At 58.0% G+C, this 55905-nt stretch carries 59 protein-coding genes and 1 other RNA gene (2 of these 60 cut by a window edge); 30 read left to right on the top strand and 30 right to left on the bottom strand.

Features of this window, described 5'->3' with window-relative positions; all coding sequences use genetic code 11:
- The 11 genes from DK510_RS17655 to DK510_RS17605 all read right to left on the bottom strand — a co-directional run.
- Positions 1–1349: the 5' portion of an ABC transporter substrate-binding protein gene (locus tag DK510_RS17655; protein ID WP_108859350.1), read on the bottom strand. It extends 238 nt beyond the left edge of the window; only the first 1349 of its 1587 coding nucleotides appear in the window; the start codon lies at positions 1347–1349; the stop codon falls past the left edge of the window.
- Positions 1350–1474: 125 nt separating this feature from the next.
- Positions 1475–3469: a CocE/NonD family hydrolase gene (locus DK510_RS17650; protein ID WP_109313203.1), complete on the bottom strand. Its 1995-nt coding sequence runs from the start codon at positions 3467–3469 to the stop codon at positions 1475–1477.
- Positions 3470–3520: 51 nt separating this feature from the next.
- Positions 3521–4624: a glycerate kinase gene (locus tag DK510_RS17645; RefSeq protein ID WP_109313202.1), complete on the bottom strand. Its 1104-nt coding sequence runs from the start codon at positions 4622–4624 to the stop codon at positions 3521–3523.
- Positions 4624–5061, bottom strand: coding sequence for a D-aminoacyl-tRNA deacylase (dtd, locus tag DK510_RS17640; protein WP_109313201.1), 438 nt, complete (start codon positions 5059–5061; stop codon positions 4624–4626). The genes DK510_RS17645 and dtd overlap by 1 nt, the downstream gene beginning before the upstream one ends.
- A 25-nt stretch (positions 5062–5086) precedes the next feature.
- Positions 5087–5755 (bottom strand): nitroreductase, encoded by a 669-nt coding sequence (locus DK510_RS17635; protein WP_109313200.1) that lies wholly within the window; start codon positions 5753–5755, stop codon positions 5087–5089.
- An 80-nt stretch (positions 5756–5835) separates the two neighbouring features.
- The gene (locus DK510_RS17630) at positions 5836–6924 is read right to left on the bottom strand and encodes a TFIIB-type zinc finger domain-containing protein (protein ID WP_109313199.1); all 1089 of its coding nucleotides are present in this window, start codon (positions 6922–6924) and stop codon (positions 5836–5838) included.
- Between the two features lie 39 nt (positions 6925–6963).
- Complete coding sequence (locus DK510_RS17625) at positions 6964–8109, bottom strand: SPFH domain-containing protein (RefSeq protein ID WP_109313198.1); 1146 nt, start codon at positions 8107–8109, stop codon at positions 6964–6966.
- 21 nt (positions 8110–8130) lie between these two features.
- Positions 8131–9051 carry a DUF2927 domain-containing protein gene (locus DK510_RS17620; protein ID WP_109313197.1) on the bottom strand — a complete coding sequence of 307 codons (921 nt, stop codon included), beginning with the start codon at positions 9049–9051 and terminating at the stop codon, positions 8131–8133.
- Between the two features lie 49 nt (positions 9052–9100).
- On the bottom strand, positions 9101–10291 hold the full coding sequence (locus DK510_RS17615; protein ID WP_109313196.1) for a toxic anion resistance protein: 1191 nt from the start codon (positions 10289–10291) through the stop codon (positions 9101–9103).
- Positions 10292–10320: 29 nt separating this feature from the next.
- Positions 10321–11235, bottom strand: a complete 915-nt coding sequence (locus DK510_RS17610; protein ID WP_109313195.1) for a 5-bromo-4-chloroindolyl phosphate hydrolysis family protein — start codon at positions 11233–11235, stop codon at positions 10321–10323.
- 174 nt (positions 11236–11409) lie between these two features.
- Positions 11410–12219, bottom strand: coding sequence for a pseudouridine synthase (locus DK510_RS17605; protein ID WP_370246416.1), 810 nt, complete (start codon positions 12217–12219; stop codon positions 11410–11412).
- A 61-nt stretch (positions 12220–12280) separates the two neighbouring features.
- On the opposite strand from DK510_RS17605, the gene DK510_RS17600 reads away from it, so the two are divergent.
- Complete coding sequence (locus DK510_RS17600) at positions 12281–12730, top strand: nucleoside deaminase (RefSeq protein WP_109313193.1); 450 nt, start codon at positions 12281–12283, stop codon at positions 12728–12730.
- A 2-nt stretch (positions 12731–12732) separates the two neighbouring features.
- On the opposite strand, the gene DK510_RS17595 is transcribed toward DK510_RS17600, so the two are convergent.
- A complete protein-coding gene (locus DK510_RS17595) occupies positions 12733–13425 on the bottom strand; it encodes a metal-dependent hydrolase (RefSeq protein WP_109313347.1) in 693 nt (230 codons plus the stop codon).
- A gap of 60 nt (positions 13426–13485) precedes the next feature.
- Between DK510_RS17595 and DK510_RS17590 the strand changes: the two genes are divergently transcribed.
- On the top strand, positions 13486–14142 hold the full coding sequence (locus DK510_RS17590; RefSeq protein WP_109313192.1) for a ceramidase domain-containing protein: 657 nt from the start codon (positions 13486–13488) through the stop codon (positions 14140–14142).
- Here DK510_RS17590 and DK510_RS17585 read toward each other — a convergent pair.
- Both DK510_RS17585 and DK510_RS23025 read right to left on the bottom strand, forming a co-directional pair.
- On the bottom strand, positions 14133–14696 hold the full coding sequence (locus DK510_RS17585) for a DUF4202 domain-containing protein (protein ID WP_109313191.1): 564 nt from the start codon (positions 14694–14696) through the stop codon (positions 14133–14135). The genes DK510_RS17590 and DK510_RS17585 overlap by 10 nt on opposite strands.
- Before the next feature lie 141 nt (positions 14697–14837).
- A complete protein-coding gene (locus tag DK510_RS23025; protein ID WP_186437502.1) occupies positions 14838–15002 on the bottom strand; it encodes a hypothetical protein in 165 nt (54 codons plus the stop codon).
- Positions 15003–15239: 237 nt separating this feature from the next.
- On the opposite strand from DK510_RS23025, the gene gatC reads away from it, so the two are divergent.
- The 5 genes from gatC to rnpB all read left to right on the top strand — a co-directional run bounded on the left by gatC (position 15240) and on the right by rnpB (position 18941).
- The gene (gatC, locus tag DK510_RS17580) at positions 15240–15527 is read left to right on the top strand and encodes an Asp-tRNA(Asn)/Glu-tRNA(Gln) amidotransferase subunit GatC (RefSeq protein WP_058275619.1); all 288 of its coding nucleotides are present in this window, start codon (positions 15240–15242) and stop codon (positions 15525–15527) included.
- Between the two features lie 3 nt (positions 15528–15530).
- The gene (gatA, locus tag DK510_RS17575) at positions 15531–17018 is read left to right on the top strand and encodes an Asp-tRNA(Asn)/Glu-tRNA(Gln) amidotransferase subunit GatA (RefSeq protein WP_109313190.1); all 1488 of its coding nucleotides are present in this window, start codon (positions 15531–15533) and stop codon (positions 17016–17018) included.
- Between the two features lie 40 nt (positions 17019–17058).
- The gene (locus DK510_RS17570; RefSeq protein WP_109313189.1) at positions 17059–17757 is read left to right on the top strand and encodes a hypothetical protein; all 699 of its coding nucleotides are present in this window, start codon (positions 17059–17061) and stop codon (positions 17755–17757) included.
- Positions 17708–18418 carry an N-acetylmuramoyl-L-alanine amidase gene (locus DK510_RS17565; protein ID WP_109313188.1) on the top strand — a complete coding sequence of 237 codons (711 nt, stop codon included), beginning with the start codon at positions 17708–17710 and terminating at the stop codon, positions 18416–18418. Before DK510_RS17570 ends, DK510_RS17565 begins: the two co-directional genes overlap by 50 nt.
- Before the next feature lie 123 nt (positions 18419–18541).
- An RNA gene (gene rnpB, locus DK510_RS17560) (RNase P RNA component class A) lies at positions 18542–18941 on the top strand.
- Positions 18942–18949: 8 nt separating this feature from the next.
- On the opposite strand, the gene DK510_RS17555 is transcribed toward rnpB, so the two are convergent.
- The 3 genes from DK510_RS17555 to DK510_RS17545 all read right to left on the bottom strand — a co-directional run bounded on the left by DK510_RS17555 (position 18950) and on the right by DK510_RS17545 (position 20842).
- Complete coding sequence (locus DK510_RS17555) at positions 18950–19282, bottom strand: GYD domain-containing protein (protein ID WP_058275623.1); 333 nt, start codon at positions 19280–19282, stop codon at positions 18950–18952.
- Between the two features lie 68 nt (positions 19283–19350).
- Positions 19351–20193 (bottom strand): DUF2182 domain-containing protein, encoded by an 843-nt coding sequence (locus tag DK510_RS17550; protein WP_109313187.1) that lies wholly within the window; start codon positions 20191–20193, stop codon positions 19351–19353.
- A 13-nt stretch (positions 20194–20206) separates the two neighbouring features.
- Positions 20207–20842 carry a DUF1326 domain-containing protein gene (locus tag DK510_RS17545; protein ID WP_109313186.1) on the bottom strand — a complete coding sequence of 212 codons (636 nt, stop codon included), beginning with the start codon at positions 20840–20842 and terminating at the stop codon, positions 20207–20209.
- Positions 20843–21158: 316 nt separating this feature from the next.
- On the opposite strand from DK510_RS17545, the gene DK510_RS17540 reads away from it, so the two are divergent.
- Together DK510_RS17540 and rpmG are read left to right on the top strand one after the other, a co-directional pair.
- Positions 21159–21863 carry a DUF533 domain-containing protein gene (locus tag DK510_RS17540; RefSeq protein ID WP_109313185.1) on the top strand — a complete coding sequence of 235 codons (705 nt, stop codon included), beginning with the start codon at positions 21159–21161 and terminating at the stop codon, positions 21861–21863.
- 126 nt (positions 21864–21989) lie between these two features.
- Positions 21990–22157: a 50S ribosomal protein L33 gene (rpmG, locus tag DK510_RS17535; RefSeq protein ID WP_007799108.1), complete on the top strand. Its 168-nt coding sequence runs from the start codon at positions 21990–21992 to the stop codon at positions 22155–22157.
- Here the strand turns inward: rpmG and DK510_RS17530 are convergent.
- Positions 22150–22368, bottom strand: coding sequence for a hypothetical protein (locus tag DK510_RS17530; protein ID WP_160116559.1), 219 nt, complete (start codon positions 22366–22368; stop codon positions 22150–22152). The genes rpmG and DK510_RS17530 overlap by 8 nt on opposite strands.
- On the opposite strand from DK510_RS17530, the gene DK510_RS17525 reads away from it, so the two are divergent.
- The gene (locus tag DK510_RS17525; protein ID WP_160116558.1) at positions 22367–22873 is read left to right on the top strand and encodes a hypothetical protein; all 507 of its coding nucleotides are present in this window, start codon (positions 22367–22369) and stop codon (positions 22871–22873) included. The genes DK510_RS17530 and DK510_RS17525 overlap by 2 nt on opposite strands.
- A gap of 179 nt (positions 22874–23052) precedes the next feature.
- Here DK510_RS17525 and DK510_RS17520 read toward each other — a convergent pair whose 3' ends face one another.
- Positions 23053–23829: a Bax inhibitor-1/YccA family protein gene (locus DK510_RS17520; RefSeq protein ID WP_058275627.1), complete on the bottom strand. Its 777-nt coding sequence runs from the start codon at positions 23827–23829 to the stop codon at positions 23053–23055.
- Positions 23830–24010: 181 nt separating this feature from the next.
- A complete protein-coding gene (locus tag DK510_RS17515; RefSeq protein ID WP_109313182.1) occupies positions 24011–24220 on the bottom strand; it encodes a DUF1127 domain-containing protein in 210 nt (69 codons plus the stop codon).
- 127 nt (positions 24221–24347) lie between these two features.
- Here DK510_RS17515 and DK510_RS17510 point away from each other — a divergent pair, with 127 nt between their 5' ends.
- Complete coding sequence (locus DK510_RS17510; protein ID WP_109313181.1) at positions 24348–25229, top strand: LysR family transcriptional regulator; 882 nt, start codon at positions 24348–24350, stop codon at positions 25227–25229.
- 7 nt (positions 25230–25236) lie between these two features.
- Here the strand turns inward: DK510_RS17510 and DK510_RS17505 are convergent, their stop codons facing one another.
- Positions 25237–26193, bottom strand: coding sequence for an NADPH:quinone oxidoreductase family protein (locus tag DK510_RS17505; protein ID WP_109313180.1), 957 nt, complete (start codon positions 26191–26193; stop codon positions 25237–25239).
- A gap of 320 nt (positions 26194–26513) precedes the next feature.
- Between DK510_RS17505 and DK510_RS17500 the strand changes: the two genes are divergently transcribed.
- From DK510_RS17500 to DK510_RS17490, 3 genes are all read left to right on the top strand, one after another.
- On the top strand, positions 26514–26885 hold the full coding sequence (locus tag DK510_RS17500; protein ID WP_109313179.1) for a helix-turn-helix domain-containing protein: 372 nt from the start codon (positions 26514–26516) through the stop codon (positions 26883–26885).
- A gap of 44 nt (positions 26886–26929) precedes the next feature.
- Positions 26930–27721 carry a histidinol-phosphatase gene (gene hisN, locus DK510_RS17495; RefSeq protein WP_109313178.1) on the top strand — a complete coding sequence of 264 codons (792 nt, stop codon included), beginning with the start codon at positions 26930–26932 and terminating at the stop codon, positions 27719–27721.
- A gap of 114 nt (positions 27722–27835) precedes the next feature.
- A complete protein-coding gene (locus tag DK510_RS17490) occupies positions 27836–29170 on the top strand; it encodes an 8-oxoguanine deaminase (RefSeq protein ID WP_109313346.1) in 1335 nt (444 codons plus the stop codon).
- Here the strand turns inward: DK510_RS17490 and guaD are convergent.
- Positions 29167–30456: a guanine deaminase gene (guaD, locus tag DK510_RS17485; RefSeq protein WP_109313177.1), complete on the bottom strand. Its 1290-nt coding sequence runs from the start codon at positions 30454–30456 to the stop codon at positions 29167–29169. The genes DK510_RS17490 and guaD overlap by 4 nt on opposite strands.
- Positions 30457–30596: 140 nt before the next feature.
- On the opposite strand from guaD, the gene mgtE reads away from it, so the two are divergent.
- On the top strand, positions 30597–31991 hold the full coding sequence (mgtE, locus tag DK510_RS17480; RefSeq protein ID WP_109313176.1) for a magnesium transporter: 1395 nt from the start codon (positions 30597–30599) through the stop codon (positions 31989–31991).
- Positions 31988–32551 carry a 5-formyltetrahydrofolate cyclo-ligase gene (locus tag DK510_RS17475; RefSeq protein ID WP_109313175.1) on the top strand — a complete coding sequence of 188 codons (564 nt, stop codon included), beginning with the start codon at positions 31988–31990 and terminating at the stop codon, positions 32549–32551. The genes mgtE and DK510_RS17475 overlap by 4 nt, the downstream gene beginning before the upstream one ends.
- Before the next feature lie 5 nt (positions 32552–32556).
- On the opposite strand, the gene DK510_RS17470 is transcribed toward DK510_RS17475, so the two are convergent.
- Positions 32557–32790 carry a DUF333 domain-containing protein gene (locus DK510_RS17470; RefSeq protein ID WP_109313174.1) on the bottom strand — a complete coding sequence of 78 codons (234 nt, stop codon included), beginning with the start codon at positions 32788–32790 and terminating at the stop codon, positions 32557–32559.
- An 89-nt stretch (positions 32791–32879) separates the two neighbouring features.
- Here DK510_RS17470 and DK510_RS17465 point away from each other — a divergent pair, with 89 nt between their 5' ends.
- The 3 genes from DK510_RS17465 (at position 32880) to DK510_RS17455 (ending at position 36403) form a co-directional block, all read left to right on the top strand.
- The gene (locus tag DK510_RS17465) at positions 32880–33695 is read left to right on the top strand and encodes a TIGR00282 family metallophosphoesterase (RefSeq protein ID WP_109313173.1); all 816 of its coding nucleotides are present in this window, start codon (positions 32880–32882) and stop codon (positions 33693–33695) included.
- Between the two features lie 90 nt (positions 33696–33785).
- Positions 33786–35564: an SLC13 family permease gene (locus tag DK510_RS17460; protein ID WP_109313172.1), complete on the top strand. Its 1779-nt coding sequence runs from the start codon at positions 33786–33788 to the stop codon at positions 35562–35564.
- 98 nt (positions 35565–35662) lie between these two features.
- Positions 35663–36403 (top strand): YbaY family lipoprotein, encoded by a 741-nt coding sequence (locus DK510_RS17455; RefSeq protein WP_109313171.1) that lies wholly within the window; start codon positions 35663–35665, stop codon positions 36401–36403.
- Positions 36404–36417: 14 nt separating this feature from the next.
- On the opposite strand, the gene DK510_RS17450 is transcribed toward DK510_RS17455, so the two are convergent.
- The 4 genes from DK510_RS17450 to DK510_RS17435 all read right to left on the bottom strand — a co-directional run bounded on the left by DK510_RS17450 (position 36418) and on the right by DK510_RS17435 (position 41544).
- Positions 36418–38079 carry an FAD-binding dehydrogenase gene (locus tag DK510_RS17450; RefSeq protein ID WP_109313170.1) on the bottom strand — a complete coding sequence of 554 codons (1662 nt, stop codon included), beginning with the start codon at positions 38077–38079 and terminating at the stop codon, positions 36418–36420.
- Between the two features lie 11 nt (positions 38080–38090).
- A complete protein-coding gene (locus tag DK510_RS17445; RefSeq protein ID WP_109313345.1) occupies positions 38091–38948 on the bottom strand; it encodes a bile acid:sodium symporter family protein in 858 nt (285 codons plus the stop codon).
- A gap of 72 nt (positions 38949–39020) precedes the next feature.
- Positions 39021–39755 (bottom strand): glutamine amidotransferase, encoded by a 735-nt coding sequence (locus DK510_RS17440; RefSeq protein ID WP_109313169.1) that lies wholly within the window; start codon positions 39753–39755, stop codon positions 39021–39023.
- Positions 39756–39771: 16 nt separating this feature from the next.
- Positions 39772–41544: an SLC13 family permease gene (locus DK510_RS17435; protein ID WP_109313168.1), complete on the bottom strand. Its 1773-nt coding sequence runs from the start codon at positions 41542–41544 to the stop codon at positions 39772–39774.
- A 110-nt stretch (positions 41545–41654) separates the two neighbouring features.
- Here DK510_RS17435 and DK510_RS17430 point away from each other — a divergent pair, with 110 nt between their 5' ends.
- On the top strand, positions 41655–42395 hold the full coding sequence (locus DK510_RS17430; protein WP_058275643.1) for a YebC/PmpR family DNA-binding transcriptional regulator: 741 nt from the start codon (positions 41655–41657) through the stop codon (positions 42393–42395).
- Positions 42396–42551: 156 nt separating this feature from the next.
- Complete coding sequence (locus DK510_RS17425; RefSeq protein ID WP_109313167.1) at positions 42552–43823, top strand: permease; 1272 nt, start codon at positions 42552–42554, stop codon at positions 43821–43823.
- Here DK510_RS17425 and DK510_RS17420 read toward each other — a convergent pair.
- Complete coding sequence (locus tag DK510_RS17420) at positions 43820–44716, bottom strand: LysR family transcriptional regulator ArgP (RefSeq protein WP_109313166.1); 897 nt, start codon at positions 44714–44716, stop codon at positions 43820–43822. The two genes, DK510_RS17425 and DK510_RS17420, sit on opposite strands and share 4 nt — an antisense overlap.
- An 86-nt stretch (positions 44717–44802) precedes the next feature.
- Between DK510_RS17420 and DK510_RS17415 the strand changes: the two genes are divergently transcribed.
- The 6 genes from DK510_RS17415 to DK510_RS17390 all read left to right on the top strand — a co-directional run bounded on the left by DK510_RS17415 (position 44803) and on the right by DK510_RS17390 (position 50579).
- A complete protein-coding gene (locus DK510_RS17415; protein ID WP_109313165.1) occupies positions 44803–45402 on the top strand; it encodes a LysE/ArgO family amino acid transporter in 600 nt (199 codons plus the stop codon).
- Between the two features lie 40 nt (positions 45403–45442).
- The gene (locus DK510_RS17410) at positions 45443–46351 is read left to right on the top strand and encodes a DMT family transporter (protein ID WP_109313164.1); all 909 of its coding nucleotides are present in this window, start codon (positions 45443–45445) and stop codon (positions 46349–46351) included.
- Positions 46352–46438: 87 nt separating this feature from the next.
- Positions 46439–47011: a transcriptional regulator BetI gene (betI, locus tag DK510_RS17405; protein WP_108859390.1), complete on the top strand. Its 573-nt coding sequence runs from the start codon at positions 46439–46441 to the stop codon at positions 47009–47011.
- On the top strand, positions 47008–48516 hold the full coding sequence (gene betC / locus DK510_RS17400; protein WP_109313163.1) for a choline-sulfatase: 1509 nt from the start codon (positions 47008–47010) through the stop codon (positions 48514–48516). Before betI ends, betC begins: the two co-directional genes overlap by 4 nt.
- Before the next feature lie 73 nt (positions 48517–48589).
- Positions 48590–50248, top strand: a complete 1659-nt coding sequence (betA, locus tag DK510_RS17395; protein WP_109313162.1) for a choline dehydrogenase — start codon at positions 48590–48592, stop codon at positions 50246–50248.
- A gap of 91 nt (positions 50249–50339) precedes the next feature.
- Positions 50340–50579: a YdcH family protein gene (locus DK510_RS17390; protein ID WP_109313161.1), complete on the top strand. Its 240-nt coding sequence runs from the start codon at positions 50340–50342 to the stop codon at positions 50577–50579.
- Between the two features lie 72 nt (positions 50580–50651).
- On the opposite strand, the gene DK510_RS17385 is transcribed toward DK510_RS17390, so the two are convergent.
- Positions 50652–52052: a short-chain fatty acyl-CoA regulator family protein gene (locus DK510_RS17385; RefSeq protein ID WP_109313160.1), complete on the bottom strand. Its 1401-nt coding sequence runs from the start codon at positions 52050–52052 to the stop codon at positions 50652–50654.
- 65 nt (positions 52053–52117) lie between these two features.
- On the bottom strand, positions 52118–53323 hold the full coding sequence (locus DK510_RS17380; protein ID WP_109313159.1) for a multidrug effflux MFS transporter: 1206 nt from the start codon (positions 53321–53323) through the stop codon (positions 52118–52120).
- Positions 53324–53506: 183 nt separating this feature from the next.
- On the opposite strand from DK510_RS17380, the gene DK510_RS17375 reads away from it, so the two are divergent.
- The 3 genes from DK510_RS17375 to DK510_RS17365 form a co-directional block, all read left to right on the top strand.
- Entirely contained in the window at positions 53507–55039 is a 1533-nt protein-coding gene (locus DK510_RS17375) for an acyl-CoA carboxylase subunit beta (RefSeq protein WP_109313344.1), read from the top strand.
- A 110-nt stretch (positions 55040–55149) separates the two neighbouring features.
- Positions 55150–55635, top strand: a complete 486-nt coding sequence (locus DK510_RS17370) for a DUF6497 family protein (RefSeq protein WP_234999129.1) — start codon at positions 55150–55152, stop codon at positions 55633–55635.
- A 136-nt stretch (positions 55636–55771) separates the two neighbouring features.
- Positions 55772–55905 carry the beginning of a hypothetical protein gene (locus tag DK510_RS17365; protein WP_058276835.1) on the top strand. Its footprint extends 220 nt past the window's final position, so the window shows 134 of its 354 coding nt (coding positions 1–134); it begins with the start codon at positions 55772–55774; the stop codon falls past the right edge of the window.

Here is a 55905-nt window from a genome sequence, read left to right as displayed (position 1 = left end):
CGGGTGTCGTTCCAGTCGGCAGTCGACAGATACGCTGTCGCGTACATCTGATCCTGCACCGGACGGCCACCCCAATAGGATGCGCAGAACGGCTGAACGTTCCAGACCTCGGACCAGTAGCCATCGTTGGGCTCGCGCTTGATTTCCAGCGGGATACCGGCCTGAGCCGCGCTTTGCTGGAACAGGGCCGCTGCGTCAACGGCACCCGGGAAGGCGCCATCTGCAACACGCAGGATGATCGGCGAACCGTCATGACCCGACTTCGCATAGTGCTCTGCCGCCTTTTCAAGGCTGAAGTCGCGTTGCGGGATAGAGCCGTCAAACAGCGGGTATGCCGCATTGATCGGCATGTCGTTGCCAATTGTGCCGTAGCCGCGAAGAACCTTGTCGACCAAGTCCTGGCGGTTGATTGCGTGTTTTAGCGCCAGCCGCAGTTCGTTGTTGTCGAACGGCGCGGTGTCGCAATGCATGATGAACACATAATGTCCACGGCCGGCGGTCGAGTGCACCGTCAAGTTCGGGGCGCGGCCCAGCAGATCGGCAACCTTTGGTTCAACGCGGTTGATCGCATGAACCTGACCGGACTGCAGAGCAGCCGTACGGGCAGTCGCATCGTTGATGACAATTACTTCGACGCTGTCGAAATTGCCGAAATCGGGGTTCCAGTGGTTGGCAAATTTCTTGAACACGTGGCGTACGCCCGGCTCGTCGACTTCCAACTGGTATGGTCCGGTGCCAATGCCCGCACCTGGGTTTTCCATTCCACCATCAGGCTGAATGATCAGGTGATAGTCGGCCATCAGATAGGGCAAGTCGGCATTTGGCTCGGTCAGTGTGACCTGGAAATTGTCGCCATCGGCCTTCATTGACTCGATGCCCTTCATGATACCCAGGGCACCGGACTTGGAGTCTTCGTTCGAGTGGCGCTCCATAGTTTTCAGCACGTCTTCGCTGGTCATGGTCTTGCCGTTGTGGAATTCGACGCCCTGACGCAGTTTGAACGTCCAAACTTTGGCGTCCGCGCTGCCTTCGACTGCTTCAGCCAGGCGCGGCTCGATCGACCCGTCGGGCGCAACTTCCACAAGCTGGTCACCGAATTGTTTGCCGTTCTGGAACGGCACCGAGCTGGCATAGGTCGCCGGATCCAGCGAATTGGTGGATTCGCCGCCTTGCAAGCCAAATTTCAGGTCGCCGCCCTTCTTCGGTCCTGCCGCGCGCGCAGCGTCAGCGAACATGGTGCTGGCCATCGCCGCCGACACACCCAGAGCCGCCGCTTTCCCCATGAATTCGCGACGGGTCAGTTTGCCCGCAGTGACCTGACCGGCCATGTGAGTGAGTTGTTCGTTCATTTAGTGATCTCCCAGTTGATTGAATTTCAGCCCTTCCCGGGCATTTTTATTGACGCATGAGTCAAGTTAGGCGCATTTCGGTCTACCGAGCAAGGACAAATGTCTGACCTTTGGCCACCAAAATATCACATCTGGTTTCGTGGAACGGCGTCCTCCGTTTGTTTAGAGAATACCAAGGTTTCGTTTTCAAAGGCACTTATTTGCGCCTTAAGAAAAAAGCTCTCTCGATCCGACCACATTTCGCAGGATGTTTCCGTGCGCAGGTCTATCCCGTCCCGACTGATCTCCTGTGTCCAGCGGCACTGCCCGTGGGCGGATAGCGGGTCGTCGGGGTGGATGGTCCAGCGTTCATATGCAGTGCCACCATGCGTAAGCCCGTGGTGATTGTCCGTTACGCGACCGAAATCGTCTTCGATGATCAATCGGGTTTCACCTGAATTCAAGTCAGTCTCCACCCGGCGAGAGTTGCTGCTGTCCCGCAGGGTCGTCACATCAATCGGGGTTTCAGAATCGGGCGGCTGAAACACATGCTCATCATCACCCGCGGTCGGCCGGTTCGGGATCGTGATCGTACCACCTGTCAGGTGCAGTTCGACGGGTTCAGGCGCTGGCCAGATCAGCGGCCAATACGCGCTGGACACAGCCACCCGCACGCGATGCCCTTTGGGAACGCGATAGGCGATGTGATCCAGGTCCAATGAGATTTCGTAGGGTTTTCCAGGTGTTACCGGAGTTGGTTGCGCGTGGCTGTCTCGGTGCGACAGGTTTAGAACGCCATAGGTGATCCGGGTTGAGGCCCCATCCGGATGGACATGATTTAACCGCACGGCAATCTGTGCCTGCGGACGGTCGGCACTAACATTCAGGCAAATGCGCGGAGCGCCGACAATATCAAGATCTTCCGACAAAGGCGGGCCATCGAAACAGGCGGACAACGCATCATCGGCGCGCTGATCTCCCGGCATGTCCGGGCCCAGCCAAATTGCGCAATACTCGCCGCCATCCATGCCGCAGGTTTGGGGCGACTGGATCCGCGTGTCCAGCGGCTCATCTTGCCCCAGCCCATCGTTCGACAGGTTCAAAGTTAGGTTGGACAAATGCGAGGTCGCGCCGGCTTGCTCGCTGATCCAGCGCCCGGGTCTGTTGTTGTACCACCGCTTTGGGCGGACGCCGTCCATCAGATACGCTCGATAGTCTGGGTCGGTTTCAACGCCGCTTTCCAGACCCTTCAGCCAATGATCCCACCAACGCAGCGCCTCTTGCAGAAAACCGATCCTCGGTTCGGGCACTGCGAAATGCGGGTATTTGTGCACCCATGGCCCCACGATTCCCTTGACCGGAGCGCTAAGCTGTTCGACCAGCAGCGGCACGGTGTTCTTGTACGCGTCACCCCAGCCGCCTATGGCCAAAGTCGCCGCGCGGATCGCGCTGAAGTCTTCGCAGACAGAGCCATGCTGCCAATAGGCGTCGCGCGTCTGGTGGCGCAGCCAGGCCGAGGGAAGGAACGGTTGGTTTTCCAAACGCTCAAGCCATAACTCACGCCAGTTGGGGCGCAGCGTGGGGTCCGGTGCGCGGGATGAATAGGACCACATAGTCGCGCCCCAACCCAGGTTTTCATTCAGCAAGCATCCGCCCTTAAAGTGGATGTCGTCTGCGTAACGATCTGCGGTTGAACACAGGGTGATAATTGCCTTCAGCGGTGCGGGTTGAAGGGCGGCAACCTGCAGCGCGTTGAACCCGCCCCAGCTGATTCCCATCATCCCAACAGTGCCCGAACACCACGGCTGATCCGCCAGCCATTGGATTGTCGAAACGGCATCCTCCAGCTCTTGCTGGGTGTACTCGTCTTCCATCAACCCTTCGCTGTCTCCATTACCGCGCATGTCCACGCGAATGCAAGCATAGCCGCGTTTGGCAAACCATGGATGGGTCAGGGCATCCCGCGTCGCCGTGCCGTCGCGCTTGCGATAGGGCAGGAACTCCAAAATGGCCGGAACGGGGTTGCTGTCCGCATCCACCGGGCGCCAGACACGCGCTGAAAGACGACATCCATCCGGCATCACTATGCCGACATCCGGTAGATCTTCGATATCGCATAGCGAATTGGGCGAGCGAGTCATTTCGGAAGTCTTTCGGTCTTTGTCTTTTTGCAACGTACTAAAATCGTCAAATCACTGTTTGATTGCGACAACAAGGTCCATCACGTTCGTTCCAGTTGGGCCTGTCACCAGCAATGCGCCTGCGCGGTCCAGGTAACTACCGCTGTCCGCCTGCTGCAGTGCGCGCTCGGCCCCGTCGCCCCAGGTCGCGCCGTCGACTGCCGCTCCGGCTGCATTGGTCGGACCATCGGTACCATCAGTTCCGCCGACGACCAGCGTAAGACCCGAGGTCCCGGATATTTCCCGGGCAAGCGCCAGAGCCAACGCCTGATTGCGCCCGCCGCGGCCCGGCTTGTCCGGCAAAACCACCGTTGGTTCGCCGCCGAATACCATGACGCCAGTGGGCATATCCTTTAGGCGTTTCCCCAGATTGGATGCGATTTGCAAGAAATCGTCATGCAGGCATTCTTCGTCAGCCAGCACTTGCAAACCGTCTCGGCGCGCCATTTCTGCGGCTGCCGAGCGTGCATGGGCGTTCGAAGCAACGATCTTGGTTGAGGCGTCAAATTTGTAAGTGTCAGGCAATGCGCCAATTCCCGATCCGATGACGTTCAGGTCGTCCCCGGGCACATCCGAGATTGCCAGAACGGTCGCTTTGGCCCCGTTGAAATGGGACAACAGCCCGCCGCCCTTGATCCGGGACAGCTTTCGACGCTCGGCATTCATTGCGGTGATATCCAAACCTTCGGCCAGCAGCCTTGTGTTCAATTGCGCCAGATCTGCCAAAGAGTTACCCGGCAGTAAGTCCTCTGCCAAAGATGATGCCCCGCCCGAAACCAGCAGCAGTACATGGGAACCAGGTGCCATCGCCTCGATCGCTTCGCGGAAGGCGCGGCCACCGTCCAGGCTGCGTGTGTCCGGAACCGGATGAGAGGCTTCGATCAACTGTACATATTCCGGCAGGTCGCGCCCGTGATCGTCCTTGGTGACAACCAGCGTCGGACGCGGGCCGAAATGGTCCAATGCCGCGCTGGCCATCGCCGCGGCTGCCTTGCCGACAGCCAGAATCTGGTCGGGCGTTTGGATATCATTCAGAACAGCCTTAGTGGCCCTTTTCCCGTCAACAGCGTCAACGCCGGCCTGCCAAATGCGAATTGCCTGTTGCCTTTGATCCATTAGCTTTCCATCCAAATTGTGACCGGTCCGTCATTGACCAGCTCTACCGCCATGTCGGCTCCGAACTGCCCGGTTTCCACAGGCACACCATGGGCCTGCAACCGCCACGCAAACTCTTCATAGAGGCGCTGCCCCACATCCGGGGGGGCGGCCTCGGAAAATCCCGGCCGGTTCCCGCGCGAGGTATCGGCGGCCAGCGTGAACTGGCTGATCACCAACGCCGAGCCACCCACATCCACGACAGAGCGGTTCATCTTACCTGTGTCATCTTTGAAAATACGCAGCTTTGAGACCTTGGTCGCCAGTTGTTCGACCTTTTGTTCGTCGTCACCCTTCATCGCACAGACCAGGATCATCAACCCCGGACCGGACTGCCCAACCGTTTGTCCGTCAACCGAGACTTTTGCCCGGGAAACCCTCTGTAGAAGTGCGCGCAAATCTGTTCTCCGTTTGGTGGCGTGGTTATCCGACCCAAGAAGCGATCTCGTCCAGATCGGCCCGGTCGGTTCGAAACCCGTTCGCGGGGTGGTCTGCATCCGAGTATCCGAATGAGATTGCGCACAAGATCGACCGATCATCGGGAATGTCGAAATGCCGGTGCAGAAACTTGCCATAGTTGGCCACGGCGGCCTGAGGGATTGTGGCCACTCCCAAGGCCTGTGCGGCGAGGGTGAAGGCCATGACAAATCCACCACTGTCCATTGCTCCGTACGCGCCAAGTTCCTTAGGGCTTGAGATGATCGCACAGTGCGGCGCACCGAAAAGGGTAAAGTTTTCCATCATTTGCTTGGCCGAACCGGCGCGGTCCCCGCGCTGCACGCCCACGGCTTCGTATAATGCCCAGCCACATTCGCGACGTCGCTCCTGATAGATACCGGTATACGCCGTCGGGAACGGCAGGTCGGGTTCCGATACGCCGGTTGTGACTTCGTTTTGCAGCGCTTTTCGAAAAGCGTCAGTCTCGGCTCCACTGGTGATCACGATGTTCCAGGGCTGCGCATTACACCAACTGGGCGCACGGGACGCGCTGGTCAGAATCTGTTCGATCTGGTCTTTGGGAACGGGTTCAGGTCGGAACGCCCGGCAAGAATGCCGCTCAGCCAGTAATCGATCCAGATCGGATAGCGTCACACTGCTCTCCCCTTTGTGTAGCCGAGGCGCAGGATGGCGGCAGAATCGGCGATATTCAAGCGGTTAAAAGGGTACAGGTGCTACTGCTGACCAGTTGCCATGAGGTATCCGACACCCGCTGCAACCAGCAGACCCAACACAACAGCGATCGTGATCTTAATAGCGGACCAAGGGCGTTCGCCCTGAACACGCCCCGTTCTGCCGTTCACGACGAAACGATAGGTCTGGCCCCGGTATTTGTACGCGGCCAGCCAGACAGGCAGTAGAATATGTTTGAAGGTTACATTTTGCACATTCGTGTCGATTGCGTGAATGCGCTGCCGGTCGCCGCCGATATCAAAACGCACATCCCGTTCGATCACCCGGGCCATATGCCCGCGCGCTTCGGTATACCCGTCCTGCAATTCGACTGTATAAGCCTCGGCCCGAAAACCCGCCAGATACTCGGGCTGGTAAGGTTCAAGCGCCGGCAAGTCCCAGGGTTCCAACGCGTCAGTATAGCGTTTCGGCAATGACTGGGACGCCAGCACAAGAACATCGTCAAAGAACCGGGCAACCCGACCGGATTTTGGGGACCACCGCACCTTTGCCACCTGCTGTTGCACGCGCTTGCCGTCACGCATGACGGTCCGGGTCTCGTAATACACCGTGCCGCGCTCGCCGCGATAAGCTGACTTGGTATCCGCGTCGAAGGTCCAGTAGGGGACGTAAATCCCCTGCATCTTGCGACCTTTGCGGGCATAATCCTTCAACCCGTTGGGCGCGAACCACAACTTGCCAAGCCAGCTCGACATCGCCTTATGAGCCGACCGTTCATCCAGAGCAAAGGGCAACACGCCTTTTGGCTTGATATGCCGGTTAACTCCCGTCTCCGTGACTACCGGAGTGGCACAGAACGGGCATTCTGCCGCATGGGTGTTCGGGTCAAACTCGACCTCAGCTGCGCAGTTCGGGCAGGACAGAACCCGCGTTTCTTCGATCTCTGCTTCCGGCAGCTTGTTCGCCAGCGCCGCGTTGAAATCCAGTTCTTTCAGGCTGGCACCGCCCCACGGTCCGGCGCCTATGGATTCCGAATGCCCACAATGATCGCAGGTCAGGGTCCCGTCGCCCGGATTGAACCGATAGTCCGAGCCGCATTGCTCGCAGGGAAAGCGGTGTTCGTCTGTCATGGGTGACCCTTGCTCAATCCATTCACACTTGTCGCGGGGTTATGCGCCCGGCGGTGGTGGCGGCAAAATTGTAAACAGCTGAGCCAGTTCCTGCACGTCACCGGCCTTTTTCCACCCGTCCTGACCGGCGGTCCAGACATGGGTGTTGCGGGTGATTTCACCATCGGTTGCCATGCGGCCCATCTTGGCTTTGGAAAACGGCCCGCTGGTCTGCCCTTCCACTGCGATATGCCACACATGCTCAACCGGAGGAGGGGGCGGTGCCGCATGCGCCGCTGGTTGCGGGGCAGCGGGGGCGGAACTGCCCCACGGGCTGCTTGGTTGACCCGCTGCCATGTTCGACATTTGCTGTGCCATCGTCATGCCGATACCCATACCTAGGCCTGCACCCATGCCGCCGCCCTGACCGGGGTTGTTGGCTGCTGCGGTCATCGCTTCGGCGGCGGAATACTGGGTGAATTTGCCCAGATCGCCCGCCAGCCCCATCGAGGTCCGCTTGTCCAGGGCCGCTTCAACTGCGGGCGGTAGTGAGATGTTTTCGATGTAAAATTCCGGCATTTCCAGGCCATAACCTTCCAGCACGGGAGAGACCTCGGCCGCGATCAGTTTGCCCAGATCGGCGGTGTTGGCGGCCATGTCCAGCACCGGAATGCCGGATCCGGCAATCACGCGGCTGAATTCCTGCACGATGATGTTACGGATCTGAAAGCTGATCTCATCCATGGTGAATTCACCATCGGTGCCGACGATTTCAATCAGGAACTTCGCGGGGTCCTTGACCCGGACCGTGTATGTGCCAAAGGCGCGGATACGGGTCGGTCCGAATTCCGGATCGCGCAGCATGATCGGGTTCTTGGTGCCCCATTTCAGATCATTGAAACGCGTCGTGTTGACGAAATAGATCTCGGATTTGAAGGGCGACTGAAATCCGTGATCCCAATGCTGTAGCGTCGTCAGGATCGGCATGTTGTTGGTCTCAAGCATATAAAGACCGGGCGTAAATACGTCTGCCAGCTGTCCCTCGTGCACAAACACCGCTGCCTGTCCCTCACGCACCGTCAGTTTGGCACCGTACTTGATCGCATGTCCTTCACGCTCGAACCGCCAGACCATGGTGTCACGGGTGTCGTCGACCCAGTGAATGACGTCGATAAACTCTCCGGTCAGAAAATCGAAAATACCCATTGGGGTCTCCTTTTCTTGGGCTCAGAGCTGCTGGCCCATCAATTCGCGTGCAATAATCCGTACCACGGGGCGGGCGTCCTCGGCTGTCACACCGGGTTCAAGGCGCGGGTCATACAGCATTGTCAGAAGTTTCTCGTCATGGCTGGTTAACAGCGCAAACTCGTCATTGTCGTTGAATATTGACGGTCGTGCCGCCGGGCTGTCATTGGATAATCCAAGCCCCTGCGCAATTTCCTCGTGGATGCAACTGCGCCGGGTCAGGTCCGGCAGTTCAGCCCGGATGAGAGTGACAGCCCGCACAAATTTATATGGTGAGGTATTGGTAGGAGACGCAAAAACAAGACAGTCAATATTGGCGCGCGGGTTTGCAACCAAATCCAGTGAAGGCGTGCTGATGCCCGGAATCAGCTGTTTCAGGCGTTTCACCACATAGGCGCTGTCATCCTTGCCTGCAAAGAAGACATGGAAGTTTGCCTTGCGATTGACGACCGAGATCGGGTGATCCGTCAATTTACTCAGCCGCTCCGCGAACGCCTCGACGTCAGCCGCGTCTTTTTTGCGTATCTCGGGTGCCACGGACGGGGCGAACTCGGTCTGAATCCGCACAGGTCCTGCCCACCGGCTAAGCTGTCCGTCCGTTCGCCGAATGCGTGTAGTTACAGCGTGATCGGGGTATTCGCTGTAAAAGGCTATAGCCTCGAAATTACGGGCAAGATCATCGGCATCATAGGGTGTGTCGGGACCGCCTCCGTCCACGCGCAACATATCGCGGGTCAGCAGGTCACGTTCGACCCGCTGATAGAACCGGGCCAGATCCTGACTTGCCGCAGACGGGGGAACATAAGCATTGGGTGCTGGTGCTGGTGCCACCGGGCGCGGTTGCGGCACAACGGACGACGTCAGTGCCTCATTACAATTGGCCAGCGCCAAAAGCGCCACCATACCCAACAAGGGTTTCAGATATCCCGGCACCCGCACGTCCAGCCTGCCCTTAGCTCGAAACCGCAGTTCCAGCGTTGTCGCCGACGCCGTCTTTGCGCGCCTTGGCAGAGGCAAGGGTGTCGCGCAGCTCGGTCTCCATCTTCTGCAGTTCCTGTTCGGCTGCGGCGCGTTTGGCCTTGCCTTCGTCAGCAATTGCAAGACTTTCGTTGATCGTACCGATCAGGTCGGCATTGGCTTGCTTGACCGCCTCGATATCAAACACACCGCGTTCCATTTCCTCGCGGATCATCTTGTTCGACTCACGCAGGTTCGCCGCGTTCGATGTCAGCAGCTCATTCGTCAGGTCATTCGCATCGCGAACGGCCGCGGCCGCCTCGGCGCTACGCTGGATGGTGACGGCCTGCGCCAGTTGCGTTTCCCAAAGCGGCACGGTGTTGACTAGGGTCGAGTTGATCTTGGTCACCAGCGATTTGTCATTTTCTTGCACCAACCGGATCGAGGGCAGCGATTGCATTGTCACCTGTCGCGTCAGCTTCAGGTCGTGAATACGCCGTTCCAGATCATCCCGCGCTGCGCGCAGGTCACGCAGTTCTTGCGCTTTCATGACTTGTTGGTCTTCGGGCGCGGCCTGAACTTCGGCTTCTTTTTCGGGGATGTTCTGGCTGTCCAGCTCGGTCAGTTTTTCTTCACCTGCTGCGATATACAGCGCAAGCTCGTCATAAAAACCCAGCGTCTTTTCATACAACAGGTCCAGCGACTTGATGTCTTTCAGCAGCGTGTGTTCGTGGCCCAGCAAGTCGTCGGTGATCCTGTCGATCTGCCCCTGAACATCTTCAAACTTGGCGGTAAACTGGGCGAAAGGCGCAGCCTTGCCCAACAGCTTTTCCCACCAGCTGCGTTCGCGCCGGACATCCAGTTCACTGACTGAAAACCCGCGGATCGTCGTGACGATATTGCGCAGACTGTCCCCGGCAGGTCCGACATCTTTGTTTCGGACATCCGCCAGCATGGCCTGGCTGATTTCCTGCAATTCCGCCTGGGCAGACGATCCGAACGCGACGATGGAATTGGTGTTATCCATGTCGATCTCATCCATCCGCTTGCGGATTTCGGCGCTGACAGGTTCGTCGGCTTCCTCAAGCAAGACGATTTCGGCGGTCGGGTCGGGCAGGGTGACAGCGGTCACTTCCTGCACCAGCGTTTCAGCCTCGACCGCCTTGTTCTTGATGTCATCGGACATGGGGTAATCCTCTCTCAAATTGTGGCCGGTCAGTCCAACCGGACGCCTTCGCGTTGCAGCCTTTCGCGCAACACATCAATTTCAACCGTCAGATCACTGCGGTCGTCCAAAAGCAACTTGCGGGTACGCGCCGCGAAATTCTGTTCAAGATCATCCAGGAGGGACGAATAATCCTCCAGCGCCTGGGCATCGCGGGTGCGGGCATAAACGTCAGCAAACTTGACCGTCGCGTCACGCGCGCCCTTTAAGTAAACGGTCAGGTATTTACGCGCACCGGCCAGATCGCGGGGGTCTTCCTCGACCGTGCGGAACAGGTCGCGGGCGGTATCCTGAAAACGTTCAACCCGGGCTTCGATCCTGCGGTCGCCAGCGCGTTTGATGGCGTCTGTCATCTCGGACAGATGTGTTTCAGCACCTTCCACGACGCGGGCAACGCGGTCTTGCTGGAAGGTGTCGATGCCTTCCATGCCTTTGTCAGTCATCGGATCAATTCCGAAAGAGACAGAGTGCAGGGCGCTGGCCATCAAGCCGAACAGAATCGGGGCGATCAGGCTGGCCTCAGATGCTGCGGCTGCATCCAGATATTCGGTGCGATAAGCGGCCAATCCGACGCCAAGTCCGGTCAGCAGGCTGGAGAATATCTTTCTGGGAAACGCCGGGCGACGGGCTGTGCGGCGAGCGTTGTAGGCGGATTCGGCGCGCAACCCTTCGCGCAGGAGAAATGCTGCAGCTGTCAAAAGACCCGCTGCGATCAGGCCGATCGTCAATCCGACGGCCCCATCGTTCAGCGACAGAAAAACCAAGGGAACAGCCGGAAGAAACAACAAGTTAGCGCGGGCTCCGGCCGGTTCGACCCGAGCGACGTCAAACTGTCCGCGCGGAGGTTGAATCGGAGACGAGGAGTCGTCTTGTGGGCTGAATTTCCCGCCATACCGTTTGGCCATGTGCTTACAAGCCTCCCAATACGCCGGTGCAGACGCCGAACATCAGCATCAACAACACGACATAGGCCAGTTTTTGCACTCCGGTCCCGGACATGGCGCCCCCCAAAAATGTCCCTTGGGGAAATCTAGGCCATGAGAGGCCGTGGCGCTAGGGGGAAGGTTGCCTAACCTGCGTCACTTGCGAGGTTTCTTGCCGATCGGGGGCCGATTTCGCTGTGGGCGAGCGGGTCGTTTGGCCGGTGCTTCGGGCTCGACTTCCAACCCCAGTTGATCGCGCATGACCCGTCGGCGGATCTCTTCGACTTCACCGGGTTTCAGGCTTCCCAGCTGGAAGGGGCCGTAGGACACTCGCAGCAGCCGGTTCACCGCAAAACCGATATCTTCTATCGCACGCCGAATTTCACGGTTCTTGCCTTCGCGCAGACCGATGGTCAGCCAGGCATTCGCGCCCTGCTGGCGATCCAGCGTGACGTCCATCGGCAAAAAGCGTTCCCCGTCGATCACAAGCCCCTTACGAAGCGGTGCAAAATCCTCGTCCTTGGGGCGGCCATTTACCCGCACGCGGTATTTGCGTAGCCATCCGGTCGAGGGTAGTTCCAGCTTGCGCTTGATGCCGCCATCATTGGTTAACAGCAGCAACCCTTCCGAGTTCAGGTCCAACCGCCCGACACTCATGACCCGGGGCATATCCTCGGGCAGTTTGTCAAAAATGGTCGCGCGTCCTTTTTCGTCTCGTGTCGTTGTCACCAGACCCGAAGGCTTGTGATACAGCCAGAGGCGCGAAGGTTCCGGTTCCGACACCGGTTTGCCGTCGACAATGATCTTGTCCTTGGCGGTGACGTTCAGCGCGGGGCTGTCGATGGTCTTGCCGTTTACACTCACACGACCTGCTTCGATCATGCGTTCAGCTTCGCGGCGCGAGGCAACACCTGCGCGGGCAAGGACTTTGGCGATCCGGTCGCCGGGAGGAGGGGTTTTGGTCATCCGCAGCCCATAGCGCATCCCGGCCGCTTGCGAAAGACAGGTTTCTGTTGCAGTCAGAGGCATGGTGTTCAGATCGCACATGGATAAGGCGCTGGTTGAAGCGCGCGCTGCGGCGGATCGCGGCGAGGTGCCTGTGGGCGCTGTTATTGCCGGCCCCGATGGCGTGATCGTGGCCTCAGCGGGCAACCGAACACGAGAACTGAACGATCCCACCGCCCATGCCGAGATACTGGCCCTGCGCGCTGCATGCGCTGCAGCCGGATCCGAACGTCTGCCCGATCACGATCTATATGTGACGTTAGAGCCTTGCGCGATGTGTGCGGCGGCTCTGGCAGCGGCGCGTATCCGGCGCATCTATTACGGGGCTGCCGATCCGAAATCCGGCGGCGTCGCCCATGGCGCGCGGGTTTTCACCCATACACAAGCACACCACGTGCCAGAGGTTTACGACGGCATCCGAGGGCAAGAGGCCGCCGACCTTTTGAAGGAGTTTTTCGCCGCACGGCGTTGACCCTAAAGGGTAATGGCCTTCATCACCTCGGGTTCGATGACATCGACCCCCGGCAACCCGTCGACCAGCGCCTGAGCTGATTGTTCGAGGATCGGGAAGGTCTTGTAATGGCAGGGAATCACGGTCTTGAAGTTGAAATACCGCTTGGCCGCATATGCTGCGCCCTTCATGTCCATCGTGAAATGGCCGCCTGCCGACAGGATCCCGATATCGGGTTTGTAGTAATCCCCCATCCAATCCATATCGGCCATGATGTCGGTATCGCCCGAGACATACAGCATACGTCCGTCCGAGGCGATCATGAACCCAACCTCGCTGCCGCCGGTGCGCAGCCCGTCAGGGGTAGAAAAGGTCGAGCTGTGCGAGGCTGGCACCATCGACACTTTGACGCCATTCAGGTTCACGGTACCGCCCTTGTTGTAGCCGATAGTTTCCAGCCCCTCGGACTCGCTCCAATACCCCATCAGGTCGTATTGTCCGACCACGGGGACGTTCAGGTGCTTGGCCAGCGATACGACATCGGCGACGTGATCGAAGTGAGTATGCGTCAAAAGGATATGAGTCGCACGGTTTAGAGCGTCATCATGCTGTTCCTCGGACAAGACTGGGTTACCCGTCAGCCAGGGGTCGACCAGCAAAACCTGTCCGCCGGTTTCGATGCGGAAACTGCCGTGTCCCAGCCAAATGATGTTCATGAATTCATCCCCCCAAAACAAACTGTTGGCATTAACTTAGCATCGGCTATGTAAAAGTTCATGGACTGGTTTCAGGAAATTGATGGCTATTGCGAGCGCTTGACGCCCGCTTATTGGGCCGAACCGATAAACGCGGTGACAAACGCGGCGTTTCTGATTGCAGCATTTGTCATGTGGCGGCGCGTGCGCGGGCAGGGGATGCCGCTGGCGATGCTGTTGGTGGCCATTCTGACTGCCATCGGGCTTGGCAGCTACCTGTTCCATACCAACGCGCAGGTCTGGGCCGCCATGGCGGATGTTCTGCCGATTTTGCTGTACATCCTGGTCTACATTTTCGCGATCAACCGGGACGTCTGGCACATGCGGCCGCTTACGGCCGGGATCGTGACGGCGCTGTTCATTCCCTATGCCGCAGCTACGGTGCCCTTGTTCCAGCTTGTGCCGGGATTGGGTGGATCAGCAGCTTATGTCCCGGTGCCGCTGCTGATCTTGATCTACGCGTTCCTTTTGCGCCGCCGGGTGCCGGACACCGCCCGTGGTCTGGCCATCGGGGCGATGATCCTGATCGCATCGATCACCTTTCGTGCTCTGGACGAACCCATATGTGGGCAGATCCCATTGGGCACGCATTTCATATGGCACATCCTGAATGCCCTCATGCTGGGCTGGATGATCGAGGTGTATCGTAGGCACCCGAGGCGCGCGGCTCAGGCCTGAAACGCTGCGGCCAGTTCTGCGGGCAGGTCAAATTCAGACAGCACGCGTGCGCGGCCTTGATCCGACATCTTGCGCGCGGTTTTCTCGACGATGCTTTGGATTTTCTCGGCCGAGTGCTTTTCGGCGAACGGTGCGAAATACCATTTAAGGAAAACGAAACAGATCACATCCTCCAGCGCCTGCACCTCGTCGTCACGCTTAATGCCTTGTTTGCGCAGCATCCGACCGGCAGATTCCACATCATCGGCAGAGTACCCGTTCTGCTCCATAAGCCCCATCACGACCTCGGCGTGGTGGACGCCCTGCGCCTTGCGCCAGGCCAGATATCCAGCGCGACCTTCGGGGTATTCGCCGCGCGCCAGTTTCCACCGCTCCACATGCTGACCCCGCGCTGCAATTTGCAATGGGTCGGACGCGTCGGGGAACAACCTGCCCAACTCGGCGCTCATGCGCTGACCATAAAGCAGTTCAGCGGGCTGGCCGTCTTCGAGGTTGGGGTCGTGTGAGTTGGCCGCATCAATTGCGTCCAGAACAGCTTGCTTGCGCGCGTTCATCTTCCATTCCGTTGACTTGCCGGGTCTGCAGGGCAGGCCGGCGGGTTACTTGTGGACCACCGTAGCGATACGCCGCGCGGAACGCAGCAGGCAATTGGCGGGCCGGGGCATTTGGACCCGACCCGGTTTTTGCGGGCTAAATTACTTGCCCGGTTTGTTCTGATCCTGAGTGACAGGTTCCGACACCTGATCGGGGAAAATCAGGCTGCGGGTCAGGGTGTCCATGCTTGGGCCAAAAGCGCCCGCCTGAGCTTGCGCAGCAAGAACCGTAGTGGCCAGTACAAAGGCAGTCATGAACGTTTTCATCGTTTTTCTCCATATAAGGCTGTGCCGTGCCATATGAAATGAACAGTTCAGTTCAGTATTTCAAGATGTGAAGTGAACTAATCGGTTCATTTTTTTAAATAGGGGTATTCAGAAATGAATGATCGGACAGGATTTATGGACCTTTGCTATGCGCTCAAGGGTGGATCAGCGCCTTGGCGGTCTTGCGACCCGGCGACCAGACAGGTAAATGCCCCCTAACGCATATGAGGATATCCGATGTCGATTGACCAAAGCAACGCCGCCAAGGTGGCCAAACTGGCCCGGATCAAGGTCGAGGATGACGCGCTGCCTGCGCTGGCATCCGAATTCAACACCATCCTTGGCTTCATCGAACAACTCAACGAGGTTGATGTCGAAGGTGTCGAACCGATGGTTTCGGTCGAGCCGATGCGCCTGAAACGCCGCGAGGATGTGGTCACTGACGGCAACCAGCAAGACAAGGTTCTGGCCAATGCCCCTGATGCGCGCGAAGGGTTCTTCGCTGTTCCCAAAGTTGTGGAGTAAGACATGAGCGATCTGAACAAACTGGGCCTGGCTGAAGCGCGCGACGCTCTGCGCGCTGGCGACGTAACCTCTGTCGAGCTGACCGAATCCTGCCTGAAGGCGATCGATGACGCCGACGCGCTGAACGCTTTTGTCCACAAAACGCCCGAAATCGCGCTTGAGCGTGCCAAGGCGGCGGATGTGAGAATCAAAGCGGGCGACGCGCCATCGATGTGCGGCCTGCCGATCGGCATCAAGGATCTGTTCTGCACCAAAGGCGTACCCTCGCAGGCGGCTTCCAAAATCCTCGAAGGGTTCAAGCCCGAATACGAATCTACTGTGTCTCAGCAACTGGCGGATTCTGGCGCGGTGATGCTGGGCAAGCTGAACATGGACGAATTCGCCATGGGCTCGTCCAACGAAACCTCCGTGTACGGCAATGCGGTCAGCCCATGGCGCCGGGGCAATGACGATGCGCAACTGACACCCGGTGGCTCGTCCGGTGGGTCGGCCTCGGCCGTCGCAGCAGATCTTTGTCTGGCCGCCACCGGTACCGATACCGGTGGTTCGATCCGCCAGCCTGCTGCATTTGTTGGCATTACTGGCATCAAGCCGACCTATGGTCGTTGCTCGCGCTGGGGCATCGTTGCGTTCGCTTCTTCATTGGATCAAGCCGGGCCGATGACCAAGAACGTGCGCGACGCTGCGATCATGCTCGAGACCATGTGTGGTCACGACCCCAAGGATTCGACCAGCACCGAACTGGCGGTGCCGAATTTTGAGGCGATGCTGACCGGCGATATCAAAGGCAAGAAGATCGGTATCCCGAAAGAATACCGCATGGAAGGCATGCCTGCCGAGATCGAAAAGCTGTGGGCCGAAGGCGCCGAGATGTTGAAAGCAGCGGGTGCTGAAATCGTCGACATTTCGCTGCCGCACACCAAGTATGCGCTGCCCGCATACTACGTGATTGCACCGGCCGAAGCATCCTCGAATCTCGCCCGCTACGACGGTGTCCGCTATGGCCGCCGCGCGCAGCTGGCACAGGGCGACGGCATCACCGAGATGTACGAAAAAACCCGCGCCGAAGGCTTTGGCCACGAAGTGCAGCGCCGGGTCATGATCGGCACCTACGTTCTGTCGGCAGGGTTCTACGATGCATATTACAACCGCGCCCGTAAGGTGCGGACACTGATCAAGAAAGACTTCGAAGATGTCTTCGCCGCAGGGATCGACGCAATCCTGACGCCTGCTACCCCTTCGGCGTCCTTTGGTCTGGGCGAGATGACCGAGGCGGACCCGGTGCAGATGTACCTCAACGACGTCTTTACCGTGACAGTGAACCTTGCCGGTTTGCCCGGTATCTCGGTTCCCGCAGGTTTGGACCAACAGGGATTGCCGCTGGGGCTGCAGCTGATCGGCCGCCCGTGGGAAGAAGGCGATTTGCTGAACACAGCTTATGCGTTGGAAAGTGCCGCCGGATTTGTGGCCAAGCCGGGCAAATGGTGGTAATCCTCGGATCAGGCAAGACCAGCTAATACGGAGCAGCTGAATGCGCTTTACGCTTCTGATCCCCGCAATCGGACTTGTGGCCGCCTGCAACACGGTGGCCCCGGTCCAGGGTACTGGATTTAACACGCCTCAATATCAGGCACAGCGCGAGGCCGCGCTGGCCGGGCCGGGCTACACCGGCAACCCATTGACCGGCCCTGCTGAAGTGTCAGAACAACAGTTGGGCGCACCCGGCACCACGCCGACCGGGGACAACGCTGATATCGCGTCGGCAACGGCGGCTGCATTGGCCAACACGTCGGGGCAAAGCACGTTGACGCAAGTCCCGCTGTCCGCCGCCAGTAACAATGCGATCTCCGACGAACAGGATTTTGCGGCTGTATCAGGACGTCGCACGATCGAAAACGACGCGGCCCTGATTCAACAGAACCGCCAGACCTACGAAGTTGTCACCCCGACTGCTGTCCCGCAGCGCGGATCGGACGGCCAGCCCAATATCGTGCAATACGCTCTAAGCACCTCGAATCCCGTCGGCACGCAGCTATACAGTCGCGCAGGCTTTAATCTCGAGGCTAAAGCCCAGCGGAATTGCGCCAAGTTCCCGTCGCCTGATCAGGCTCAGATCGAGTTCCTGGCCAATGGTGGCCCACAGCGTGATCGCAACGGGCTGGACCCGGATGGGGATGGGTATGCATGTGGCTGGGATCCAAGTGCATTCCGCAGTGCCGTCAACAACTGATCCACAAGCGCCAATCTGGCACGCTTCGCCTAACTACGGACCACGCAGGGACGGGCTGAAGCCGTCCCTGATCGTTTTGCACTATACGGCGATGAACAGCGCGCAAGAGGCGCTGGACAGGCTATGCGATCCCGTCCACGAAATTTCGGCGCACTACCTGATAGGTGGTGACGGAACACTCTGGCAGTTGGTGCGGGAAGAGGACCGCGCCTGGCACGCAGGGGCTGGCGAGTGGCACGGTCAGAGCGACATCAACTCCCGTTCGATCGGTGTCGAACTAGACAACACCGGCAAACACCCATTCTCAGAACCGCAAATGCAACGGTTGGAGAAATTGTTGCATAAGATCATGCACCGTTGGACCATCCAGCCAAACGGCGTTATCGGCCATTCCGACATGGCACCCGGGCGAAAATTCGATCCGGGCCCACGATTTGACTGGCTGCGGCTGGAACGCAACGCGCTGGCCGCATCACGCGAACAAGGCGATGGTCGACAAGATGCCCCACAGGACCGATTTCGTACCCTGGCTCAAGCGGCCGGATTCAGTGCTGAAGTAGACGACGAAACCCTCCTGAATGCCGTTCGTCTGCGATATCGCCCCTGGGGCAAAGGGCCATTGCGGCCAGCCGACTTCGCGCCCTTGACCCCACAATCCTGATCCGCTCTTCAACGGGCAAAAATATCCCCGGGGGTGAATTGGCCGCAGGCCCAGAAGGGGCTGGCCCCTTCGCACGCTCTCCACTCTTGACGCGGCTTGGCACAAGGCATACCCACCGTTTGCGCGGAGGGCCGGATGGCCGCTGGGGTCGCAAGGCCCGAGAGGAAAGTCCGGACTCCACAAGACAACGGTGCCGGGTAACGCCCGGGCGGGGAAACCCGACGGAAAGCGCCACAGAAATCAGACCGCCCCGGATTTCGGTCAGGGGTAAGGGTGAAACGGTGGGGTAAGAGCCCACCGCGCCGCTGGCAACAGTGGCGGCACGGCAAGCCCCACCGGGAGCAATGCCAAATAGGGTCCCCGCGCGGGCAGGTCGGCGTCAGCCGATACCGCCGCTAGGCACGTCCTGGCCAAGAGGGACCGGGTTGGCAGCTTGAGCCGCGCAGCAATGCGCGGTCTAGAGGAATGGTCATCGAAGGGGGCAACCCCGGAACAAGATCCGGCTTACAGGCCCTCCGCGCATAACTCTGTTCACTTACCGGGCGGCGTGTAAGCCCCGGTCAGCTTGGCAGCCTTCTTGGTAATGGCGGCAAAGTCCTTCGCCTTCCAGGCGCGTACTGTTTCAACGTTTGATACTGCACCCGAGGCCGCAACGGCCATTCCAATTGCTACTGCGTCAGTGCCATCCGGAACTTCGCTTACGACCACCACGTCATTTTCGCCGGTCGTCATGTAAAAAGCCAAAAGCTTGCCGCCTACTTTTTTCAGCAACGCCCGGACGGCCGCCGTGCGGTCTGCAGGCTTCTTCAGCATTCCTTTGACGCCATCCTGGGAGTAGGTCGCATAAGTGATGAAAATAGGCATAAGTCTTCTCCTTGTTTCAATGGTTTGGAACGCTGAAATTGGCCGGTTCCGCGGCCTGGAAACGGGACTCAAAAAATGCTCACAACGGCGTCCAGGACGACCCAGAAACCCACAGCAATCAGGGCCAAGCCAGTCAAAGTGGGCAACCAGCGTGCGCCCGGCAGCAGCTTTTCCAAAGCCACGTAAATGGCGATTCCGGCAATCCAGTACAGGTTCATGATCCCGCCGACGAACAGCAGCGCCATCAAGGCCCAGCAACAGCCCAGACAGTACAGCCCATGCAAAGCACCAATTCGGAACGCACCAAACGCGCCGGGTTTGTGATGATCGGCGAGGAACCGGGCAGGGCTTTGACAATGCCGCAGACAGGCAGACTTGAGGTCCGACAGCTGATACGCGCCTGCCGTTATCAGGACGCAGCCAGCAAATGTTTTGGACCGGATTGTCATCATTGGACCATCGGACAGCCCGATGCTTTCCAGCCCCCATTGCAACCCCGTCGCGGCAAGGCTGAATAAAGCCCAGGCGATCAGGTAGCCTGCGAGAAAGCAAAAGCTGAACTGCGCGGCCTTGTCACGTTCAGGTCCCGCACGCTTTATCGCCGAATACAGCAAGACCGCAGGTGCGGCGCTGGGGGTCATCATCGCGATCATCATGACCCACCACATCAGAAAGATCAGGATTACGTATTGCAGGCCCCAACCGGGCGCTTCACCCATTTGCATGGGCTCTCCGATCGGACCCGCCATCGTGGTCATTTCGGTGGCCGTCATGTTCATGCCGATCCCGGTGATGGTGTACCAGGCTGCAACCAGAACGATCAGCGACACACCGGCCAGCACGATGACCCGCTCACGCCGCATAAGCCGCTCAACCGCTCCGGTGCCGGGCGGTGTGGGATGGGATGTCATGATGACCCCCGGATCAGGCGCCCAAGACTCCGTGGCCCGAAATGTTCAGGTGGGCCAGATGAGCGTGTGTCGCGTCAAAGGTCAGGCTAATTTCGCCGCCATGTGTCTTGGCCGAGCCCGAGGCAGCTTCGGCGTGCCGGTATTCAAACCCGTTTGGCAGCTGAATTGACGCCCGGTGCGCCGCACCCGAAACGATATGCGGAATCGGGCTGACTTCGATATCGAATACGCCGTTCACCTTTGCAAAACCGGTGCGCTCGTCGCGGTCCCAGTTCAGCTCGATCGGAACGAAAAGCGTTTCATGTTTGGTCGGAGCCATGGCGCTGTAGACATACCAGAAGGTTGCCATTTCATCAGTATCTTCACCGGTCATGATGGCTTGCAGGGCTGCGCGCTGATCGGCGCTGGCGCTGGCATCTATGATCAGTTGCATCTGACCGTTGCCCTCATGGATCGGGCCGGGCCAGTAGTACACCCCAGCCGCCCTCACGCCCGCCAGATCTGTGTCCCCATAGTGACCGCTTTCGATGTCGAATACGACGACGGCCTCGCAATTGCCATGTGTCGGAAGTACGCTGAACTGGCAAGGGCAACCGAAGTTGCAGTTACAATTGGCCAGCTCTTCGCCCTTAATAGTCCATTCAGTCATGATGCCCCCTAAACAAAATCAATCGTGCAAACGCTGCTTGCACGGTTGCTTGCCTGTTCATGGTGCCTCGAAGATCGAGCCAGAAATTGGCTTCTTTGGATTGTTGATGGCGCGGTTACTATCACAAATTCGAATTTCTGACAAATTAGACATGCACTTGTGCAGGAATACGCCTGTTACATGTTCACTTGCTGAAACGAAGCCACCATTGGTCAGCTTTGCGCTAGCGTTAGGGCATCTGCTTAATCCGTGGATTATTGAGTCGCAGATATCTGCTATATTGCAAAAACGCATTTTGAATATTGGGAGGATTGTTATGAGTTTCATGAAGGCACTGGCTTCGGTCGCGGTTGGATTTGCCGCCGCAAAAGGCATGGACAAATACAAGCAGATGGGCGGAATGGCCGGTCTGCAGGACATGATGCAGGGCGCCGGGGGCGGCTTTGGCATGGATCAACTGGGCAAGATGGCAGAACAGTTCGGGATGCCGGGGGGTGCCGGTGGGCTGCAAGAGATAATTGGAAAGCTTGGCATGGCCAATCCGGCCGGGGCCGCTGGTCTCGGTGGACTGATGAACGCCATGCAGGGGGCAGCAAAGTCAGGCAGCCAGCAGACCGCCGACATGATGGATACGGTATTCAAAGGCACACCAGGGGGCGCGGCGATGGAGGAGCAGGCCAAGCTGATGCTGCGCGCGATGATCCAGGCAGCAAAGGCGGACGGAGAGCTAGATGAGCAAGAGAAGGAAACCATTCTGGGCGAATTGGGTGATGACATCAGCGATGAAGAACGCGCCTTTGTCCAGGATCAGTTGAATGGCCCGATTGATGTGATCGGCCTGGCTGCTGATTCCGGTGCGCCATTGAAAGCGCAGGTCTATGCTACGTCTCTGGCGGCGATTCGTCTGGATAACCAGCGCGAGGCCTCTTACCTTTTTCAACTGGCCACTGCGCTGGGTTTATCTGATGCCGAACGCGACCAGATTCACACGTATATGGGCGCGCCGACACTTTCGACCTAGGCCTGATCCCTGATCAGCCGATCATGTGCCCAATTGCCCTTGACACGAGCCGTGCAAGGCGTAAAAGCGCACGCTCATAGGAATTCAACCGAAAGGCCCCTGCCTTTTCGGACGCAGGAGATAACCATGGCGAAGCCGACGACAATCAAGATCCGTCTGAACTCGACCGCGGGCACGGGCCACTTCTACGTGACCAAAAAGAACGCTCGCACCATGACCGAGAAAATGACCGTTCGTAAATACGATCCGGTTGTTCGGAAACATGTCGAGTACAAGGAAGGCAAGATTAAGTAATCTGCCGTCCAACTTGGACAGAATGGAAAAGGGTTTCGCTGATGCGGAACCCTTTTTCTTTGTGCATGCGGCTGGGTGAAATGTCCGGGATCAGGAATTGGCCGTTGCAGTGACGCATCAGCGTAACGGCCATTCGGTTGGGCGCCGGGTTGCTTTTTGGAACCCCTTGGCCATACGCTTCAGCAAATCGTTCCAAAATGTTGGTCGCCATGAAAAAAATCTTGTTATCCACAATTGCCGTATTCGCCCTTGCGGCTTGTGAAGACCCCTATAACCGCTCGGGTGTTGGCTTCACGGGCATCGATGGTGAGCCGCGGACCCTCTCGGATGTTCCGGGTGCGGTCTCGTTCCTTCCCGACGCCACGAATATTCCGGCGGAATTGGCTTTGTTGCCATCCATCCCGGTCGTAACGGATCAGACCGAGGCGGAAAAAGTAGCCCGCGTCGCGATCGACAATGGCGGACGCAGCGACACAAACGCAGTTGTTCTGACCGGTTCGGACATGAACCTGTTCTTAAGCACTGTCAGCGTGAACGGCACTTTGTTCGGTGTGCTTAGGACCGAAAACAACAGCACCCGTGTGGACAACAACGTCGGCGCAGCCTTTGGCCAAAATGCCGAACAGTTTACCGGGTGCCTGCCTGCGGGTGACGTGTTCCGCAAGGGGTCGTCGTCGCGCAGCTCGGGTTTTGCGGTTGCTCTGAACTGCAGCTGATCGAACCAAAAAGATAAAAATAAAGAAAGCCTCCACCGTGTTGGTGGAGGCTTTCTTTGTTCTTAACGTCACAAGTCTGCGCCGCCTGTTTACCTTCTCGGACGGGATGCCATGCAGCGAGGCAAACAAAAAAAAGCGGGCCAAATCTGGCCCGCCTTTGAATTCGAATTCCGGCTGTCTTATTCGCGGTTGCCGAACAACTGCAGCAGGAACATGAACATGTTGATAAAGTCCAGATACAGGCTCAGCGCGCCCATGATTGCGGCTTTACCCAACCATTCCTGGTCGCCCGAATGGGCCATCTGCAGGTAGGTGGTTTTGATCTTCTGGGTGTCATAGGCGGTCAGACCAGCAAAGATCAGAACGCCGATTACCGAGATCGCGTACATCATCGCGGGTGACTGCAGGAAGATGTTTACAACCATCGCCACGATCAGGCCAATAAGACCCATGATCAGGAATGTACCCATTCCAGACAGGTCTTTCTTGGTGACGTAGCCGTACAAGGACAGTCCTGCGAAAGCGATCGACGTGATCAGGAACACCTGAATGATCGACATGCCGGTAAAGGCAATGAAAATCCAGCTGATCGACAGGCCCATCACCGCTGCGAATGCATAGAACACCAGCTGTGCAGCTGCGGCGGACAAGCGGTTGATACCGGCGCTAAAGCCAAAGATGAACGCCAGCGGTGCAAACATGATCACCCAGCGCAGAGGCGATGTATAGATCGCGGCACCCAGCGACGTCAGATAGGTGCCCGAGCTGATTTGCCCGGCTGCGGCCGATGGGTCGGTTGTGGTTGCAAGCCCGGAAATGGCCCAGGCCGCCATGAATGTAATCAGCATGCCCACAGACATCGTGCCGTAGACTTTGTTCATATGGGCGCGTAGGCCCTCGTCAATCTGGGCAGCGCGCGCACCGGTCGCCGTCCGGATCGTGTCAAATTGTGCCATTAAGGGTCTCCCTTTGCATATTTCTTGTCGGACCAATGAAATTGGCACCGTTCCCCGCAAATATCGGCAAGTGCGGGCTGTGTTTCAAGGGTTTAACGCCCGAAACTGGCTAAAACACGCAACAAAAATGGCAGCCCGACGGTTCGCGCTGCCATTCACCGAGAAAAGGTGCAGTGTCGAATCACTTTTGCCAGAACTCCGGCGCATCCCAAATGGATCGTGACGCCTCGGTTTCGGCCTGTTGGCGGGTGATGCCGATGTCTTCCAGAGCGCGATCATCAAGTCTGGCAAGCGTTTGGCGCTGGCGCAGAAGAGACAGCGAGTCCAGAAGCGAGGACAACAAAGAGCGACGCTGCGGTTTGCAGTGCTGTTTGATTGCAATTTGGGTCATATTTATTGTCCTTTCTCTATTTCATGATGGTTTATCGTCTTTCCATCAACTTCCTTGATTTATATGGCGCAACATGTCACATTTTGAAAATGAATATTTATGAAGAGATGCATAAGGATTTGTGAACATGCGAAATCTGGATATCACCACGCTTCGTTCCTTCGTTGCCGTTGCTGACCAGGGTGGCGTCACACGGGCCGCCGGATTTCTGCATCTGACGCAATCCGCCGTGTCAATGCAGTTGAAGCGGTTGGAAGAGCTGCTGGGCCTTGAATTGTTGGACCGTAGTGGGCGCACAATTGCGTTGACTGCATCCGGTGAACAGCTGTTGGCCTATGCCCGGCGCATGATCGCGCTGAATGACGAAGTAATCTCAAAGCTCACGGATCAGGCCTATGAAGGCGAGGTTGTTCTGGGCGTTCCACATGACATCGTTTACCCGGCCATCCCGCGGGTCTTGCAGCGTTTCAATGCTGACTTCCCGCGGGTTCGGGTGCAGCTGATTTCGTCATATTCCCTTCAGCTGAAAGAAATGTTCAAACGCGGCGAATGCGATCTGATCCTGACAACCGAAGCATCAGCCAGTGATGGATCGGAGACCGTCGCTGAGTTGCCCTTGCGGTGGATTGGGGCGCCGGGCGGGTCAGCATGGCGTAAGAATCCGATTCCATTGGCCGTTGGGCGGCGGTGCGCGTTTCGGCCCCAGATGATTTCGGCCCTCGATGCGGAAGGTATCCCGTGGGAACTGTCAGTCGAAACAGAAAACGACCGCACGATCGAGGCGACTGTCAGCGCGGATCTGGCTGTTCATGCGATGCTGGACGGGACCGAACCCGCACATCTTGAACAGATCGACACCGGAGGGGCATTGCCGGAACTGCCGGCCCACATGATCAATCTGTATGGGGGCGAGACCGGGCGCGGCGCCGTCGTCGAAGCGCTGGCCGCGCTGGTGCGTCAGAATTTTCGTATTCTGGGCAGTGTACCGCTCAAGGCTGTCGTGGGGTAAGCGCCCGTCAGGGAGTAATAACCACTTTGCCGGTGGCCACGCGGTCGCGCAGCAACTGCATGCCTTTGTCGGCCTCGGCCAGCGGAAGAACGTGGCTGATATGCGGCTTGATCCGCCCCTCGGCGAGCCAGCCGAACAGCGTGTCAAAGCTGTCCTGAACGACCTGAGGTCGGAATCTCAGGTAGCCGCCGATGTAAAACCCAATCACGGTCAGGTTCTTTACCAAAAGATGGTTGGCCGGAATTTGGGGAACGTCGCCGCCCGCAAACCCGATGGGCAACAGACGGCCTTCGGGGTTGGTTGCCCGGAACGCGGCCTTGAAGACATCCCCTCCGACAGCGTCATAGACGACATCCGCGCCGCCCAGTTCCTTGACGCGTGCGCGCAGGTCTTCCGAGGCGTCGATCAGGTGATCCGCACCGGCCGCGCGGGCCACATCCAGTTTTTCCTGCCCGCGGGCATGGGCAATTACCGTCGCGCCCATCAGCTTGCCGATTTCGACGGCGGTAAGTCCAACCCCACCTGCGGCACCGGTCACCAAAAGGGTCTCGCCCGGCCTTAGATGCGCCCGGTGATCAAGGGCGATATGGCTGGTGCCGTAAGCGATCTGAATGGCCGCTGCATTTTCAAAGCTAATTGCACCCGGCAGTGGAATTGCTCGGCTCGCATCAAAAACGCCATATTCCGCCAGCCCGCCCTGACCGGAATATACGGCTACACGGTCCCCGACATTCAAGCGCGTAACGCCGCCACCTAACTTGTCGACAACGCCAGCGACTTCCATACCCAGCGTGAACGGAGCTTCGGGCGTGTCCTGATACGTACCCTTCTGCATCAGCAGGTCGGCAAAATTCAATCCGCAGGCCTTGATCGCGATGCGCACTTGCCCGGTGCCGGGTTCGGGAAGGTCAATATCAGCCAATTGGGCGGCGCTTCCCTGGGATTGAATCGTGAATGCCTGCATGATCGCGCTCCGTAATTTTGGGGCATAGATTCTTTTCGGCTAGGGTTTGTCAATCTTTTCCCCAGCCAATTCAGCTCGTTTCAGATGTATGGTGGTGGGTGTGGGGACTATCCCAGCATTAAAAACACACAACCCTAAATCTTTGTGACCCGAAACAGATTCAACCTTCTTGAAAAATTACCCAAATGCGGCAATATTGCGCTATGGTACTGTTTTGGGGGTATGTTCCAAATTAGGGAGTGGTTAAGTGCGACTCGCTAGTGTTGCGATGAAAAGCAACGCGCGCCCCAGGTAGTTGTGTGTAAAAGAGGAGAATACCAATGACCCATCACGTCGATGTCCATGTGGGCAAGCGCGTCCGGCATCGCCGCTGGCTGATTGGCATGACCCAGCAGCAGCTGGCGGAGCAAGTTGGTATTAAGTTTCAACAAATTCAAAAGTATGAAACTGGGGCCAACCGGATCAGCGCGTCTCGCCTGTGGGACATTGCCGAGGCATTGGACGTTCCCGTCAGCTTTTTCTTTGAAGGTCTGGAAGAGGCCGAAAAAGAGACCTCTGGCAAAAAGTCGGTTCCTGCCGATCTGATGGGGGACAAGGAAGCGCTGGACCTCGTGCGGTCCTATTACGCGATTCCCGAAAACCAGCGCCGCCGCCTGTTCGAGCTTGCTCGGGTTCTCAGCGACGTCGCATAAATTAGCGGGTTGACTTCAAACCGTGCGCGCCTCACGGGTTACGCATGCAAGAGACCTCTCTAAGCGATCTGGAAGTTGCCGAAGAAATGGCCGACGCGGCGCGTGCGGCCATTCTTCCGTATTTCCGGCAAACTAATCTGGACACCACGAACAAATTGGATGGTGGGTTTGACCCCGTCACTATAGCCGACCGAAACGCCGAAAAGGCGATGCGCGCGGTTCTGGCTCGCTATCGGCCCGAAGATGGCATTTTCGGCGAAGAGTTTGGTCGCGAAGAAGGCTCCAGCGGACGAACTTGGGTTCTGGACCCCATCGACGGTACTCGCGGTTTCATCAGCGGTACTCCGACTTGGGGGGTTCTGATTGCTCTCAGCACAACTGACGGCCCGATTATGGGGGTGATCGACCAGCCCTATATCGGCGAACGGTTTGTGGGTTCGGCGGATATCGCGCAGGTCACCGGCCCATCCGGAACGGCACCGTTGAAGACACGCTCGACATCCGCCTTGGATCAGGCGGTTGTTTTTACGACCTTCCCAGAGGTTGGCACACCTGAGGACCGCGCAGGGTTCGAAGCGGTGGCCCGGCAAGCAAAGCTGACCCGTTATGGCATGGATTGTTATGCCTATGCGCTGGTGGCGACGGGTCAGGTTGATCTGGTGATCGAATCGAGCCTGAACGCCTATGACATTCAGGCCCCCATAGCAGTGATAGAGGCAGCTGGTGGGGTTGTGACTGACTGGCGGGGCGGTCCCGCCCATAATGGCGGGCGGGCTCTGGCGGCGGCGAATCCCGAGCTGCACGCGGTCGCACTGGAAATCCTGCGCAACTACTGAAACTGGTTGCCGCAATTTGGCCGGTCGGGTAGGTTCTACGCGGCTGGTTCTTATGCCCGTTTTCCGCCAGCCTTTGCACTTCTTGCATGAGACGGGCTGTTGCAGGAGGGCGAATTGACCGAAATCCTTATCAAAAATGCAGATACCATTCTAACGATGGATGACGCGCGGCAAGAGTTGTCAGGCGCAGACATTCTGATCGTGGGGGGGCAGATCGCGCAGATCGGCCACAACTTGCAAACCGACGGTGAGATCCACGATGCTGCTGGTTGTGTTGTGACGCCCGGGCTGGTGAATACCCATCACCATCTGTACCAAACCATGACGCGGGCTGTACCGGGCGGGCAGGATGCATTGCTGTTCGGATGGTTGCAGACACTCTATCCGATCTGGTCCCGTTTCGGCCCTGAAGAGATGTTTGTGTCGGCTCAGATTGGTCTGGCTGAATTGGCTCTGTCGGGCTGTACGCTCAGCTCTGACCACCTTTACCTTTACCCCAACGGCGCGCGCCTGGACGATACGATCGCTGCCGCCGCCGAAATTGGTCTGCGATTCCATCCGACCCGCGGAGCGATGAGTATCGGGGAAAGCGACGGCGGGTTGCCGCCAGATGCATTGGTCGAGGTGGAATCCGATATCCTCGACGACATGATCCGCGTGGTTGACGCGTTTCATGATCCATCCGTTGGGGCGATGTGCCGGGTAGGGTTGGCACCTTGCTCCCCGTTTTCCGTCAGCAGGGACCTGATGCGCGACACAGCAATCCTTGCGCGCGACAAAGGTGTGATGCTGCACACTCATCTGGCGGAAAATGATGAGGATATAGCGTATTCGCAGGCGCAGTTCGGGTGCCGCCCTGGTCAATATGCCGAAGATCTGGGTTGGACCGGATCAGACGTCTGGCACGCGCATTGCGTGAAACTGGACGGGGCCGAGATTGATCTGTTCGCCAGAACCCAAACGGGCGTGGCGCATTGCCCGTGCTCAAACTGCCGCTTGGGGTCCGGTATCGCACCGGTTCGAACCATGCGTGATCACGGGGTTCCGGTGGGTCTGGGCGCCGACGGTTCGGCCAGCAACGATAACGGCAGTCTGATCCTCGAGGCCCGACAGGCCATGCTGCTGCAGCGCGTTGCCAATGGCGCGGATGCGATGTCGTCACGCGAAGCGTTGGAAATCGCGACACGCGGCGGGGCAGACGTGCTGAACCGCCCTGATTGTGGTCGGCTAGAGCCCGGCAAGCGCGCTGACATCGCCATATGGGACACGCGTGGTATCGAAAGTGCAGGCAGCTGGGACCCGGCCGCATTGCTGTTGGCCGGACCGATGAAGGTGAAACACCTGTTTGTTGAAGGCCGCCAGATCGTGCGCGACGGGCATGTCACGACGTTGGACCTGCCGCGCGTGATCGAACGGCAGACCCAATTGGCCCGCGCTTTGCAGGCCTAGGAAGACACGCGGCGACCGGCGATCCAAACCTCAGCAATCGCCCGGTCGTCACCCATCATGATCGTAGGAAAGATCGCCTCCCACAGATCATCTGCGCAGGCCTCACGCTGGGCAATTGCGGGGGTTGAGGCGAGGTCAAGAACGACCAGATCAGCCTCCATCCCCGGTGCGACATTGCCAATGCAATCATCCATCCGCAGCGTACGGGCCGAGCCAACCGTGCCCAGCCACAGCAGTTGTGCCGCGTGCAGCGGCGAGCCGCGCAGCTGCCCGATTTCATAGGCCGAGGCCATCGTGTGCAGCATTGAAAAGCTCGACCCGCCACCAGTATCTGTTGCCAGACCAACCCGGTGCCCTTCGCCCATCAGCCCGTCCATGTCGAACAAGCCGGATCCGATAAACGTGTTCGAGGTCGGGCAATGGATCAGCGAGGCGTCAACCTCGCGCAGCCGGTCACGTTCGCGCGATTCCAGATGGATGACATGGCCGTAAACGCCATGTGAGCCCAGCAGTCCGAACTTTTCATAGGTATCCAAATAGTCTCGCGCATCAGGGAAAAGCTCACGAACCCATGAGATTTCGTCTGTCTGCTCGCTCAGGTGTGTTTGCATCAGGCAATGCGGGTGTTCGGCCCACAGTGCGCCCATCGCCTCAAGCTGCTCGGGCGTGGATGTGGGCGAGAACCGTGGTGTGATGGCGTAGGATATCCGGTCGACACCGTGCCATTTCTCAAGCAGCGCCTGCGATTGATCATAGGCCGTCTGCGGGGTATCCCGCAGCCCTTCGGGCGCGTTGCGATCCATGCAGGTTTTGCCTGCCACCACACGCTGCCGGCGTTGCTGCGCGGCTGTGAAGAATGCGTCGACGCTTTCGGGGTGGATGGTGCAGAAACTGCACATTGTTGTGGTGCCATGCGAGGCCGTCAGATCCAAATAACGGTTGGCGATCTCGGCTGCATAGTCGGGATTCCCGAACTTCATTTCCTCGGGGAAGGTATATGTGTTCAGCCAGTCGATCAGGCGCTTTCCCCAACTGGCGATCATGGCAGTCTGTGGGTAATGGACATGCGCATCTACAAAGCCTGCCATAATCACGTGCTGACCGTGGTTTACGACTTCGGCATCGGGGTTCGCGGATATCAAGCTGTCGGCCTCGCCGACTGCAGATATGCGGCCGCCCTCGATCAGGACCGCTTCGCTGATTGTCACAGCCTCTGTCGGCTCACCTTCGAATGGTGATCCGTTGAAGCTCAGGACACGCCCTTTCAGCAGCGTTTTTTGCGCCATTTCCGTTCATCTCCGCCTGTATGGGACTGCGAAACAGCATAGTGGGGCGAAACTTGTCGGTAAATCGGCGCATTGTCATTGTTTTCCGGTAGCTGCTTCTTCTAATTAGGGGTCAATGCGCGAACCAACCGGGGGCAGACATGACGACAGGCTATGATGAACCCGTAATCGATTCCGCAAGCGAGGAAGACGTCTATGCGCTGGATCGCCGGACAGTTGCCGCGATCCTGTATGCGGTTGATGTGGAAGATCGCGACAAGCTGATCGAGCTGATGGAGCCGCTGCACCCTGCGGACATTGCTGACCTTCTTGAACAGATTAATCCCTATGACCGTGGGCGTTTGATCCGTCTTTACGACAAGGAATTTGACGGCGATATCTTATCCGAACTGGATGAGTCCGTCCGCGAAGAGGTTATCAGTGTCCTGCGCCCCGACGTTCTGGCCGACGCCGTGCGGGAAATGGAGAGCGATGACGTCGTCGACCTGCTGGAAGACCTTGAAGAGCCGCAGCAAGAAGCCATCCTGGACGCGTTGGAAGATTCCGAGCGGATCGCCGCGGAACAGGCGCTGTCCTATCCGGAAAACTCAGCCGGTCGCCTCATGCAGCGCGAGGTGGTCATGTCGCCCGAGCATTGGACCGTGGGGCAGACCATCGATTTCATGCGCGCCAATGATGACTTGCCGGAACAGTTCTATCACGTTGTTCTGGTTGATCCGCGGCTCAAACCGGTGGCACAGGTCACGCTGGGCAAGCTGATGGCAACCCGGCGCGAAGTGCCGTTGCACGACATCGCCGAAGAGGAATTTCACACCATCCCCGTCGATCAGGACGAAGAGGATGTGGCCTACGCCTTTAACCAGTACCACCTGATTTCCGCCCCGGTGGTCGATGCCGATGGGCGTTTGGTCGGCGTGATTACCATTGATGACGCCATGGTTGTTCTGGACGAAGAATACGAAGAGGACATGTTACGCCTTGCCGGCGTCAGCGACGAAAGCTCGCTGTCCGACAGTGTCGCCGCAACCAGTAGGCGGCGCTTGCCGTGGCTGGCCGTCAACCTGTGTACCGCAATATGCGCGTCACTGGTCATCTCGCAGTTCGAAGCGGCGATCAATCAGTTGGTGGCACTGGCAATCCTGATGCCGATCGTTGCCTCGATGGGAGGCAATGCCGGGACGCAGTCACTGACGGTTGCGGTGCGGGCGCTTGCTACGCGCGACTTGACCGGATCGAACGTGGCGCGTGTTATCCGGCGAGAATTGCTTGTGGGTGTGCTCAATGGTCTGTGCTTCGCGACCGTTTTGGGGACTGTCGGCATGATGTGGTTCGATTCACCATTGCTGGGTGTCGTGATCGGCTCGGCCTTGGTCGTGAATATGGCGATCGCAGGCTTCGCAGGTACGGTAGTACCGGTTGTGCTGGATCGTCTGGGCGTTGACCCGGCGCTGGCATCAGGAACCTTTGTAACGACCACAACAGACGTCATGGGGTTCTTCATCTTTCTTGGGCTTGCCAGCGTGGTGCTTCTGTGACCGATCTGACTGAAATCAAGGCCGCCGCGCGCAAGACTGCTTTTGCACGCCGCAAGGCCGCGTTTGATGCGCGTTTGCCGGGGGCGGCCGGGCGGTTGTCCGAAGTGCTTGCGGGGCATCGCGGCGTCCCGATGTCGGGGTACATGCCGATCCGCACCGAAATTGATCCTTTGCCCGCCATGGCCGAGGCGGCGGCTTACGGCCCGGTCGGTGTGCCGGTCATCCAGGCCGCCGGGCAGGCGTTGCGGTTTTCGCGCTGGACGCCCGAGGGCGAGTTAAAGGACGGCCCGTTCGGCGCCAAGGTTCCCGAGATTGACGATTATTTTGATCCCGAGATTCTGGTTGTGCCGCTGGTTGCTTTTGACGCGCAAGGTGGAAGGCTGGGATATGGCGGCGGCTTTTATGACCGGACGCTGGAGGGATTGCGTGCCAAGCGCCCCACACTGGCCATCGGCTTTGCCTTTGAGGCGCAAGAGGCCGAGGGGCTGCCGTTGGAACCCACGGATCAGCCGTTAGATATGGTCATCACTGAAAGCCGAGTACTGACGTTCTCGGCCTGACCGCCTCAGGTCGGGCTGTTTTCGCGAAAGTACTCCCACGCGTCCACTTCGGTGCCGTCGGGCAAGATGCAGATGCCGATCTGGCCGCCTTCGCCATCGCGGATCTCGTAACGATTGCCACTTTCAACGCAAAAGGTTGCTGCCGGGTTCGCCAGCTGGGTGGATGAGCCGTTTGAAGCAGGCTGGTCGCAGGCCGAAAGTGTGGTCAGGCTAGCGGCGGTCAGAAGGGCAAGGCGCATGGGAAATCTCCGGCATAATGTGCTTTGGCGGTTTATTCTGCCAGCTTAACCACTTGTGCTTGAGAGATACCACACTTAGGACAGTTCGAATGAGGATACTTTTTCTGGGTGACGTGATGGGCCGCGCCGGACGCGCGGCCATTCAACAACATTTGCCGCGTCTGCGCGACGAATGGCGGTTGGATTTTGTCGTGGTCAATGGCGAGAACGCATCAAACGGGATGGGTCTGACCGGGGATCACGCCAAGCTGCTGCTGGATGCCGGGGCCGATTGCCTGACACTGGGCGATCACGCGTTCGACCAGAAGGACATGTTGCAATTCATTGAAAGCGAACCCCGGATCGTGCGCCCGGTGAACTTTGCCAAGGGCGCGCCGGGCAGGGGCCACCGGTTGTTCACCGCGCCCGGTGGGCGCAAGATTCTGGTGGTTCAGGTGTTGGGGCAGGTCTTCATGAAGCGCCCCTTCGACGATCCGTTTTCGGCGATTGAACCAATCCTGAAATCGCATCCGCGTGGCGGACAGGCACAGGCCGTGATCGTTGATATGCATTGCGAAGCCACATCCGAAAAGATGGCCATGGGCCACTATTGCGACAAACGCGCCAGCCTTGTTGTGGGCACGCATACACATGTGCCAACCGCGGACGCGCAAATCCTGCCGGGTGGCACGGCCTATCTGACGGATGCGGGCATGTGCGGCGATTATGACTCGGTCATCGGCATGGATAAGCTGGAACCGATGCGCCGGTTCATCACCGGTATGCCCAAGGCCCGGTTCACTCCGGCGAATGGCGAGGCCACGCTGAGCGGAGTGTTCGTTGAAACCGACGACCGTGACGGTCAGGCGAAATCTGTTCAAATGGTGCGCGTTGGTGGGCGGCTACAGCAAGCTGGCCCACAGTAAGGGCACGTCAGGCTTGCTCTGTCGCGCGCAATGCGTGAAACTGCCTGACGGGCGCGTAAGCCAGGCCAGGGTTCGGACAGAATACCAAGAATGCAATTCCTTCAACTGACAGAAATGGGAAGCGCGATACTGGCGCTGTTGGTCGTTGCAGGCATGTTCATCATGTTCCTGCGCGAATCCTATCCGACTGAAGTGGTCGCAATCGGTGGCGTGGCCGTGATGCTGGTGACGGGCATTCTGCCTTACCAAAGCGCACTTGCCGTTCTGTCAAATCCGGCCCCTTGGACGATTGCCGCGATGTTTATCATCATGGGAGCATTGGTGCGTACCGGAGCACTGGACGCATTCACATCGACCGCGCAAAAACAGGCACAGGTAAGTCCCAAAGTCGCAATCGCGACGCTGATGGCCTTTGTTGTCTTTGCCTCGGCGGTGGTTTCAAACACGCCCGTGGTGGTCGTCATGATCCCCGTATTCGTTCAGATCGCACGGACGCTTAACGTGTCGGCCTCGAAACTGCTGATCCCGCTTAGTTACGCGGCCATTCTGGGTGGTACGCTGACCTTGATCGGGACTTCGACCAACCTGTTGGTTGATGGTGTCGCGCGGTCCCAGGGGATGGCTCCGTTTACGATCTTCGAGGTCACGCCGCTGGGCATTGCGCTAGTCATTTACGGCATGTTCTACCTGCGGTTTGTCGCGCCGCGCCTACTGCCGGAACGGGACAGCATGGCATCCATGCTTAGCGACCGGTCGAAGATGAAGTTTTTTACCGAGGCTGTCATTCCCCCCGACAGCAACCTGATCGGGCGTGAGGTGACGGGCGTGCAGCTGTTCAAACGTCCTGGCGTGCGCCTGATCGACGTCGTGCGCGGCGACGAGTCGTTGCGGCGCAACCTCAAGGGCGTCGCTTTGAAAGTTGGCGACCGTGTCGTTCTTCGGACTGAGATGACGGAGCTGCTGAGCCTGCAAACCAATAGAGAACTCAAGCGTGTCGATCAGGTCTCGGCGGTTGAGACGAAAACGGTCGAGGTGCTGATCACTCCAGGCTGCCGCATGGTGGGGCGGACGCTGGGCGCGATGCGTTTACGCCGTCGCTATGGCGTCTATGTGCTGGCGGTGCATCGGAGAAACCAGAATATCGGGCGGCAATTGGATGATCTGGTCGTGCGGGTCGGTGACACGCTGCTACTGGAGGGTTCACCTGCAGATATCCGGAAACTGGCTGCTGATATGGATATGGTCGATGTGACCCAACCTTCGGCCCGTGCATTCCGCCGAAGCCACGCCCCGGTTGCGATTGGTGCGCTGGTCATGATCGTTGTGCTGGCGGCGCTGGGTGTTGCGCCCATCCTGCTGCTGTCGATCCTGGCTGTTGCGATAGTTTTGATTACGCGCTGCATCGACGCGGATGAGGCGTTTTCCTTTGTCGAAGGACGATTACTGGCCCTCATCTTCTCAATGCTGGCCATAGGTGCGGCCCTGGATAAATCCGGCGCAGTTTCCTTGATTGTCGAAGCCGTGGCGCCCGGTCTTGGTGCCTTGCCACCATTCCTGATCATCTGGGCGGTATACTTGCTGACCTCTGTGCTGACAGAGCTGGTGTCGAATAACGCTGTGGCAGTTGTGGTGACGCCGATTGCCATCGGTTTGGCGCAGGCAGTGGGCGTTGATCCGCGTCCTCTGGTGGTGGCGGTCATGGTGGCGGCCTCGGCTTCATTTGCGACGCCGATCGGATATCAGACCAACATGATGGTTTACGGCCCCGGTGGGTACAGGTTCACAGATTTTCTGAAGGTTGGCGTGCCGCTGAATCTGACCGTGGGTTTGCTGGCTTCGCTGTTGATCCCTCTGATCTGGCCGCTTTGAGTTCGGCACGGAACCGCTGGTTTTCCGGCGAAGTCCTTGTAAAATCAGAACCTCATACAATGTTTTGAATAAGTGATTTTGCGAAAAGGAGCACGCCAATGCTCAAGACCGGATATACTGCGCTTACGGTTGCGGCCACATCAGCCATGCTGAGCAGCGCGGCCATCGGCGGAACGATCGAAGGCACTGCAGCATATCGCGAGCGTATCGCCGTACCTCCGGATGCGACGCTTTATGTGCAATTGCAAGACGTCTCGCGCGCGGACACACCGTCGGTGACCCTATCGGCAAAGCGCTATGCGCTGACGGGAGTGCCAGCACAATTCGAGCTGAGCTATGACGACGCCCTTATTCAAGAGGGGATGCGCTACGTGGTGCGTGGTTCGATCTTTCAGGGCGACAAGCTGTTGTTCACAACCGATACTGCCTACCCTGTTCTGACGAATGGGGCCGGGAACACGACCGATCTGATGCTGGTCAAAGTACAACCGCCCGGAGCAGCCGTGCTGGAGAATACCAACTGGACTGCAACCGGCCTGAATGGCGCAGCACTTGAGACCGAAAGGCGCCCCGCGCTTTCATTCGCCAATGATGGCGCGTTCTCAGGCAGCGGTGGATGTAACCGGTTTTCCGGCCAAGCCGAGATTGCGGGCAACAATATTGAATTCCCCGACAACATGGCCGCCACCCTAATGGCCTGTCCGCCCCCACTGGATGAAGTTGAGCGGCAATTTTTCAAAGCCCTACAAGGGGTGACAGCATATGCGTTCAAAGGCGATACGCTGGTGTTGCTGGACAGTGCTGGGCAATCCGTCGTTCAGTTTGCCCGTGAACAGTAGGGTTTAAGGGGCCGTCACGCGACGGCCCTTGACCGTCCGGCATTGCGGCCGGAGAAAATGCAGCCGCCTAGAAATGAACCTTCGAGCGCGTTGTAGCCGTGATAGCCACCGCCGCCAAAACCCGCGACCTCTCCGGCTGCGAATAGGCCGGGAATGACCTTGCCGTCTGCGCCCACCATCTGACTGTCCAGATTGGTCTGAAGCCCACCCAGCGTTTTGCGCGTCAGCACGTGCAGTTTCACCGCGATCAGCGGGCCATTGGCCGGATCAAGGAACTTGTGCGGCCTGGCGGTTCGGATCAGTTTGTCACCACGGTAGTTGCGCGCGGCCAGAATGGCGGCCATCTGCGCATCCTTGGTGAACGGGTTGTCGATCTGGGAATCCCGCGCCTCGATCTGGGCGCGTAGATGCGCCTCATCGATCAGCCCTCCGCCCAGATGGTTCATGCCGTTAACAAGCTCGGTCAAGGTATTGGCGACGATGAAGTCTTCGCCGTGCTCCTTGAACGCCTCGACCGGAGCGGTGGCCTTGGACCCGGTCAGAATGCGTTGGAACAGAACCTCTTTCCAACCACCGTCCGTCATGTCGGGGTTCTGTTCAGACCCGGACAGGGCGAACTCTTTTTTGATTACCTTCTGGGTCAGGACGAACCAGCTGTATTCATGACCGGTTTTCAGGATTTCCTTCAGCGTACCCAAAGTATCAAACCCCGGCAGGCACGGCGGTTTCAACCGGTTGCCTTCGGCGTCGAACCACATTGAGCTCGGGCCGGGCAGAATGCGAATACCGTGTGATGGCCAGATCGGATTCCAGTTACGCACGCCTTCGGTGTAATGCCACATCCGGTCGCCGTTAATCACATGACCGCCAGCCTTTTCGCTGATGCCGATCATGCGTCCATCGACGTGGAATGGCACGCCTGCAACCATGTCCTTTGGCGGCTCGCCCAGACGGTCGCGCGGCCAGCTTTTGCGCACCATTTCAAAGTTGCCTCCGATGCCACCTGACGTGACGATGACGGCTGGGGCGTAAAATTCGAACTCGCCGACCTCATCACGGTTGGTCTTGGCGCCGTGGGGTGCGGTGTCGTCTGCCAGAACTTCGCCCGAGACGCCTTTGGCAGCGCCGTTCTGCATGATGATGTGGCTGACTTGATGGCGGAATTTAAGCTCGATCAACCCGTTGCTGACATGGTCACGCACTCGGCGTTTGAAATGTTCCAGAACACCGGGGCCGGTGCCCCAGGTGATATGAAAGCGGGGCACAGAATTGCCGTGACAATCCGCATATGATCCACCGCGTTCGGCCCAGCCGACTATCGGAAACCAGCGCAGGCCCATGTCATGCAGCCAAGGGCGCATTTCGCCGGCGGCAAATTCAACATAGGCCTCGGCCCATTTCCTGGGCCATGCGTCCTCGTCACGATCGAACTGCGCACTGCCCATCCAGTCGCGCAGTGCCAGATCGTAGCTGTCTTTGATGCCCATGCGCCGCTGTTCCGGCGTGTCGACCATGAATAGGCCGCCGAGACTCCAAAACGCCTGACCACCGAGGAAATGGGCGGGCTCCTGATCGACCACGATAACCTTCTTGCCACGGTCGCCCAGTTCGGCAGCGGCGGCCAACCCGGCAAGCCCAGCCCCCACGACGATGGCATCAGCAGTATTGTTGGTCATGTCATGTCCTTTCAGCGGCGGCGGAACCAAAGGATGAAGGGCAGGGCCACAACATACATCGTAATTCCGTATACAGCCGAGGGCAGGGCCAACGGGCTGAACCCGCTTTCCGTCGCCGTGATCAATGCAGCCAGTGTAATCCCAAGTGTCGAGTTTTGTATGCCGGTTTCGATGGAAACAGTCTTGCTTTCGTTCCACGACAGGTTTGCGGCACGCGCCAGCCCTAGCCCGATCAGCAAAAGCGCGATGTTCAACGAGATCAACCCAGCGCCCATGACGCCGAGGTTGTCGACAAACAGCTGCCAATTTCCAGCCAGAGCAGCCACAACGATCAGCACGAACAATACGGTCGCAAGCTTGGACAGCGCGGGCTCGATCCGTTTTGCAAAATCTGTTGCAAAGCTGCGAAGTGTGACGCCAAGCGCCACGGGTAGCGATGTGATCAGGAACATGGCGATTGCAAGCCCTGAGATGGACACCTCGGGTGCCGCATCGCCCATGAAATAGTTCACTGACCAGGCGGCAAGAAACGGCACGGTAACCATCGAAAGCAGGCTGATGACGGCAGTCAGGCTGACCGACAGGGCAACATCACCCTTTGCCAGTTTCGACAGGATGTTGCTGGTCACACCGCCGGGGCAAAAACTGAGGATCATGAAGCCGACAGCGATCTCGGGTGGCAACGCAAAAAGTGTGACCGTGACAAAAGCCGCGACCGGCAGCAACACAACCTGGCACAATGCACCGATGGCGAAAGGATAGCGCCGGCTAAGGACACGGCGGAAATCGGCGACTTCGAGCCCAACGCCCAGAGACAGCATGATAATGGCCAGCGACAGCGGCAGGCCGACACTTATTAGAAGATCCAAGAACAACTCCTCCCAAAGCCGTTCGGGCCACCCTAAGCGAGCGGTCGTGGATCAGGCAATAACGCCGTTGGGTCACCCATAGCGTTCGGCAAATCTGCGGAGAATTTCGGCCGGTTGCGTGACGTCCGCAGCAAGGCAGATATCGATCAGGCGCTGGGCGTCTTCGGGCGGAAAATAGCCGTGGTTCTTGTAGATATTGATGCGCTGCTCAAAATCGCGCGCGTCCGCCTCGGGGTGGAATTGTGTGGCATAAACATTCTGCCCCCAGCGGATCATCTGAAACGGGCAGGCGTCCGAGGCCAGCAGGTGGATGCACCCGTTCGGCAGCGCCTGCACGGCCTCTTTGTGGCCCACGAAGGCGTCGAATGTTCCGGTCAGCCCTGCCGTTAGCGGGTCTTGCGCTCCGTCTGCAGTCAGGTGGCAGGTCGAAGGCCCGACGGGTTCGCCGAATTTCTCTTTGCTGACGTCACCGCCAAGATGGGCAGCCAGAATGCCCAGCCCATAGCAACAGCCCATGAAGGGATGATCCTGCGCGATGATCTGCGGCATCAATCCCATGATGGCCGCCTCGGTACGTGCATCGGTTTCCGATTTGGTTGCCGGATCGTCACTGACGCATCCCGGTCCACCGCCGACGATCACCCCGGAATAGTCCGTGACATCCAGATCCGCAGGTAAGTCCTCGCAATCCAGGCGAATTCGATGGGTTTGCTCGGGTTTCAGCCCGGTTTTATCCAGGATCGAGGCATATTCGGCATCCGAAGCATCGGTTTCCGGGCGCAGTTGCAGGATCAGAAATCGTTTCATGATTGGCTCTTAACCGTCAAAGAGGCCAGAAGACAAGGATGGCGGGAATGGAAACGGCGATGATCAGGATTTCCAGCGGCAACCCCATGCGCCAATAATCACCAAACTGATACCCTCCGGGCCCCAGCACCAGCGTATTGTTCTTATGTCCGATCGGCGTCAGGAACGCGGCTGACGCAGCAACGGCAACCGTCATCAGGAACGGGTCGGGTGAAACCTCAAGCGTGCGGGCCATCTGGATACCGACCGGAGCCGCAACAATGGCGGTAGCCGTATTGTTCAGCACGTCCGATAGGGTCATGGTGACCACCATAAGCACAGTAAGAATGGCCCAGGCAGGCAGCCCGTCGGTTAACTGAATCAACGCATTCGCAATCAGTTCTGTACCGCCTGACGTCTCCAACGCGCTGCCTAGCGGGATCATCGAGCCCAGCAGAACGACAACGGGCCACTCGATATGATTGTAGATATCGGCAATCGGCATGATCTTGGTCAGAACGTAGGCGACAACGACGAGCCCCAAAGCGATGGGCAGGTAGATCAGCCCGACACTGGCCGCCAGAACAGCTGCACCAAACAAGCCAATGGCAAGCCACGCTTTTTCGTTGGCGGTGACGTTCAGACCGCGTTCAGCAAGTGGCAAACACCCCAGCCATTCGGTCACATCGGCACTGCGGTCACGTGGGCACAGCAGCAACAGAATGTCGCCTGCCTCAATCTGAGTTTTACGGACCTGTTCGGTAATGCGACGCCCCTGACGTGAAATCCCCATCAAAACGGTGCTTTGACGCCAGGCCAATCCCAGGCCCTGCGCGGTGCGACCGGTGACGCGTGCGTTTAGCGGCACAACTACCTCAATCACTTCAAGACCGTCCCCTTCGGCGGTCAGCAATTCCTGACGGCGGGTATCTGAGAAATCGAGGTTCAGCGCGGTGCGAAATTCGTCCAGCGCCTCGGGGCGAGCCTCTAGCACCAATGCGTCGCCCGGTTTGATTGTCGCATGGGCCGACCGGCCATAGCGCCGTTTGCCATCTCGAATAAGGCCGATGATGGCCACGTCGGATTTTTCGGCGGCCTCATAAAGTTCGCTGACACGTTTTCCGATTTGCGGCGACTCTGGCGGGACCGTCAGTTCCGCGATGTATTCGGCAAGGGTTTCCGAGGCCTCTTCCTGTGTTCCGCGGCTGGGAATCAACCGCCATCCGACCAGCGCGACAAATGCCAGCCCGGCAATCGCTGCCAATCCACCAACGGGGGCGAAATCGAACATACGGAACGGTTCACCCAATGTCTCAGCCCGGATCGATGCGATGATGATGTTAGGGGGCGTTCCAATCAACGTGGCCATGCCGCCCAGAATAGTGGCAAAACTCAGCGGCATCAGGGTCAGGCCGACCGGTCGCCCCGCCTTGCGCGCGGTTTGGATATCAACCGGCATCAGCAGTGCCAGCGCGGCCACGTTGTTCATAAAGGCTGACAGAACAGCGCCAATCCCGCCCATCAGTGCGATGTGCGCGCCAAGCCCGCGCGAGGCATCGACCAGTGTGCGGGTGATCAGGAAAACAGCGCCGGAGCGCACCAACCCGGCCGAGACAACCAATACCAAAGCGACGATGATCGTGGCGGGGTGTCCGAACCCGGCAAAGGCGTCATCGACCGGCACAACACCCAGCGTAACTCCGATCAATAGCGCGGTGAAGGCCACAAGGTCGTATCGAAACTTCCCCCAAAGCAGCATTCCAAACACAGTGGCGAAAAGGGAAAAAAGAATAATCTGGTCTGTCGTCATGCGGCCACCATACCCTTCGCGGCGACTGTCGCAAGCCGCTCTCTTGATCCTTGGCCCCGCAAACGTCTATATGAGCGCCGAATACGCAATTACGATGACGAGGACGCAACATGGCAGGCCATTCCAAATGGGCCAACATCCAGCACCGCAAGGGGCGTCAGGACGCCGCGCGGTCCAAACTGTTTTCCAAACTGTCGAAAGAGATAACCGTAGCCGCCAAGATGGGCGACCCGGATCCTGAAAAAAACCCACGGCTGCGTTTGGCCGTGAAAGAAGCCAAGTCACAGTCGGTTCCAAAAGATGTCATCGACCGCGCGATCAAGAAATCGACGGCGGGCGAAGGCGATGAATACGAAGAGATCCGGTATGAGGGCTATGGCCCGAACGGTGTGGCGGTGATCGTCGAGACGATGACCGACAACCGCAATCGCACAGCTTCGACCGTGCGTTCGACTTTTTCCAAGAACGGCGGCAACCTGGGCGAAACCGGTTCAGTTGGCTTCATGTTCGAACGCAAGGGCGAAGTGGTTTATCCGGGTTCCGTCGGCGACGCGGACACCGTGTTCGAAGCCGCAATCGAAGCCGGCGCTGAAGATGTCGAAAGCTCGGAAGAAGGGCATATCATCTGGTGTGCAGATACCGACCTGAACGAAGTGTCGAGCGCCCTTGAAGCTGCGCTGGGGGAAACCGATTCCACCAAGCTGATCTGGAAGCCTACGACGACAACCGAGTTGGGTCTGGAAGACATGCAAAAGCTGATGAAGCTGGTCGATGCGCTGGAGGACGACGATGACGTTCAACGCGTGACGACGAATTTCGAAGCCACGGACGAAGTCATGGCTCAGCTCTGATCCGCATTGCAAGAAAAGCACGAAAAACCCGGTCTTTGGCCGGGTTTTCATTTTTGACACAGGGGGGTCTTGGCCGGTTGCGTGGGCCTGAGTACCATGGATTGATCAAACCCAAGTGGCGCGCCCTTTTGCGAGCCGAGGAACCCAAGCGCGCATATGACTGACAAGCCACTGGACACATCGAAAAGAAACGTTCCGGTCCTGGCTGGGCAAAGCATTCTGTCTCAGGTGGCGTGGACCCTAGGCAGCCCATCCGTGGTCTTGCCATTTCTGGCCGTATCGCTTGAGCTTCCGATGTACATAGCCGGCGCGCTGGTGTCGGTGCGGATGGTTGGCAGCATGATCTCGGATGTTTTCCTCGCGTATCCCATCGCAGCGCGTGACCGCAAGAAACGTGCAATCGCGATGACTGAGGTCGCAATCGGTGCCTGCCTGATTTTGGCTTTGTTGGTGGCCTCAACAGGTGTCGTTCCGGTCATAGGTGTGGCCTTTGTCGCGGCGTTTTTTATGATCGGTTTGATCGAAGAAATTCAGTCGCTGATGTATACCGATCTGCTGGGCGATCAGGTGCGCTCCAAATCGCGGATGATCATGCATTATCTGCAGCTGGGGGTGGGTGGATTGGGCGCAATCGGATTGGCGTTGCTGGTTCACGAGATCACCAAAGAAAACCCACCGTTTTCGCGCCATTCCGCAGTCATCGCCGTTTCGGTAACATTCTTTGTCCTATCCGGCCTGTCGATTCTAATGATGTCCGAAACCGCCGGTCCCACCCAGGAACAGGGCGCGCAACGGGTCAAGAAGCGAAAGTTCCTGGATAACTTCACCGATATCGCCGCAATGTTCGATCAGCACTGGTTCCGCCGTTACATGATCATGCGCATGCCGCTTGTTGTCGTATCCCTGTCCGTACCGTTCTTTGCGCTGATCGCAGCCGAAGCGCACCACGATTCGGCCAGAGGGCTGACGGCGATGATCGTGTCGTCGGCGTCGGGGTATCTTGTATCTGCCCCACTGTGGCAATTGGTGAACATGAAATCGCATCGCGCCGTGATGGTCACCGGGAACCTGATGGTGGCACTGACGGGCGGTGCGCTTTTGTCCGTGCACTTTCTGGGCATGGACCATGACGTTCACTTACACGCCATTGCCTTGTTCGTTGTCACTGTTGCGGTGACAGGGATCAGCAGTGCCCGCAAGCTGTACTTCCTGGACGTTGCCCCAAAAGATCAGAGGGTCAAAGGTGCCGCAGCGATCAAGAGCATTTGCCGGATCTCTGGCGTATTGCTCTCGGCCGCGTTGGCAGGCGTTGCGCATTTGCACGAGGTCGCCTGGGCAATCGCCTTCATCCTCGCCACAAGCGTTTTCGCGGCGGTCGCCTGTTACCGTGTTGTTGTACCCAGCGAGAAAAAAGCGGTTCAGTCCTAGTCTGCCGTGTCAGCAGGAAGCAGGGCACCATTGGCGGCGCGTTTGACTGCGTCAGTCAGCGGGGCCAACGCCGTGGATAGCACACGACCCACCTGCCAGGTCAGCCCTACGTCAAGACGCGCGCCCGGTACCAAAGGGCATAACCGGCCGTCTTCCAGCGCTGAGAGCGCAAGGTTTTCCGGATTCATTCCCCAACCAATCCCCGCAATGGCCGCTTCTACAAATCCCTGAGAGGACGGCAGGAAATGCGAAGGGGGTGATAGCCGTTGACCTGTCTGCCGGGTAATCCAGGCTTTTTGCAGTCCATCCTTGCGGTTGAATGTCAAACAGGTGGCGCGGGACAACGTCTCGACATTTACACCGTCCGCGAACCATTTGCGCATGAAATCGGGGCTGGCCGTGGGGATGTACCGCAGGGCGCCAAGGGCGACGGCGTCGCTGCCTGGGACTGTATCACCTCCGACCGTTATGGCGGCGCTGACCTCTCCGCGCCTCAACCATTCCGCCGAATGATCCTGATCGTCAACGACCAGATCGAACAGCAGGCCGTCGACCTGAGACATGACATTGATGAACCACGTCGCCAGAACGTCGGCTGGCACGGCGACGCGCACGCGCGCAGGGCCGTTGGTTTGATCAAGCGTCAGTTCGCGGGCCAGATGCGTCTCTAGTAACCCGATGTCCTCAGCGTGTTGAGCGATACGCAAACCCATCGGAGTGCCCGTGCAGGGCGTTCCGCGATTGATCAGGGTTGCGCCGACAAGGTCTTCCAGCGCTTTGATCCGCTGTGAAACCGCGGAAGGCGTAACCGCAAGTTCTGAAGCGGCCGCGTCAAAGCTACCATAACGCAGGATGGCAGACAGTGCGGACAGGTGGTTTGGATCCAGTAGCATTAGACAAACTTAATTCAGGTCAGTTTCTTTAATTTGATAGATGCTTGGTAAGCAAGTAGTCAACGCCTCAGACTTTCGGAGGTTTCATGTCCACATCCTTGATTGCAGGCTTTGTGCTTGGCTTCAGCCTGATCCTCGCCATTGGCGCGCAAAACGCCTTTGTTCTGCGTCAGGGATTGCGGCGCGAGCACGTATTCCCACTGTGCCTGACTTGCGCGGTGTCTGATGCCATTCTCATAGCCGCCGGCGTTGCGGGTTTCGGAACATTGGCGCACGCCTTACCTTGGTTCGAGACCGTCATGCGGTATGGCGGGGCGATCTTTCTGATGTGGTACGGTTTGCGCAGCCTGAATTCGGCCTGGCGCGGCGGAGCGGTGATGGAGATCGGTGAAGGGAAACGGGTCAGCCTGAAATCTGTTCTGCTGACCGTTCTTGCGTTCACATGGCTGAACCCGCATGTCTATCTGGATACAGTTGTGCTGATTGGGTCAATCTCGGCGCAGTATGAGGATCGGCTGGCCTTTGCGCTTGGGGCAATGACGTCCAGCTTTGTGTTCTTCTTTTCGCTGGGCTACGGGGCAGGGATGCTGTCCCCGATTTTTGCAAGACCACGGGCGTGGCAGGTGCTGGATTTAATAATCGGCGTGGTCATGCTGGCAATTGCTGCAAAGCTCGTATTGATGTGACGGGTTGCCTCTGCCAAGTATTCGGTGTTCAACCGTTAACATGTCAACTTTAACCGACCAACACCGCCCCGTGGCTGGCATGCTCTGGATGTTTTCGGCAGGCTTGTCGTTTGTGGTCATGACCGCGTTGGTAAAGTCGCTGGGCTCCACGATGGACCCTACGCAGGCTGCGTTCCTGCGCTTTGCCTTCGGCTTGATCTTTCTGTTGCCAGCGTTGCGCCTGGTGTTGAAAACCCACCTTACACGCAACCACATCGTATTGCTGGGGACACGCGGTGTCGTCCACGCATTTGCAGTGATGCTGTGGTTCTTCTCGATGACCCAGATCCCGCTGGCCGAGGTTACGGCGATGAACTACATGACGCCAGTCTATGTCACGCTGGGGGCCGCGTTGTTTCTGGGCGAGAAGCTGGCCATCCGTCGGATCGCCGCGATTGGCGTGGCACTGGTTGGCGTTCTGATCATCCTAAGGCCGGGTTTTCGTGAGATTTCACTGGGTCATATCACCATGCTGGGCACGGCCCTGACCCTGGGCGGATCTTATCTGATCGCCAAAGTGCTTGTGCGTGATCTGCCGCCGTCGGTCGTTGTGGCGCATATGTCGATCTGGGTGACCATTGCCTTGATCCCCTTTGCGATTGCAGTTTGGACCACGCCCAGCTTGCGCGACCTCGGCGTGCTGTTTCTAGTGGCCAGTTTTGCCACGGCGGGCCACTATTTCATGACGATCGCACTTAAGGCGGCCCCGGTCGCGGTCACACAGCCGGTTACGTTCCTGCAGCTGATCTGGGCCACCCTGTTGGGCGCGCTGGTGTTCAACGAAAGCATCGACATTTGGGTTGTCGCGGGTGGTACGGTGATTCTGTTGGCGGTCAGTTTCATTGCCTGGCGCGAAGCGGTTTTGAACCGCAGCAGCTTGACGACCCCCAGTATCGCACCCAAACTCTGACCGTTGACGGTCGCATGAAACGTTATTGATTGACGAGTCAATAAAAACCCCTTAGCGTTTTCTCAAATACGCAATGAGGGGATAGCGATGCCGAAACTCGGAATGGAGCCAATCCGCCGTGACGCGATCGTCAAGGCAACAATTGCCGAGCTCGGGTCGAAGAAATCCCTTGATGTAACGGTCAGCCAGATTGCCAAACGGGCAGGCATGTCCAGCGCACTGGCGCATCATTATTTCGGTGGCAAAGATCAGATATTTCTGGCCGCCATGCGCCGTATCCTGTCGGACTTTGCCGACGAGGCTAGGCAGGAGCTGAAGAATGCTGTCCCGCAGGAGCGCGCGCAGGCCATTATCCGGGCCTGTTTTGCACCATCGTGTTTCACTCCGGACGTCATCGCTGCGTGGATGACATTTTACGTGTTGGCCCAAACCAATGATGACGCATTGCGCCTGTGGCAAATCTACCAGGCACGCATCCGGTCGAACCTGACCCACGCCCTGCGCCCGTTGCTGGGCGATCCGGCCGAGGCGGCCGAAAACATGATCGCCCTTATCGACGGGTTGTACATCCGCGCCGCACTAAGCGCCCCGGAGGAGCCGCAACTGGCCGTTAACCACGCAATGCGTGTCCTCAACACTCTGCTCGAGGCTGAAAAATGACAAAACCGAACATTCTGATCCTGATGGTGGATCAGCTTAACGGGACCCTCTTTCCAGACGGTCCCGCTGACTGGCTTCACGCTCCGAACCTGAAGAAGCTGGCTGAGCGGTCGACCAGGTTTGCCAATGCTTATACGGCTTCGCCGCTTTGCGCGCCGGGGCGGGCCAGCTTCATGTCCGGTCAGCTGCCTTCGCGCACGGGTGTTTATGACAACGCCGCAGAATTCCGCAGCGACATCCCGACCTATGCGCATCATCTGCGTCGTGCGGGCTACTACACCTGCCTGTCCGGCAAGATGCACTTTGTCGGCCCCGATCAGTTGCACGGGTTCGAGGATCGCCTGACCACTGATATCTATCCGGCTGATTTCGGTTGGACGCCGGATTATCGCAAGCCGGGCGAGCGTATTGACTGGTGGTACCACAATATGGGTTCGGTGACGGGCGCAGGCGTGGCCGAAATATCTAACCAGATGGAGTATGACGACGAGGTCGCTTACAACGCCAAGGCCAAGCTCTATGATCTGGTGCGCGGCAAGGATGACCGCCCGTGGTGTGTGACCGTCAGCTTTACCCACCCGCATGATCCTTACGTGGCGCGCCGCAAGTATTGGGATCTGTACGAAGACTGCGAGCACCTGCAGCCCGAGATTGCAGACATTGGCTATGACAATCAGGATCCGCACTCAAAGCGTATCTTTGATGCCAATGATTGGCGCAGCTTCGACATCACAGAAGAAGACATCCGCAAGTCGCGCCGCGCGTACTTTTCCAATATCTCGTATCTGGACGACAAGATCGGTGAAATCCTCGAGGTGCTGGAAACAACCCGGCAAGAGGCGATCATCATGTTCGTCTCGGACCACGGCGACATGCTGGGCGAGCGGGGCCTGTGGTTCAAAATGAACTTCTACGAGGGGTCGGCACGCGTGCCGTTGATGATTGTCGCGCCGGATATGCCGGCAGGCCGTATCGACACACCGGTTTCGACAATCGACGTCACGCCAACCCTTGGCGCACTGGCGGGTGTAGATATGGCCGAGATCGCGCCGTGGACCGATGGCGAAGACCTTGTGCCACTGGCCAATGGCACCGAACGGACTGCTCCGGTGAAGATGGAATACGCGGCCGAAGGCTCGTATGCGCCGCTGGTTTCGCTGCGCTATGGCAAGTGGAAATACAATCGCTGCGCACTGGACCCAGATCAGTTGTACGATCTTGAGGCTGACCCGCATGAGTTGGAAAACCTCGCGGAAAACCCCGAACACGCAGGCACACTGGAAACTTTGCGCGCGAAATCTCAGGCGCGTTGGGACTTGGATAAATTCGACGCGGATGTCCGTGCCAGCCAGGCGCGCCGCTGGGTTGTTTACGAGGCGTTGCGGCAGGGCGGGTATTACCCATGGGATTACCAGCCACTGCAGAAGGCATCCGAGCGCTACATGCGCAATCACATGGATCTGAATGTCGTTGAGGAAAACGCCCGCTACCCACGCGGCGAGTAACCTCTTCACCTTTTTGAAAATACTCCTGCCGAACGGTTCAAAACGCAGTTCGGCAGGATATGGAGACCTGAAAATGGAAGCAGATTTCGTCATCGTCGGCGCAGGATCCGCAGGTTGCGCGATGGCATATCGCCTGAGCGAGGCCGGGGCCTCGGTTCTGGTGATCGAGCATGGCGGGACCGATGCGGGCCCGTTCATCCAGATGCCAGCGGCGCTGAGCTATCCGATGAACATGCCGATGTATGACTGGGGTTACAAGTCCGAGCCCGAGCCGCACCTGAATAACCGCGAACTGGCCTGCCCGCGCGGCAAGGTGATTGGCGGCTCGTCTTCGATCAATGGTATGGTCTACGTTCGTGGCCACGCGCGCGATTTCGATACATGGGCCGAGATGGGCGCCGATGGCTGGTCCTTTGCGGATGTTCTTCCGTACTACAAACGCATGGAGACCTGGCATGATGGTGGCCACGGTGGTGATCCGACATGGCGTGGAACCGATGGGCCCCTGCATGTCTCGCGCGGCCCTCGCGAGAATCCCCTGTTTCAGGCTTTTGTCGATGCGGGTCAGCAGGCGGGGTACGAGGTTACCGGCGACTACAACGGTGAAAAGCAGGAAGGCTTTGGCCCGATGGAACAAACCGTCTGGAAAGGACGGCGTTGGTCGGCGGCGAATGCCTATCTGAAACCTGCGCTCAAGCGCGACAACTGCGATATCGTGCGCGGACTGGCCTCAAGGGTGGTTATGGAAAATGGCCGCGCAATTGGAGTGGAATTGATCCGAGGTGGCAAGACTGAGGTCATCTGCGCTCGGCGCGAAGTGGTTCTGGCAGCATCATCCATCAACTCTCCCAAACTGCTGATGCTTTCCGGTATCGGACCAGCAGCGCATCTGGCCGAGCATGGGATCGAAATTGTGGCGGACCGTCCGGGTGTGGGTGGCAATCTGCAAGACCACCTGGAGCTTTATATCCAGCAGGCATCCCTACAGCCCATCACACTCTACAAACACTGGAACCTGATCAGTAAAGGCCTGATCGGAGCACAATGGTTGTTCACAAAGACCGGGTTGGGTGCATCAAACCAGTTCGAAAGTGCGGCATTCATCCGATCAAAGCCGGGCGTGGAATATCCTGACATTCAGTACCATTTTCTGCCGATCGCCGTACGCTACGACGGTCAGGCAGCAGCTGAAGGTCATGGTTTTCAGGCGCATGTCGGGCCGATGCGCTCGCCCTCGCGCGGGGCGGTCTCACTTCGGTCGGCCAATGCCGAGGACGCGCCTGTGATCCGTTTCAACTACATGAGCCACGAGCAGGATTGGGAAGATTTCCGCACCTGTATTCGCCTGACACGCGAGATTTTCGGGCAGGATGCGTTCAAACCGTATTCCGGTAAAGAAATTCAGCCGGGTGCGGACGTGCAGTCTGACGAAGCGCTCAATGCCTTTATCGCGGAACATGCCGAAAGCGCGTATCACCCTTGTGGAACCTGCCGGATGGGTCGGGCTGATGACAAAAACGCTGTGGTCGATCCCGAGGGGCGCGTTATTGGCGTGGACGGGCTGCGCGTTGCCGACAGCTCCATCTTCCCGCAGATCACCAATGGCAATCTGAACGCGCCATCTATCATGGTGGGTGAGAAGATGTCCGATCATCTGCTGGGTAAGAATGCCCTGCCAGCAGCCAATGACCAACCTTGGATTAATCCCCAATGGGCGGTTGCACAGCGATGATCGAAAGAATGATTTGATCCGCGTCAAAGCTTGACGGGGCCGGGACGAATAGACTTGAATCGTAACGACATATTTTCAGGAGCGAACAGGAATGTCCCACACCCCGCACGAACTGGCCGAAGAGTTTCCGGACAAGGTTGAGCTGATGAGCCAGCTTAAGCAAACGGACGCTCATTTTTCACGGCTGGCGGACGAGTATCATGAGATCAACCGCGAGGTTCATCGTGCCGAAACCAATGTCGAACCGATGGATGATATCGCTGAGACAGATCTGCGTAAAAGACGTGCGGTTCTGAAAGACGAGATCTGGGCGATCTTGTCCAAGTCCTGAGAAATGGCGGGGGCTCTGCCCCCGTCGCGACGAGCCGCCACGCCCCCGGGATATTTTTAGGCCAGGTGAAGATCAGGTGACTTCATAGGGCAAGGTACCGCGGGTATGGGCGTCGATCGTCAGGCGTCTTTCCAATGGCGGGACCGATCGCTGATGACAATTCGGCCGCTCGCAGATGCGGCAGGATATGCCAATTGGCTCGTAAGCGTTGGCGTTGTTGAAATCCAGATTGTCGGCATAAACCAGCGCCTCGGCGTGGCGCACCTCGCATCCTAGTGCAATCGCATAACGGCGCACAGGTGCGCCGAATGAGCCGCCTGATTTCGACACGTCCCGAGCCAAAGATATGTACTGAACACCATCGGGTGTTTCTGCCAGCTGCCGCAGGAAGTGGCCGGGCGTTTCGAAAGCGCGGTGGACGTTCCATAGGGGGCAGGCGCCGCCGAACCGGGCAAATTGCAGGCGCGTGGCCGAGTGTCTTTTGGTGATCGTTCCGGCCTGATCAACGCGAACGAAAAAAAACGGAATGCCTTTTGCGCCAGGGCGTTGCAGGGTCGACAACCTGTGCGCCACCTGTTCGATCGATGCGCCAAACCGGTTGCTAAGCAGTTCAAGGTCGTGACGATATTCCTGTGCTGTGGCCAGAAATTTAGCATAAGGCATCAGTGATGCGCCGGCGAAGTAATTTGCCAGCCCGATCTTGGCAATGGCACGGGCCTCATCGCTGTGAAATTTGGCAAAATCTAGCGTTGCTTCAAGAAGTTTGTCCTGACTGATCAGTGCAACCTGCAACAACAACTGAAACACCTGAGTTTGTGGTGCGGTTCTGGACGAAAGCTGCAGTGTTTTGTTTTCTGGGTCGTACTTTCGGGTTTCATCGATATCCGGGAATTGTACCCGGATGCCGCGCTCCGCGAGGCCGTCCAGGGCTGCGGCGCGTATGCCACCTGCATCCTCGGCGCGCCCGGCAAATCGTTCAGCCGCACGGTCCATCGCGTCGATATAGTTGTCGCAATAGTGGAAGAAGTCCCGCACTTCCTCCCATGGGCTGGCCTGGATTTGCGCGTCTTCGCGCCCCAATGCTTCATCAAGAGAGGCCAGGCGTTCATGCGTCTGACGATAGGTGCGGTGCAGGGCAATGAAGGCCCGTGCCAGAGCGGGTGCGTTTGAAGCCGTCAGGCGGAGATCGGCGAGCGGCGGAACAGCGTCGTCAAAGACCGGATCGGCCAATGCCTCGCGCATGTCCGAGACCAGGCGTTCACTGTCGCCGGTGCTCAACTCGGTGACATCCATTCCGAATTCTTGCGCCAGCGCCAGAACGACCGTGGTCGAAATCGGACGGTTGTTGTTCTCCATCTGGTTCAGATAGGGCAGGGAAACACCCAGTTTGGCGGCAAATTCCTTTTGGGTCAGTGACAAGCGTGTACGCATTTCACGCAGCTTTGCACCTGCATAGAGTTTCTGAGTCGCCATGTTGGGCCTTTGCAACTTTCCTAATTCGGTAAGCTAACTTTGCAAACCGCCCTAGGCAAGCCGTGTCAAAGGCCCAGTTGCCGTTCGCGTCGAATGACGGACAATATTGCGCATACTGCCAGGACCGAAGTTGCCAGCATCAACCACAGCAGGGGCATTGCTCCGGTTTCATGGGTTAGCAAGGCTCCTGCAAGCGCGCTGAGGCCCGCACCGCCGCCCAACATGATGGCGCCACTTAGTCCGGATGCCGTCGCGGCCAGATGCGGTCGCACCGAAAGCGCGCCTGAGGTTGCGTTGGGAATCGTCATGCCGTTTCCAATGCCAACAAAGGTCATGAAGCCAAAAAAGCTGAGCGCTGTTCCGAAACCGGCCAAAAACAAGATGGCGGACATTGCAACGCCTGCTGCGTTCATCCAGCAGCCCCAAAGTACCATTCGATTGACGCCGAAGTGAACGGAATAGCGACCGCTGAAGAAGTTGCCAAAAAAGTACCCTACGGCTGGGGCGCCAAAGTAGATGCCGACCTCGGCAGCGCTGAGGCCGAATAGTTCGGTGCCGATAAAGGGAGCGCCGCCCAGATAGGCAAAGAAGGCGCCAGACGACAGCGCGGATGACAGCGAATAGCCCCAAAATCGCGGGGAACCCAGCAGTTCGGGGTATTCCCGGAATTGTTGAAACAGTGTTTTGCCGCTCTTGGCTGAGGTTTCGCCAAAATCTAAGTAAGTTAGCACCAGCGTCATTACGCCAAGAACGAAGGGCAGCCAGAAGTTGGCTTTCCAGCCAAAGCTCTCCTCCAACAGGCCCCCGATCGCGGGTCCGATCATGGGGACAATGGCCATGCCCATCGTTACGTAACCGATCATCGACGCCGCCTGGTCCTGATCATATAGGTCCCGAACCGCCGCACGGCTAAGAACCATGCCGACCACGATGATTGCCTGACACATTCTGAAAACAAGAAAGACCTGGACGTTGGGTGCATAGATGCAGCCCAACGTCGCCACCAAAAAAAGGACCAACCCCCAAAGTAGAACGGGACGGCGCCCCGCCTTGTCGGCAATTGGTCCGATCAGGATCTGAAGCACCGCATTGACCAGCAGGTACAGGGCAATCGACAGTTGCATGACCTTGTAGTCGGCCTGAAAGTGCAGTGCCATATTGGGCAGGCTCGGCAAAAACAGATTGAGGCTGAGCGCTGACAATCCGGACAGCAAAACCAGAGTGGTAATTTTTGGAGGCGAGCGATGCGCCGACGAAGAACTAAACTGCATAGTTCACGTGTATAGTCATCACGGATAAGAATGCCATCCATCGCGCGTTTTGTGAGTGAAAATTAGCAAGTTTACAATATTCATCAAGATGATTGGATAATATTTGCAAATTTGCCGAAAGATACTTTGGTCTTGCGGCATCTGCGTATAGTGTCCGGCCAGATTTTACAGGGGATCATCGTTATGAAAGACATCCTTTCCGAACTTGAAGACCGTCGCGACAACGCGCGGCTGGGTGGTGGACAAAAGCGCATCGACGCACAGCACTCGCGCGGCAAACTTACTGCACGTGAACGGGTCGAACTGTTGCTGGATGAAGGCAGCTTTGAAGAATTCGACATGTTTGTCAGCCATCGGTGTACCGATTTCGGGATGGAGAAGCAAAGGCCAGCGGGTGACGGTGTCGTTACTGGCTGGGGTACCATCAATGGTCGCATGGTTTATGTGTTCAGCCAGGACTTTACAGTCTTTGGCGGCTCACTTTCGGAAACCCATGCTCAGAAGATCTGCAAGATCATGGATATGGCCGTTCAGAACGGTGCACCGGTGATTGGCATTAACGACTCGGGCGGGGCGCGAATTCAGGAAGGCGTGGCGTCGCTGGCTGGTTATGCCGAGGTGTTCCAGCGCAACATCATGGCGTCAGGCGTGGTTCCGCAGATCAGCGTGATCATGGGGCCCTGTGCTGGTGGCGCAGTCTACAGCCCGGCGATGACCGACTTTATCTTCATGGTCAAAGACACCTCGTACATGTTTGTGACCGGCCCCGACGTGGTCAAGACGGTCACAAACGAAGTCGTTACCGCCGAGGAACTGGGTGGGGCGTCGACCCATACCAAGAAATCCTCGGTTGCTGACGGAGCGTTTGAGAACGACGTTGAAGCATTGGCCGAGGTGCGCCGTTTGGTTGATTTCCTGCCGCTCAACAACCGCGAAAAGCCACCAGTGCGCCCGTTCTTTGACGAACCCGACCGTCTGGAAACCTCGCTGGATACATTGATCCCCGACAACCCTAATACGCCGTACGACATGAAGGAACTCATCACCAAAGTGGCGGATGAGGGTGATTTTTACGAAATTCAGGAGGATTTTGCCAAAAACATCATCACCGGGTTCATCCGGCTTGAAGGGCAGACAGTGGGCGTTGTAGCCAATCAGCCGATGATTTTGGCCGGTTGTCTGGACATCGACAGCTCGCGCAAGGCCGCGCGGTTTGTGCGGTTCTGCGATTGCTTCGAAATTCCGATCCTGACGCTGGTAGATGTGCCTGGTTTCCTGCCGGGGACGTCGCAGGAATATGGCGGAGTGATCAAGCACGGCGCCAAGCTGTTGTTTGCTTACGGTGAAGCCACGGTGCCAAAAGTTACCGTCATCACCCGTAAGGCTTATGGTGGTGCCTATGATGTTATGGCCTCCAAGCATCTGCGCGGCGATTTCAACTATGCCTGGCCCACGGCCGAGATTGCGGTAATGGGCGCAAAGGGCGCGACCGAAATCATCCACCGTGCCGATCTGGGCGATGCCGAGAAAATTGTGCAGCACACGCAGGATTATGAGGACAGGTTTGCGAACCCGTTTGTCGCGGCTGAGCGTGGCTTTATCGATGAGGTGATCATGCCTCAATCGACCCGCCGTCGCGTTTCGCGGGCCTTTGCCAGCTTGCGGAACAAGCACGTGAAAAACCCGTGGAAAAAGCACGACAACATCCCTCTTTGAGGGGATGTGCCAGGAAATCTGCCCGGCCAAAACGGTTTGGACAGCGTCTCGGACAAACGGTCAGGGCAGATTACTTGGGTGCAAAATTGACTTTGAGGCCACAACTGCTAATGAGTTGCCCAATAAGACATAGAACAGCGCGGGCCGAAAGCCAGGCGCGCGCGATCCCGGAGAGAGGAGCTCGCCTGTGGCGGGTCCGGGATCGCGCCTTAGCTGTTGTACTGTCGGTTTTTGCGATCCCCGTTCTGGCTGACTCCGAAAACCTGTTGCCGGTCCCGTCCGGACAGCCAGTGCACCTGAGCGACGTTCTGCTGGACAATAACCCCGGTGAACTTTGGGTGCGATTTCGCTTTATTGCGCCCAAGATCGGTTCGGACATTGGCCGGATCGGGTACGATATCGCCTCGGTCGACATGGAACATCTGTGCCAGACGCTTGCGGTTACTTATGTGGCTAAATACGAACTGGACGCTGCCCGGGTGGTCATTTCCCTGTCTGACCGGCCCATCGAATTCGGCCGTACATCCCCTGATGCCACGCAGTTCTTTGAAGCCTACCGGCTGGAACAGTCCCGGTGTATCTGGGAGGGGCTTTGACTATGAATCGCGCTATTCATCCCGTCAGGGCATTTCTGAACAGCTACGCGGCTTTGGAGGTGCGCACCATGACATCATCCTGTGACGGATGTGAATATCTGATCCCCATGACCCCTTGTGCAACTGAGGTGGAACCATGCTGAAACATCGCGGATTTCCCGGGCGCCTGCCGGGAACTGACTTTCAGTTCATTATTCGTCGGGCCAATCCCAAAGGCGTGACGCCCCTGACCCGCCGCGAGCGGTTTCGAGATCGTAAACCCGCGGACAA

It is taken from the genome of Ruegeria sp. AU67 (assembly GCF_900312795.1).
GTDB lineage: Bacteria > Pseudomonadota > Alphaproteobacteria > Rhodobacterales > Rhodobacteraceae > Ruegeria > Ruegeria atlantica.
The sequence above is the reverse complement of the archived record's forward strand: the minus strand, read 5'-3'. Positions and strand labels throughout refer to the sequence as shown.

Bases quoted from the DNA above. Each gene is read 5' to 3' on its own strand.
- DK510_RS17650 (WP_109313203.1), bottom strand. From the start codon at position 3,469: ATGACTCGCTCGCCCAATTCGCTATGCGATATCGAAGATCTACCGGAT.
- DK510_RS17645 (WP_109313202.1), bottom strand. From the start codon at position 4,624: ATGGATCAAAGGCAACAGGCAATTCGCATTTGGCAGGCCGGCGTTGAC.
- DK510_RS17630 (WP_109313199.1), bottom strand. From the start codon at position 6,924: ATGACAGACGAACACCGCTTTCCCTGCGAGCAATGCGGCTCGGACTAT.
- DK510_RS17625 (WP_109313198.1), bottom strand. From the start codon at position 8,109: ATGGGTATTTTCGATTTTCTGACCGGAGAGTTTATCGACGTCATTCAC.
- DK510_RS17620 (WP_109313197.1), bottom strand. From the start codon at position 9,051: ATGGTGGCGCTTTTGGCGCTGGCCAATTGTAATGAGGCACTGACGTCG.
- DK510_RS17615 (WP_109313196.1), bottom strand. From the start codon at position 10,291: ATGTCCGATGACATCAAGAACAAGGCGGTCGAGGCTGAAACGCTGGTG.
- DK510_RS17610 (WP_109313195.1), bottom strand. From the start codon at position 11,235: ATGGCCAAACGGTATGGCGGGAAATTCAGCCCACAAGACGACTCCTCG.
- DK510_RS17605 (WP_370246416.1), bottom strand. From the start codon at position 12,219: ATGACCAAAACCCCTCCTCCCGGCGACCGGATCGCCAAAGTCCTTGCC.
- DK510_RS17600 (WP_109313193.1), top strand. From the start codon at position 12,281: ATGGTGTTCAGATCGCACATGGATAAGGCGCTGGTTGAAGCGCGCGCT.
- DK510_RS17595 (WP_109313347.1), bottom strand. From the start codon at position 13,425: ATGAACATCATTTGGCTGGGACACGGCAGTTTCCGCATCGAAACCGGC.
- DK510_RS17590 (WP_109313192.1), top strand. From the start codon at position 13,486: ATGGACTGGTTTCAGGAAATTGATGGCTATTGCGAGCGCTTGACGCCC.
- DK510_RS17585 (WP_109313191.1), bottom strand. From the start codon at position 14,696: ATGAACGCGCGCAAGCAAGCTGTTCTGGACGCAATTGATGCGGCCAAC.
- DK510_RS23025 (WP_186437502.1), bottom strand. From the start codon at position 15,002: ATGAAAACGTTCATGACTGCCTTTGTACTGGCCACTACGGTTCTTGCT.
- gatC (WP_058275619.1), top strand. From the start codon at position 15,240: ATGTCGATTGACCAAAGCAACGCCGCCAAGGTGGCCAAACTGGCCCGG.
- gatA (WP_109313190.1), top strand. From the start codon at position 15,531: ATGAGCGATCTGAACAAACTGGGCCTGGCTGAAGCGCGCGACGCTCTG.
- DK510_RS17570 (WP_109313189.1), top strand. From the start codon at position 17,059: ATGCGCTTTACGCTTCTGATCCCCGCAATCGGACTTGTGGCCGCCTGC.
- DK510_RS17565 (WP_109313188.1), top strand. From the start codon at position 17,708: ATGCATGTGGCTGGGATCCAAGTGCATTCCGCAGTGCCGTCAACAACT.
- DK510_RS17555 (WP_058275623.1), bottom strand. From the start codon at position 19,282: ATGCCTATTTTCATCACTTATGCGACCTACTCCCAGGATGGCGTCAAA.
- DK510_RS17550 (WP_109313187.1), bottom strand. From the start codon at position 20,193: ATGACATCCCATCCCACACCGCCCGGCACCGGAGCGGTTGAGCGGCTT.
- DK510_RS17545 (WP_109313186.1), bottom strand. From the start codon at position 20,842: ATGACTGAATGGACTATTAAGGGCGAAGAGCTGGCCAATTGTAACTGC.
- DK510_RS17540 (WP_109313185.1), top strand. From the start codon at position 21,159: ATGAGTTTCATGAAGGCACTGGCTTCGGTCGCGGTTGGATTTGCCGCC.
- rpmG (WP_007799108.1), top strand. From the start codon at position 21,990: ATGGCGAAGCCGACGACAATCAAGATCCGTCTGAACTCGACCGCGGGC.
- DK510_RS17525 (WP_160116558.1), top strand. From the start codon at position 22,367: ATGAAAAAAATCTTGTTATCCACAATTGCCGTATTCGCCCTTGCGGCT.
- DK510_RS17530 (WP_160116559.1), bottom strand. From the start codon at position 22,368: ATGGCGACCAACATTTTGGAACGATTTGCTGAAGCGTATGGCCAAGGG.
- DK510_RS17520 (WP_058275627.1), bottom strand. From the start codon at position 23,829: ATGGCACAATTTGACACGATCCGGACGGCGACCGGTGCGCGCGCTGCC.
- DK510_RS17515 (WP_109313182.1), bottom strand. From the start codon at position 24,220: ATGACCCAAATTGCAATCAAACAGCACTGCAAACCGCAGCGTCGCTCT.
- DK510_RS17510 (WP_109313181.1), top strand. From the start codon at position 24,348: ATGCGAAATCTGGATATCACCACGCTTCGTTCCTTCGTTGCCGTTGCT.
- DK510_RS17505 (WP_109313180.1), bottom strand. From the start codon at position 26,193: ATGCAGGCATTCACGATTCAATCCCAGGGAAGCGCCGCCCAATTGGCT.
- DK510_RS17500 (WP_109313179.1), top strand. From the start codon at position 26,514: ATGACCCATCACGTCGATGTCCATGTGGGCAAGCGCGTCCGGCATCGC.
- hisN (WP_109313178.1), top strand. From the start codon at position 26,930: ATGCAAGAGACCTCTCTAAGCGATCTGGAAGTTGCCGAAGAAATGGCC.
- guaD (WP_109313177.1), bottom strand. From the start codon at position 30,456: ATGGCGCAAAAAACGCTGCTGAAAGGGCGTGTCCTGAGCTTCAACGGA.
- mgtE (WP_109313176.1), top strand. From the start codon at position 30,597: ATGACGACAGGCTATGATGAACCCGTAATCGATTCCGCAAGCGAGGAA.
- DK510_RS17470 (WP_109313174.1), bottom strand. From the start codon at position 32,790: ATGCGCCTTGCCCTTCTGACCGCCGCTAGCCTGACCACACTTTCGGCC.
- DK510_RS17465 (WP_109313173.1), top strand. From the start codon at position 32,880: ATGAGGATACTTTTTCTGGGTGACGTGATGGGCCGCGCCGGACGCGCG.
- DK510_RS17460 (WP_109313172.1), top strand. From the start codon at position 33,786: ATGCAATTCCTTCAACTGACAGAAATGGGAAGCGCGATACTGGCGCTG.
- DK510_RS17455 (WP_109313171.1), top strand. From the start codon at position 35,663: ATGCTCAAGACCGGATATACTGCGCTTACGGTTGCGGCCACATCAGCC.
- DK510_RS17450 (WP_109313170.1), bottom strand. From the start codon at position 38,079: ATGACCAACAATACTGCTGATGCCATCGTCGTGGGGGCTGGGCTTGCC.
- DK510_RS17440 (WP_109313169.1), bottom strand. From the start codon at position 39,755: ATGAAACGATTTCTGATCCTGCAACTGCGCCCGGAAACCGATGCTTCG.
- DK510_RS17435 (WP_109313168.1), bottom strand. From the start codon at position 41,544: ATGACGACAGACCAGATTATTCTTTTTTCCCTTTTCGCCACTGTGTTT.
- DK510_RS17430 (WP_058275643.1), top strand. From the start codon at position 41,655: ATGGCAGGCCATTCCAAATGGGCCAACATCCAGCACCGCAAGGGGCGT.
- DK510_RS17425 (WP_109313167.1), top strand. From the start codon at position 42,552: ATGACTGACAAGCCACTGGACACATCGAAAAGAAACGTTCCGGTCCTG.
- DK510_RS17420 (WP_109313166.1), bottom strand. From the start codon at position 44,716: ATGCTACTGGATCCAAACCACCTGTCCGCACTGTCTGCCATCCTGCGT.
- DK510_RS17415 (WP_109313165.1), top strand. From the start codon at position 44,803: ATGTCCACATCCTTGATTGCAGGCTTTGTGCTTGGCTTCAGCCTGATC.
- DK510_RS17410 (WP_109313164.1), top strand. From the start codon at position 45,443: ATGTCAACTTTAACCGACCAACACCGCCCCGTGGCTGGCATGCTCTGG.
- betI (WP_108859390.1), top strand. From the start codon at position 46,439: ATGCCGAAACTCGGAATGGAGCCAATCCGCCGTGACGCGATCGTCAAG.
- betC (WP_109313163.1), top strand. From the start codon at position 47,008: ATGACAAAACCGAACATTCTGATCCTGATGGTGGATCAGCTTAACGGG.
- betA (WP_109313162.1), top strand. From the start codon at position 48,590: ATGGAAGCAGATTTCGTCATCGTCGGCGCAGGATCCGCAGGTTGCGCG.
- DK510_RS17390 (WP_109313161.1), top strand. From the start codon at position 50,340: ATGTCCCACACCCCGCACGAACTGGCCGAAGAGTTTCCGGACAAGGTT.
- DK510_RS17385 (WP_109313160.1), bottom strand. From the start codon at position 52,052: ATGGCGACTCAGAAACTCTATGCAGGTGCAAAGCTGCGTGAAATGCGT.
- DK510_RS17380 (WP_109313159.1), bottom strand. From the start codon at position 53,323: ATGCAGTTTAGTTCTTCGTCGGCGCATCGCTCGCCTCCAAAAATTACC.
- DK510_RS17375 (WP_109313344.1), top strand. From the start codon at position 53,507: ATGAAAGACATCCTTTCCGAACTTGAAGACCGTCGCGACAACGCGCGG.
- DK510_RS17370 (WP_234999129.1), top strand. From the start codon at position 55,150: ATGAGTTGCCCAATAAGACATAGAACAGCGCGGGCCGAAAGCCAGGCG.